We start from the raw sequence: 57671 nt of genomic DNA on the forward strand, positions 1-57671 counted from the left end.
CGCCCGCCCCCACCGCGCTGGCGGCCTTCGGCCTGCGCGCGGTGGGCCGTCTGGCCGTACCCGTGGAGGCGCTGGAGCAGATGGACGACCTGATGCGAGCCGGCAAGCCCGGCCAACTCACCGACGCCGACCGCGAGGTGCTGGGCTGGGGCGAGCAGGAGACCAAGGACATCCTCCGGGCTCTGGCCTTCGCTCCCACCACCAGGCCGAAGCCCGGCGAGGCCATGGTCTGGCGCCGCCGCGGCGAGAAGCCCGTAGAAAAGCCCGTTGCGCCACCGCCCAATTCGCCCTTCTCGGCCCTGGCCGCTCTGAAGGACAAACCCGTCCCCGCCCGGCGCCCGCGCCGCCGCCGTAAAGCCAAGGCCGCGAATCCATGAGCGAGACGGGCTGCCGCGCCGATGTCTGGCTGTGGCGGGCGAGGTTCTTCAAGACCCGCTCTCTGGCCGCCAAGTTTCTGGACGAGGGCAAGGTCCGCCTCACCCGCGCCGGCGCCGAAACTCGCATCGACAAGTGCGCGCGGCCCGTGAAGGTCGGCGATCGCCTGGTCTTCGCGGTCGGCGGGAAGTTGATCGCCGTGGCGGTGGAGGGGCTGGGGGATCGGCGAGGGCCGCCAGCCGAGGCGCGGGGGCTGTACTCCAGCCTGGGCTAGCGCTTCCGCACCAGGTCCCGCGCCGCCACCAGCAGGATCGGTGTCCAGCTCAGGATCAGGGCATAGGTCATCAGCGCAGCGCGGCTGTTGTCGATGGCCGCAAAGGCGGTGGCCACCATGGGCAGGAGCAGCAGCAGGGCCAGGATCGGCCGCCTGGTGTCACTCGCCATGCAGATGCGCGACAGCAGCAAAGCGTTCAGCGCCAGGCCCGCGAACTTGATCCAGGCGCCGGCGCTGGAGCGCGCCAGCAGGTCAGCCGACCCGTCCACCGCCTGGGTGATCTGCAGCAGGATGAGGGTTTCCAGATAGTCGCCGGCCAGGGCCACCAGGGCGACGCCGATGGCCGCCATCACCAGCGGCTTGCGGAAACTGCCCCCCAGGAACATCGCCGCGCAGATTTCGAAGGCGGTGTAGCTGGGAATATAGGCCCTCACGTCGAGGTCGTTGACCGCGTCCATGGCCGTGACGATCGGCGCGCGACAGGCGTCGGCAGGCGGACCGAAAACGTTCAGCAATTGCGCCAGGGTCCGGGCGAGTTCGAAATCCACCACCTTGCCCGGCGTCCAGCATTTCCCCGCCGCGATCACTTCGGGAAGCATCTGGAAGGCGATGGTGACGGCGATTGTGGCGAGGCCGGTCAGGACAGTGAGGCCCGCCCACAGACGGTGAGATCGGGTTTTCATGGCTTCCCCCCTTGGACATTCGCGAGCTTAGCGGTCGGACCTTCATTGTCGATACGGTCCCTATTGCCCTAGCCTCATCCTTCGGCCTCGGAGGACTTGCAGATGTCACGCCTACTCGCCCCACTCCTCGGAGCCCTGCTGAGCTTCGCCAGCCTGACGGCGCTGGCCGCGCCCGCCCAGGAGAACCGCGCGGTGACGGGCCTCGCCGCCCCCGCCGAGATTCGGGTCGACACCTGGGGCATCGCGCACATCTATGCCGGCAGCGTCCGCGACGCCTTCTTCCTGCAGGGCTACAATGTCGCCCGCGACAGGCTCTGGCAGATCGACCTGTGGCGCAAGCGGGGCCTGGGTCTGCTGTCCAAGGATTTCGGCCCCACCTATGTCGCCCAGGACCGGGCCGCCCGTCTCTTTCTCTATCGCGGCGACATGGCCAAGGAGTGGGCGGCCTATGGCCCGGGGGCGCAGGACAACACCAGCGCCTGGGTGGCCGGGGTCAACGCCTTCGTCGGCGAGATCGCGGCGGGCGAGCGGCCCCTGCCTCTGGAGTTCAGGATCGCCGGCTCAACGCCCGACCTCTGGAGCCCGCAGGACGTGGTCCGTATCCGCAGCCACGGCCTGACCCGCAACGTCCCCAACGAGGTCGGCCGCGCCCAGATCGCCTGCAAGGCGGGTCTGCCCGCCGCCCGCCTCTATCGCTTCATCGAACCCAAATGGACCACCAAGGTCCCCGAGGGCCTCGACCCCTGCTCCATCCCCGCCGACGTCCTGGCCGACTACCAGCTCGCCGGCGCCGGGGTGAAGTTCTCAGGGCCGCCGGAGCAGCGCGCCGCGCTGGAAGTTCCGCCGGAAGCGATCGGGTCGAACAACTGGGCGGTCTCCGGCTCGCGCACCGCCACCGGCCGGCCGATCCTGGCAAACGATCCGCATCGGGAGCATGGCGCGCCCGGCCTGCGCTACATCGTGCACCTGAACGCGCCGGGCTTCTCGGTGATCGGCGCGGGTGAGCCCGCCCTGCCCGGGGTCTCCATCGGCCACAACGACAAGATCGCCTTTGGCCTGACCATCTTCCCGGTCGATCAGGAAGACCTCTACGTCTACGAGACCAAGCCCGGCGAGCCTGACCAGTACCGCTACGGCGACGGCTGGGAATCCGTGACGGTGGTGAAGGACGCCATCCCCGTGAAAGGCGAAGCGACACCGCGTCCCGTCGAGCTCCGCTTCACCCGCCACGGGCCGGTATTGAAGGCGACGGAGGGCAAGGCCTTCGCCATCCGCACGGTCTGGAGTCAGCCGGGGACCTCGGCCTATTTCGGCTCCACCGGCTACATGCAGGCCCAGGATTGGGAGAGCTTCAAGGCGGCGCTCACCGGATGGGGCGCGCCCTCCGAGAACCAGGCCTATGCCGACACCTCGGGCCACATCGGCTGGGTGGCCGCCGGCATGGTTCCGGCCCGGCCCAACTGGGACGGCCTGATGCCGGTGCCCGGCGACGGGCGCTACGAGTGGAAAGGGTTCCTGACCCCCGACCAGCTGCCCAGCGAGGCTGATCCCAAACAGGGGTGGTTCGCTTCGGCCAACCAGATGAACCTGCCGGCCGACTACCCCGTCGCCGAGCGGAAGGTGGGATTCGAGTGGTCCAACGCCGCTCGCTTCCTGCGGGTGGACGAGGTGCTCGCCGCCAAGCCCAATCTGACTGTGGCGGACGCCATGGCCCTGCAGACCGATCCCTATGACATCACCTCACGCCGGCTGATCGCCGTTCTGGCGCCGCTGAAGACCGATGATCCGAAGCTCGCCAGTGCGCTCGCCCTACTGCGCGGCTGGAACCATCGCACCTCCGTCGACAGCGCCGGCGCAGCCCTGTTCGAGGTCTGGACGGGCAAGTATCTGGGCCGGGCCGTGGTTGCCGCCGTCACGCCCAAGGAGGTCCACGGCGTCATCGGCAACGGCGACCTCGCCGCCGTCATGGAGGTTCTGGAACACCCCGACGCAACCCTGCCTTTGGCCGCCCGCGACGAGGTTCTGGCGTCGAGCCTGCGGGCCGCCTACGACGAGGTCTCGGCGCGCCTGGGCCCAGACCCCAAGACCTGGGCTTGGGGTAAGCTGCACCACGCCCGCCTCGAGCACGCGCTGACCCCGCTGGCCGATGCCGCCACGAAGCACCTGCTTGCGGCGGGACCGACACCGATGGGCGGGACGAGCCTCTCCCCGATGGCCGCGACGTGGCGGCCCGACGACTTCCGCGTGGTGGCCGGGGCCTCCTTCCGCATGGTCCTGGACGTCGGCGCCTGGGACAACAGCATGACCATCAACACGCCCGGCCAGTCGGGCGATCCGGAGAGCCCGCACTACCGCGACCTTTTCCCGAAGTGGGTGAAGGGCGAGTACGTGCCCCTGGTCTATTCGCGAAAGGCGGTGGAGGCCGCGACGGAAACGGTGATCTTGCTCACACCAGCGCCGTGACCCTATCGGCGCTGCCAGATATCCTGAGGGCTGGCGGCATTGACAATTAGGGGCGCGACCGGGAAAACCCGCCGCCTAGACCTGCCGGAGTTTCAGTCCGCGATGACCTACATCGTCACCGACGCCTGTATCAAATGTAAGTTCATGGACTGCGTGGAAGTGTGTCCGGTGGACTGCTTCTACGAGGGCGAGAATTTCCTGGCGATCAATCCGGACGAATGCATCGACTGCGGCGTCTGCGAACCGGAGTGCCCGGTGGACGCCATCAAGCCTGACACCGAGGACACGCCGGACTCCAAGTGGCTGAAGATCAACACCGACTACGCCAAGATCTGGCCCAACATAACGGTGAAGGGCGAGCCGCCCGAGGACGCCGAGGCTTTTGAGCGCGAGACCGACAAGTTCGAGAAGTATTTCAGCGAAAAGCCCGGGCGCGGCTCCTGAGCCCCTCGCGCAAGGGGTGCAAGCCTTTCTTTCGGCTGATTTTTATGCTAGCCTGACAAGGATGTGGTGAGAAGCATTTCGCGCCCGCCACGCCGTTTCTGCAGAAGAGCCGTCCCCGGCGCATACGCCTTGAACAGGCGAAGGGTGTCCTAGAGGTCTATTCCGTTCTCAAGAATGTTGTCCGCCGCAAATTTTGCGGAGGGACATCTTTCGCCTTGGGCTCTTGGAAAAACCTGGATGCGTCGACGGGATTGGACGTGGTCGAAAGGACTTAGCTGATGAGCAAGACTGGTCTGGATTTCTCGGTTGGCGATCACGTCGTCTATCCGGCCCACGGGGTGGGTCAGGTTCAGGGGATCGAAACTCAGGACGTGGCCGGCTACTCGCTCGAAGTCTACGTGATCACCTTCGACCACGAGAAAATGACCCTGCGCGTTCCCACCGCCAAGGCCCGCACCGCGGGCCTGCGTTCGCTAGCCGAGGGCAATGTCGTCAGCCAGGCGCTCACCACCCTGAAGGGCCGCGCCCGCGTGAAGCGCACCATGTGGTCGCGTCGCGCCCAGGAATATGAAGCCAAGATCAATTCCGGCGACCTGATTTCGATCGCCGAGGTCGTCCGCGACCTGCACCGCGCCGAAAACCAGCCGGAGCAGTCCTATTCCGAACGCCAACTCTATGAGTCGGCCCTGGACCGCATGGCCCGCGAAGTCGCCGCCATCGAACAGATCGACCGCGACGCCGCGATCGGCATCCTAAACAAGAACCTGATCAAGGCCGTCGCCGCCTAAGGCCCGACGTCACCGCTGATCTTCGAGACGCCCGGCCCGCAATGGCCGGGCGTTTTCGTTTCGACTATTCGCCCTTCGGCTCGGTCCGATAGTCGCCAAAGGTCTTGTCCCGGGCGGTCAGGGCCTGGGTCACCCCCTGGCGCATCTGGGCCATGTAGTCTCGGCTGGCGGGCGTGTGCCAGCCGAGCGCATGGAGGTCGGTGCCGGCCCGCAGGCCGGCTCTCAGACCCATCGCCTCCATCTGCCGGTGGACCAGTCTCTTGTTCAGCTGGGCCAGTTCCGGGTCGACCTTGGCGATCCGCTCGGCCATGGCCAACACCTGCGCCTCCAGCTCGCCGACCGGATGGGCACGGTTGGCGAATCCGAGACGGACGGCCTCCAGCCCGGTTACCGAATCCCCGGTCAGCATCAGCTCCATCGCGGCGCGCATGCCCATGAACCAGGCGTGGTACTGGTTGTCGGGCGGGCTCATGGTGCGCACCGCCGGGTAGCCGATCTGGGCGTCCTCGGCCACGTAGACCAGGTCGCAGGCCACCGCGAGCTCCGAGCCGCCTGCCAGGCACCAGCCGTGAACCTGGGCGATCACCCGCTTGGCCAGGTCCCAGATGCGGAAGCACCCGTCCACGACGTGCCGCGCCCACTGCCCCTGACCGCCAGCGGTGTAGTAGGGCAGCTCCCCCAACCCGGCGAGATCGTAGCCCGACGAGAAACAGGTCCCAGCCCCGCGCAGGATCATCACCCGGACCTGAGGGTCGCTGTCACCCGCCTCAAGGGCCGCGAATACCTCGCCGCGCAGGGCGTTGGACAGCGCGTTCCGCTTGGCCGGACGGTTGAGGGTGATGCGCCGGACGTGGGGCGCGGGATCGTCGGTGAGCAGGATGGGCTCGTCGGCCATGGTCTCTCTCCCTAGGACTTGTTTTCAGGCATCCTCACCCCCTGACGTCGCGGCGGGCAAGGAGTGCGAGATGAAACCTGTTCTGGGCCTGGCCCTGGCGGCGTCCCTGGCCGGCTGCGCCACCGCCGCGCCGATCAGCTACAGCGATCTCCTGGCCCGCGACCGGCCAAAGGCGGACGTCAGGATCGCCTATCGCCCTCTACCCCTGCAGTACGGCGAGCTGTGGCTACCCAAGGGCAAGGGTCCCTATCCGCTGGTGGTGATGATCCACGGAGGCTGCTGGCTGGCCGACCTGCCGGGGACCGAGCTGATGGACTATGTGGCCGACGACCTCCGGGCCGACGGCATCGCGGTCTGGAACCTGGAATACCGCCGCATCGGCCACGAGGGCGGCGGATATCCCGGCACGTTCCAGGACGTGGCGGCGGGCGCCGACCATGTCCGCGAGCTGGCGAAGACCTACCCGCTGGACCTCAGACACGCGGTCTTCGCCGGCCATTCTGCGGGCGGCCATCTGGCGCTGTGGGCCAGCAAGGCCAGCCCCCTGCGCGGGGACAACCCCTTCCTGCCGAAGGGCGCGGTCAGCCTGGCCGGGATCATCGACCTGGCCGCCTATCGCGAGACCGGCCCCGACGCCTGCGGTGGCCCCGGCACCATCGACGCCCTGACCGGGGCGTTGTTCCGCAAGACCCAGGACCTCTATGGCGGGCTCTCACCTGCCGCGATGCTACCGCTGGGCCTGCCCCAGGCGGTGATTTCCGGAGACCTCGACCCCATCGTCCCACCCCGCTTCGGCGCGGCCTACGCTGCGGCGGCCAAGGCCGCGGGCGACCCTGTCACTGAGCTGAACCTGAAGGCAGCCGGTCACTTCGAGCTGATCGACCCGACCGCCCCGGCCTGGGTAGTGATCAAGCGTGAGCTCAAATCGCATCTCGATTGACGTGGGGTCGCGCTTGACGGGCCAGCCTCCCGCGCAAATGGTCGCGCCAACGACTTCAGGGAGGCGACACGCCATGAAACTCTATGACTCGATGGGCCCCAACCCGCACGTGGTGCGCATGTTCATCGCCGAGAAGGGCATGACCATTCCGACCCAGAAGGTCGACCTGATGGGCGGCGAAAACCGCAAGCCTCCCTATAACGAGGCCATCAACACTGCGGGCCAGATCCCGGCGCTGGAACTGGATAACGGGCACAAGGTCTGCGAAATTCTGCCGATCTGCGAGTATCTGGAAGAGGTTCAGCCCGCCCCGCCGCTGATCGGCGCCAACGCTGAGGAACGCGCCGAGACCCGCATGTGGACCCGCCGCATCGACCTCAACATCTGCGAGCCCCTGGCCAACGGCTTCCGCGCCGCCGAGGGCCGCCCGCTGTTCGAGAGCCGCATGAAGCTGGTGGGCGCGGAGGGCGCCTCCGAACTCAAGGCCATCGCCAAGGACAGAATGATCTGGCTCGACAGTCAGATGAAGGGAGACTTCGTCTGCGGCGGCCGTTTCACCCTGGCCGACATCCTGCTCTACGGCTTCCTGACCTTCGGGGCGACCGTGGGCCAGCCGGTCCCCGACGACGCCAAGTGGATCAAGGGCTGGATGGAGCGGGTCAAGGCCCGCCCCAGCAGCGCCGCCTAGAACTCTTCCCAGCTTGAACCGGCGGCCGCAGCGCGGCCGCCGCCGAAGGCCTTGGTCAGCCGAGCTCGGTCCTGCGCCACCGGGTTGCGGGCGGGGGCATGACGCTCAGGCCGGGCCATTTCCGGCCGCGTGGCGTGGGCGCCGGTCTGGAACCGCCCCACAAGACGAGCGAGTTCGACCGCCTCGCTACGCAGATTGGCGGACGCGGCGGTGGCTTCCTCCACCATGGCCGCGTTCTGTTGGGTCACCTGGTCCATCTGGTTGACCGCGCTATTGACCTCATTGAGGCCGGTGGCTTGCTCCTGCGATGAAAGAGAGATCTCGGCGATCAGACCATCGATCTCGGTGACCCGCTCCACAATCCCCACCAGGGCCTGACCCGTTTCGCCCACCAGCCGGACGCCGGCGCCCACCTGGGCCGAAGAGGCGCTGATCAGGGCCTTGATCTCCTTGGCCGCGTCAGCCGAGCGCTGCGCCAGCGCCCGGACTTCCGACGCGACGACCGCGAAGCCCCGCCCCGCCTCACCTGCCCGGGCGGCCTCGACCCCGGCATTCAGGGCCAGCAGATTGGTCTGGAAGGCGATCTCGTCGATCACCCCGATGATCTGGGTGATCTTGCCAGAGCTCTGCTCGATCTCGCCCATGGCCTCGACCGCCTGACGAACCACTTCGCCGGAGCGCTGGGCGTCAGCCTTGGCTGTGGTGGCCGCTGTAAAGGCCTGCTTGGCTCCCTCGGCGCTGCGTTTCACGGTGGCGGTGATTTCGTCCAGGGCGGCGGCGGTTTCCTCCAGGCTGGCGGCCTGTTGCTCTGTTCGCCTCGACAGGTCGTCCGAGGCGCTGGCGATCTCGTCGGCCCCGCCGCGGACCCCCCCGGTGGAGGTGGCGATGGAGACCATGGCCTCGCGCAGGCTCTCGATGGCCTTGTTGAAGTCATCCTTGATCTGCTGGTAGCGGCCGTCGAACCTGGCGTCGATGAGAGCGGTCAGATCGCCACCCGCCACCCGCTGCAGGCTGGCGGCGAGCGCCGCGACCACGGCGTTCTGATCGGCCTCGGTCTTGGTGCGCTCGGTTTCACTGCGAGCCCGCTCAAGCTCCACCTCGGTGATGTCGCTGGCGAACTTGATGACCTTGTAGACTTTGCCGTTCGCATCGAAGACCGGATTGTAGGCGCCCTGAATCCAGATGTCCCGGCCACCCTTTCCAACCCGCTGGAACTTGCCGGCCAGATACTCCCCTGCGTTCAGCTTTCGCCAGAATTCCGCATAGTCGGTGCTCTGGCCGTAGGCATGGTCGACGAAGAGGCTGTGCTTGCGGCCTTGAATCTCGGGCAGGCTGTAGCCCACGGTGGCCAGGAAATTCTCGTTGGCGGTGATGATCGTGCCGTCGAGCTCAAACTCGATCACCGCCTGAGACCGGTTGATCGCCGCAACAGCGCCCTCTAGATCGGCGATCCGCTTGGCGGCTGCGCCGTCGTCACGCTTGAAACTGAACAGAGCCATGCTCACCCGCCTGTCGCCAGCGACCCCATTGGGCGCCACGCAGGGTCTGGATCAGGTGATCGGCGTAAACACAGCCTTAATCGCTGCGACAATTTGCCTGGTTCAGGAAGAAAGTTGGACCATCTCTACTGAACTCTCGCGTGCGTTGAGCTCCTCGCCGCGAATCTTCAAAGCATTGTCAGCGCATTTCACCAATGGGAGCCGCCAATACTTCAACTTTTAGTTATGTTTTTCTCAACACACCCATAGGTGTCGCAGCGCGGTGACCTTCTATGACCAAAACCTGTTCAAGAAAAGCCGCCCTCAGTCGGCCGGGGCGGGCACGGGTTCGGCGGAAGCGGCCCGAGGACCACGTTCCAGTTCGGTCGCCAGCACTTCGCGGTCAAGGTCCCCATCCCAGCGCGCCACGACCAGGGTCGCCACGCCATTCCCCACCAGGTTCGTCAGCGCCCGGCACTCGCTCATGAACCGGTCCACCCCCACCAGCAGGGCGAGCGCCGCGATGGGAATATCCGGGATCACCGCCAAGGTCGCGGCCAGCGTAATGAAGCCGGCTCCGGTGACGCCGCTGGCGCCCTTGGAGGTCAGCATGGCCACCCCCAGCAGGGTCAACTCCTGGGTCAGGGTGATGTGGGTGTTGGTGGCCTGGGCCAGGAACAGGGTCGCCAGCGTCATATAGATGTTGGTGCCGTCGAGGTTGAAGCTGTAGCCGGCCGGAATCACCAGGCCCGCCGTGGTCTTGCCCGCCCCCAACCGCTGCATCTTATCGATCATCTGCGGCAGCACAGATTCCGAGGATGAGGTCCCCAGCACGATCAGCAGTTCCTCGCGGATATAGGCCAGGAACTTCAGGATCGAGAACCCGGACATCCAGGCGATGGCGCCCAGCACCACCAGCACGAACAGCAGACTGGTCAGGTAGAAGGTCCCCACCAGGGCGGCCAGCTTCACGAGCGCGGCGATCCCGTACTTGCCGATCGTGAAGCCCATCGCCCCAAAGGCGCCGATGGGCGCCAGCCGCACCACGATCTGGATGATGGAGAAGAAGACCTTGGAGATGTCTTCCAGAGCGCCGGCTACCTTGTCGCCGAACGCTCCCAGCCGGGTGCAGGCCAGGCCGGTGATCACCGCGATCACCAGCACTTGCAGCAACTGGCCCTCGGCGAACGCGCCGAAGAAGGTGTTCGGGATCAGGTTGAGGAGATAGTCCACCATGTTCGGGCTATGGTGAGCCTTCTCCACATAGTCGGCCGCGATCTTGGGGTCGAGGCTGGCGGGATCGACATTGAAGCCCGCGCCGGGCTGGACCAGCTTGCCAACCACCAGGCCGATGACGAGGGCGATGGTGGAGACCACCTCAAAATAGATCAGCGTCTTGGCGCCCAGCCGGCCGAAGGCCTTGATGTCGCTCATCCGCGCCATGCCCGCCGCGATGGTGCAGAAGATCACCGGCGCGATGGCCATCTTGATCAGCTTGATGAAGGCGTCGCCCAGCGGCTTGAGCTGCACGCCGATGTCGGGCCACAGCCACCCCACCAGCACGCCAAGCGCGATACCAATAAGCACCTGAACATAGAGCAGCCGGAAATGGCGCAGAGCCCCCATTCGCATCTTCCCTTTCGCCGCCATGCGCCCTTGCGCTATCACCCCCCGGTCTGGCCCGGTAGCTCAGCAGGATAGAGCAGCGCTTTCCTAAAGCGAAGGTCGGGGGTTCGAGTCCCTCCCGGGCCGCCAGACAGTCGGGGCAACTTGGCTCTTCTGCGTGACCGAGACGCCAAAGCCCCGGCGCACCGGGCTTCCAGCGAGACCAATCCGTCATCCAGCCTGGTCTCCGAAGGCCTAATTCGCCCCCAAAACCACTCCATTTCAGGGCCTGTCTCCGCGCATCAAAAACCGTGACGGTTTCCCTGTTATGAGCCGATAACAGGGAGAGCAGGGATACTTTGGATCTGGCCGACGGCCCCCTATGCGGTCGCACCCGCCATAAAGGTTTGAATTTTGTACTGTAATTTCGAAAATTGCCCGCAAACGATCAACTCACAAACAGGGAATTTGAAGGCCGGCAACAGGGAACAATTTCGACCTGAACAGGGAACAATTCACGCTGGAACAGGGATAATTTTCGGGGCTAAATCAGTGCAAAAGCCAGTTCACGGTTCGCATGGCCGCCTCTCCAGACCCACGACAGACGGTAACAGATGACGGAAATCGCGGCGGTTGAACTGGATCTGTCCTACACCGCCGAGAAGGTTAGCGTCCGCGTGTTCGCTCCCGAATGGAAGGAAGACGAGGGATTGTGGTCCTGCAGGTTTGAGATCAGCGAACCCATAAATGTGGAGCGCGAGATTAGTGGCGTCTCCAGCCTGCAGGCGCTCACCCTCTGCGTGAAAACGCTTTCCGCATATCTCTATGGGTCGGACCTCTACAAGAATGGCGAATTGGGAGTGTATGGGCAGTTCGGTGGCAGCCTTTCCATCCCGGCGCCACAGGCCATGCTCGACAGGGCTCCGTTTCCCTTCTGATCGTCGATACCCGTTCTTTGCGGAGACAACTCGACCCCTGACTGCCCCCACCGCCAGACAGTCGAGGCAACTTGGCTCTTCTCCGAGACCAAGTCGCCAAAGCCCCGGCGCACTGACGTGACCCCCGTTTCTCATCCAGCGATCACGAGAGTCCTGGGTTGATCTGAGCCTTCGTTGAGGTGGGTTGCAAGGGGCCGGTGCGCGGAGTCATCAGGTCGCGCAGCGTGCCGGCCGGACCCTGCAGATAGAGCTCGGGCGTAGTCCGGCAGCAATGCGCCAGGAGCGGTCATTCGCCGACGGCCGGAAACGCGACATCGGGCAAGTTGTTCTGGTTGCCCGGCGTACCGCGTCCGACCCCGCTGTCAGGTCGCCCGTCCTCGCGCGCCCTTGTCACAGGCAATGACAGACGAAAACGCGTTCCCTCGCTGTCGGACGTCCAGTCGACCCCTGCGCCGATGGCCTTGGCGCGGCCCGCCTGGTTGGACAGGCCTTTTCCGCTGTCTGTCGCTCCGCCGAGGTCGAATCCGACGCCGTCGTCGACTATGGTGATGACCACATTGTTGTTCTCTGAGCGGGTCGTCATGACGATGGTCGACGCCCGCGCGTGCTTGATGGTGTTGGTGAAAGCCTCCTGCAGGATGCGCAGGATGTGCAGGCAGTTACGCTGGTCGAGCCATGTGATGGGCGGGACTTCCTCCACCTGCCACACCAGCTTGATCCCGGTGCTTTCCAGCCGGGGCTGGAGCCGGAACCGCAGGGTGGCGACCAGAAGCAGAAGATCGGTCTCGACGGGCTCCATCGAGTCGATGGTCAGCTTCAGATCATCGATGCAGTCCTTCAGCACCTGAACCATTTCGACCTCGCCGAGCTTGCCGTGTTCGGCTGCGCGCAGGGCGGTGACGAGGGACGAACCCATGCCGTCGTGCATGTCCTGCATCATGCGCTGACGCTCTCTACTGAGTGTCTCTCGCTCCTCCACTGTGCGAAGTTTTGCGTAGCTCTCGGCAAGTTCGGCCTCGCGGCGGGCCAGCTGGTCAGCCAGATTGCGACTGGCCTGTTCGACGCTGGACAAGGCCACAACATAGCGGCGGAGCATGATCCTCCCGAACAGGATGGTCAGGAAGATGTTCACATACAGGCTGATGTACAGGCCCTCGATGTTGACGAGGTTGTTCTGGAGCAGCCAGTCATAGATCCCCAACAGCACGCCCAGGACGCCGCTTCCCGCCAGCCAGATCCCTTCCGGTTCCCCTGCCCGCCAGCTCTGCCAAAGGCCGCTCAGGCAGATCACATTCCCCACCACCAGCATGCAGACATAGATGAGCGGCGCGCTGAGGGTCGGGTCCAGCAGGGGCGCGGCCGGGACGGTGACGAGGGCGCAGACCAGGGCCACCCCCACCACCCCGCGGGTCAGCCAGGGCTGGGGCCGTTTGTGAATCTGTTCCAGGAACAGGTGGATGATGACCAGCATCCAGAAGAGCGAATGCAACGTCACCCAGCCGAACAGGGCGTCGGAAACCGGCAGGCGGTCGACCCCGACATAGGTCTGAAGCGTGCGGATGAAGGCCGCCACAGACATCAGGAAGTACAGCAGATAGGCGGGCTCGCGCCGTCCGACCAGCCAGACGCCCAGGGTGAACAGCCCGGTCGCCAGAAAGGCCACGCTGCTCATGTAGGGCAGGAACGTCACGAAGAAATTGCGCACGAAATAGCGCCAGGCGATGTCGTCGTAGCCGCCGAGCCAGATCGACGAAATACTGCCGCCGATGCCCGCTACGTGCTGCATCCGCACCATCACCTCATGCGGCGTCCGCGATTCCGCAGTCTCCTCCAGCGCCACCCACAGGGGCTGGTCGGAGCCGTTCCACTGATTGTTGGAGTGGGATTGATAGGTCAGCCGGCCATCGACATAGATCGCGATCTGGCCATCGGTCTTCCAGCGCGGGATGAAGAGATACAGGGGCGGGCGCAAACTGTCCGCCGGCGGGGCGACGAGGCGGAACCAGGTGGTGGTCAACCGACCGGCGTCGGGCACCAGGGTCGTGGAGCCGGTCAGGAACTGCGGCAGGGGCTGGTAGGGCAGTCGAACGGTGCGCCACCGGCCCGCGAGCCGGTCGGGATCGACGGTGCGTGACGGCATCGTGTAGGCGTCGCTGCCGTTCTGGAGCAATCCGGCCTCGGTGATGTGGTTCGCCGAGTGACCCCTGGGCCAGGCGGCGGTCAAGGCCAGCATGGCCAGCAGGGCGCAGACCAGCCCCGCCAGGAACCGCCGGGATCGCAGCAGGCCGCGGATCGCCTCCCCCCTGTCGGTCAGAATGAACCTCTGCGCCTGCATCATCTCCCCGGATTAGGTCAGATCAGCCCGTGACTGCGGGCCTCGAAGATCGCTTCGGCTTTCGACTTCACCTCCAGCTTGCCATAGACGCGACGCACGAACGTCATGACCGTATTGCGCGACACGCTCATCAGGTCGGCGATCTCGCCATAGCTGAAACCCTTGGCGATAAGCTCCAGCGTCTGTTTCTCCCGCTCGGACAGGGCGTGCGGCAAGGGCGTGACCTCGGGCGTAGGCGCCTCTTCGGGCTCGGCGCGCATTCGCATCAATAGCTGGCGAGCGATGCGCGGGCTGATCGGGCTGCCCCCGGCATAAAGGCTGCGGATGTCTCCCACGATCTGCACGAAAGCGCTGTCCTTCAAAAGGTAGCCGCTAGCCCCTGACTCGATCGAGCGGATCACATTGTCCTGGTCGGCGAAAGTGGTGCTGACCATCACGGCGCAGTCAGGCCAGCGCGCGTGCGCCGCTGCGATCACCTCGAGCCCCGACCCATCGGGCATGCCCAGATCCACCACCAGCACGTCGGGAGCGGAGTCGGGCGGGGTGGCGGCGATCAGGTCCAGGGCCGGGCGGACAGCCGCCGCAACCGCCTGCAGCTGGACGTCGGCCGCACCCTCCAGCGCGAGAGCGAAGGCGGCCTGGAAGGCAGTATCGTCCTCCACCAGCATCACCGTGATCCCAGCCGAGGCGGTGATTTCGGTCATTCGGCGAGGCTCGGGAGGAGGAAGTCTGAGCTCTGAACCTAGCATGGGCACGCAGTGAAGCTTGTCGCTATTTCAGGTGACATACAGCCACGCTTCAGCCGCCTAGATCGTGACCGGCTCGAGTGCGGATCCTCATCGGTACTCCTCCGAGCGGGATCATCGCACCATGACGACTGCCAATCGCAGGTCCAAATTCGAGCCTTCCCGGCCAACCCGGCTCTTCGTCGCACACGCGATGGCCGGCGGTCTGTTGCTGGGCACGTCAGCCGTTCCGGCGCTGGCCCAGACGGCCTCGCAGATCACACCGCCGTCGTTCCGCCCGGAGATCGAGAAGTCCGACCCCGAGGCTGCCATCGTCATTCCCGACACCGTCGGGTCGCAGCCGCCGGCTGGGTCCGAAGCCTTGTCGGTCACGGTAGGGTCGCTGCAATTCGAGGGCGGTAAGCCGGAGTTGGCCGACCGAACGGCGGCGCTGGAGGCCTCCCTTTCGGGGCGACAGGTGACAGCGGCCGAGCTGTTCGCGGCAGCGCGGACGCTGGAGGCCGACTATGCGAGGGCCGGCTACGTTCTGGTGCGCGTGGTCCTGCCGCCGCAGACGCTGACGGATGGTGGAGTTGTCCGGTTCGTCGTGATGGACGGGCGGATCGAGCGGATCGATGCCTCGGCGGTCCCGGAGGCGGTGCGCGCCCGTGTAGAGGGGGTGCTGAGGCCCCTGGTCGGCGCGCCGGGCGTGACGCTGGCCATGCTCGAACGGCGGCTGCTCCTGGCGGGCGATGCGCCGGGCGCGATCCTGCGGTCTGCGCTGCGGGCCGGGACCTCGCCGGGGTCGAGCGTTTTGGTCGTCGAAGCTCGCTACAAACCCGTGACCGGCAGCGTCTCTGCCGACAACACCCTGGCGGAGCCGATCGGCGGTTACTCCGACAGCCTCGGCTTGCAGATCAACTCGCCGATCGGCAACGGCGAACTCGTCTATCTGCAGGTCAGCGGCGACCTCAGGCCCGAGGGCGGCGCGCTCGGCGACGGCGTCTTCGCCGAGCGACCGCGCAACCGTTCGCTCGCGGCCGGGCTCGTACTGCCGCTGGGCGACAACGGGCTGGCCCTGTCGTTCGAAGGGGTGACCGCGCGCACGACGCCGCGCGTGGGGACGGGTGAGCTCAGCATCTCCTCACGGTTCCAGCGGGTGACGGCGCGGTTGCGCTATCCCGTCGTCCGGTCTCGCGCCTTCACCCTCAACGTCGAGGGCGGCCTGGATGCGCAGGACGAATTCGTGGAGGCGATCGCTCCGCTTAAGGCCGAGCTTTCGCACGACGTCCTGCGTGTCGTTCGTCTGGGGGGCGACCTGTCCTATGGACTGCCCGGCGGCGGCGCGGTGGAGGCCCGGATCGGCGCATCGTTCGGGATCGACGCCCTGGGGGCCCGCGCCGCGCCGCCGCCGGGCTCGAACGACACGCCCTTGTCGCGCCAGGGGGCGGGGCCGGAGTTCCGCAAGCTGGAGGCCTCTATCGGCTTCAGCAAGTCTCTGGGCCCCCATCTGGATCTGACGCTGCGCGCCCAGGGCCAGACCGCGTTCGGCGAAGCCTTGCCCAGCGCCGAGCAGATCGGCCTGGCTTCGCTGGACGGTCTTTCCAGCTTCGACTCCGGCCTGATTCAGGGCGACGCCGGCTATGTGGTGCGGAGCGAGTTGCGGTTCCCGTTCGTGTCCAGCTTCACCCTGCCGTTCGTCCTGCCTGACCTACCGGCTCAGCAGGGGGCGGCCCTGCCCACGGGCGACACCACCTCCGGCGCCGTCGTGCTCAGCCCCTACGTCTTCGCCGCCCTGGGCGGGACATGGCTGGATCAGCCGACGGCGCTTGAGCGGGGCCATAGCCGAGGCCTGGCCTACGGCATCGGCCTGCGCTTCGGGGCGGCGGCGCGGTCGCGGTTCTCCGGCCTGTCCGGCAGCCTCGAATACGGGCGCGCCGAACTGTCCGGCGCTGGCCCTGGCCAGGCGCCCGCCGGCGACCGCATCACCGCCAGTTTTTCTCTCGCCTTCTGAACGAGGTCCAGATCATGTCGCGCACCCGTCCGCTCGTTTCGGCCCTGCTGGCCTCCACCGCCATCGTCGGAATCGTCGCACTGTCCAGCCTCCCGGCGGCGGCCCAGACCCTGCCGACCGGGGGTGAGGTGGCGTCAGGAGGCGTCGCGATCGGCGCACCGTCGAACGGCGCCCTGTCCATCACCCAGTCGACCCAGAACGCCATCGTCAACTGGCAGAGCTTCAATGTCGGGGTGGGAAGCAGCGTCACCATCAGCCAGCCGAACGCGAGCGCGGCGATCCTGAATCGTGTGACCGGGGCGACCTCCTCCACGATCGCGGGCCAGATCGTCGCCAATGGTCAGGTCTTCCTGATCAATCCCAACGGCATCGTCATCAGCGGCTCGGGCAAGATCAGCGCCGGCGCCGGCTTCGTGGCCTCGACGCTGAACCTGACGGATGACGACTTCAACGCGGGCCGCCTGAACTTCACGGGCGACGGAGCCTCGGCGGGCGTGTCGAACGCGGGGCTGATCACGGTCGGCTCGGGCGGCTATGCGGCCTTGATCGGGGGCGAGGTCTCCAACACCGGCGTCATCGTCGCGCCGATGGGCAAGGTGGGACTGGGCTCGGGCGAGGCGGCGGTGCTGGACCTGTCGGGGGACGGCTTCCTGCAAGTTTCGATTCCGACCAACAGCCAGGACGAAGGTGCCCTGGTCGCCAACTACGGCACGATCTCGGCCGACGGCGGCAGCGTCGTGCTGACGGCGGCAGCGGCGCGCGAAATGGCGCGTCAGGCCGTCAACATGTCCGGCGTGATCGAAGCCCGCAGCGTCTCGGGCCGTAACGGTGCCATCACCCTGTCTGGCGGCGAGGGCGTCACGGCGGTTTCCGGCCGGATCGACGTCAGCGGTGCCGAACAGGCCGGGGGCGCGATCACCGTCACCGGCCGCGACATCAGCCTGACGGGGGCAGCTCTGGACGCCTCTGGCGCCACCGGCGGGGGCGAAATCCGCATCGGCGGCGACTGGCAGGGCGGCGGCGACCTGCAACGCGCCGAGACCACCACGATCGACGCCGACAGCCGGATCAGTGCGGACGCGACCGGCGCGGGCGACGGCGGCCTGGTCGTCGTCTGGTCGGACCGGCGGACGCGTTTCGCGGGGACGATCTCGGCCCGGAGCGGGCAGGCGTCCGGCGACGGCGGTCAGGCCGAGGTCTCGGGCAAGGCCGTGCTGGACTATACCGGCTACACCGATCTGACGGCGGCGAACGGCGCGTTCGGCGACCTGCTGCTCGACCCCTACAACGTCACCATCTCCAGCGGCACGGCCAGCAACCAGTCCGGGTTCGCCGCCACCGGCGACGACAGCGTCATTAACGTCAACACGCTGCAGACCGCCCTCGCGGGCGCGAACGTCACCGTGTCGACCGGCTCGGGCGGCACACAGACGGGCAATATCACCGTCGCCGACGCCATCTCATGGACCGCAGGCACGGCGCTGACGCTGACCGCGGCCACCAACATCACCATCAACGCCCCCATCACCTTCGGCGGGGCGACGGGCGCGGGGCTGTTCCTCAACGCCCCCTACGACCTGGCCATCAACGCCCCGATCCAGGTCAGAGGCATCGGCGACGTCGCCGTGGCGACCAACAACCTGATGTTCGGCCTGACGGGCAGCGGTTTCACCGGCGGCCTCACCTATCTGTCTTCCACCGGCACCGCCCTGACGTCCGGCGCTGGCGGTACGTTGAGCATCAATGGCAAGGCCTATACATTGCTCTATTCAATGTCTGACGTCGAAAGCCTTACGGGACAGAACTTCGGCGAAGGCTATTTCGCGCTGGCGCGGGACCTGGATGCCCGCGGTCGGACCTATGACGATGCGCTGATCGGGAACACCATCTCTGATACGTTTTACGGAACGCTGGAAGGGTTGGGGCACGTCATCTCCGACCTGACGATCGTCTCACGCGTTTCAGCTCCGATCGGGCTGATCGGCCGCCTCGGCCGCCTCGGTACGGCGGGCAACGGTACTGACGGCGTGGTGCGAAACATCGGTCTGGTCGGCGGTTCGGTCACCGGCATCATCGGGGCTGAGAGCACTGGCGGGCTGGTGGGGGCCAACAGCAGCGGCTCAATAATCAACGCCTATAACACAGGCACAGTCAGCGGCGACTTCCGGGTCGGCGGGCTGGTGGGCATTAACACTGAAGGCAGAATCATCAGCTCCTACGCCACCGGTGCGGTCAGCGCCGTGGTGGGCCCGAACCCCCACGACTCCATCGGCGGGCTGGTGGGGCTGAATATCGGCGATTTCAACAGTAGCATCGTCACGGTGATCAATTCCTATGCCACCGGTACGGTCAGCGGCGGAAGTTATGTCGGCGGACTGATTGGCGCTTCCGGTTACCCAGGGTCGTTCCAGTCCGGTAGCCGCGTTACCGACGTGTATGCGACCGGCGCGGTTCACGGCGCCGGCAACTATGTCGGCGGGGTGGCGGGGTTTCACTACGGCGGATTGACCAACGCCTATGCCACCGGCGCAGTCAGCGGCGCAGACTATGTCGGCGGGGTAGCGGGGCGGTACAATGGGAACAGCGCCTTCAGCACTGATTTTCTATATGCCACCGGCGCGGTCAGCGGACGCAACTTCGTCGGCGGACTGATAGGTTACAACACCAGCGGTCTGCGGGGCCCCTATGCGACCGGCGCGATCACAGGCGCCGGCGACAACGTCGGCGGGCTGATCGGCACGAACGGCGGCTTTCTGGAAACCGTCTACGCCACCGGCGCGGTCAGCAGCACCGGCAACAACGTCGGCGGGCTGGTCGGGGACAATGGGGGCAGGCTGACCGTTGGCTATGCCACCGGTGAGGTCCGCGGCGCCGATAGCGTCGGCGGCCTGGTGGGGTTCAACTGGGGGCAGGTCATCGATGCCTATGCCACCGGCGCGGTCACTGGCGCCAACCATGTCGGCGGCCTGGTGGGGTTGGGATACTGGGCCAGCGAAGGTCGCGACGGCACGGTGACCCGTGCCTATGCCACCGGCGCGGTCACCGGCAACACCAATACGGGCGGACTGGTGGGCTTTGCCAGAAGATCCGACACGATCATCAACTCCTATTGGAACGTCGAGACCAGCGGGCGATCGACCAGTTCCGCCGGCGGGACCGGCCTGACCACGGCGCAGATGCGGAACCCCTTCAGTTTCATCGACGGCGGCTGGAACTTCGCCGCCGTCTGGGCGACGCCGAGGACGGGCGGCGCGCCCGTGCTGCGCGGCATGACCACCGCTCCGCTCTATGACAACTATGTGCGGCTGTCGGGCAACACCTCCACCACCTATGGCGATACGATGGGCGCCTCCGGCATCACGCTGGGCGGCATCGGCGCCGGGAATGTGAGCGTCGGCTGGGGCAGCGCGATTTCCGCCAGCATCAATGCCGGGACCTATGCCTATGGCGCCAACAACGTCCTGGCGCTGACCTATTCCGCAGGCGTGGCCAGCGACTATTATGTCGATTACGGCGCCGGCGCCCTCACCGTCGGCCAGCGCGCCGTCACGGTCACGGCCGACGCCCTGAGCCGCGCCTATGGCGACGCCAATCCGGCGCTAACCTACACGGTCGGCGGCGCGGGCCTCGTCAACGGCGACACACTGCTCGGCGCCCTGGCGACCACGGCGACCTCGACGTCGAATGTCGGCAGCTATGGCATCACCCAAGGCAGCCTGGCGGCCTCGACCAACTATGCCGTCACCTATAGCGGTGCGAACCTGACCGTCGGCCAGCGCGCCCTCACGGTCACGGCCGACGCCCTGAGCCGCGCCTACGGCGACGCCAATCCGGCGCTGACCTATACGGTCGGCGGCCCGGGCATCGTCAACGGCGACACGCTGTCCGGCGCCCTGGCGACCATGGCGACGCAGATCAGCGATGTCGGTGTGTATGGCATTACCCAGGGGACGCTGGCGGCTTCGAGCAACTATGCGCTGACCTATGCCGGGGCAAACCTCACTGTCATACCCCGCAATATCGCTATCGGGCTGGGCGTCACCGCCGACAATGTGACCCGCGCCTATGGCGACGCCAATCCGGCCCTGACCTGGACGGTGAATACCGGCAGTCTCGTCAACGGAGACACGCTGAGCGGCCAGCTGGCGACCGACGCGACGTCGTCTTCCGGTGTCGGCGGCTATGCCATCACACAGGGGTCTCTGGCGGCCCCGTCCAACTATTTGCTGAGCTTCGTCAACGGCATACTAACTGTCACGGCGCGGCCCCTCACCGTGACGGCGAACGCGCTCTCGAGGAGCTATGGGGACGTCAATCCGGCGCTGACCTATACGACTACCGGCCTGGTCAACGGCGATACTCTGTCAGGCTTGCTTGCGACTTCGGCGACCACGGCGTCCAACGTGGGCGTCTACGGGATCACCCAAGGGTCTCTGGCGGCGTCCGGCAACTACGCCCTCACCTACGCCGGCGCGAACCTGACCGTCGTGCCGCGCAGTATCGCCATCGGCCTCGGCGTCACCGCCGACAGCGTGACCCGCAGTTATGGCGACGCAAATCCTGCGTTCACCTGGACGCTGACCAACGGCGGCCTCGTCAACGGCGATACGCTGAGCGGCCAGCTGGCGACCTCGGCCGCCCAGTTTTCCGGCGTGGGCCAGTACGCCATCACCCAAGGCTCGCTCGCGGCGCCGACCAACTATACGCTCAGCTTCACCGACGGCGTGCTGACCGTCGCGCCGCGCGCTGTCACCGTGACGGCGAACGCCCTTTCGAGGATCTACGGCGACGCCAACCCCGCGCTGACCTACGCGGTCGGCGGCGGTGGCCTGGTCAATGGCGACGCCCTGTCGGGCTCGCTGGCGACGACGGCCGCCTTGACGTCGAACATCGGCGTCTACGGGATCACCCAAGGATCGCTGGCCAACACCAACTACACGATCGCCTACACCGGCGCTGATTTGGCGGTGACCCGGCGCGCCCTGACGATCGCGGCCAACGCGCTGTCGAGGACATATGGCGACGTCAATCCGACGCTGACCTACACGACGATGGGACTGGTCAACGGCGACACGCTGACAGGCGCCCTGGCGACGGCGGCGGTCCCGACGTCAAACGCTGGACTCTATGACATCACACGCGGAACCCTATCTGCGTCGGCCAACTATGAAGCGAGCTACACAGGTTCCAGACTGACGGTGGGCCAACGCGGCATCACGGTGACGGCGGATCCGCAGCGTCGAGCCTACGGCGTGGTCAACCCGCCGCTGACCTACACCCTGGGGGGGCGAGGTCTGGTCGGTGGGGACACCCTGTCTGGCGGATTGACGACCGAAGCGGGCGTGACCAGCTTCGCTGGCGACTATGTGATCGGTCAGGGCACGCTCGTCGCTTCCGACAACTACAGCTTGGTCTTCCAGAATGGCGTCATGACCGTCTTCGGAAGTCCCTCACAGACGATGTCGCCCAGCCAGACTGTTGGAACGTTCGATAACAACCAGAGCCGCAGCAGCTCGACCTTCGCCGAGCCGCAGGCCGCCCCGTCGGTTACTGACCCTGACGAGACCACAGGCCTAGCTCCGCTTGTTTCTGATCCACGCTTCGACGGCCTCGTCGTCTGTACCGGCGGCGGCCAGTGTGTTGTTGTTCCGGAAGTCTGAGCCTCTCACCGCACAAGGAGCACCCATGCCGCGCGGTCGTCGGGGACGGGGCGAACGCCATGACCCGAACGGTCATCGGCCTAGAAGAGGTTGCGGGATTCCAGGATGTTCGACGCCAGACTCCGACGCCTCATCGACCCGCCGCTGAATCACCTCGGCGCCCAGATCGCGCGATGGGGCGTCACTGCCAATCAGGTGACTGTCGCCGGCGCCACGCTGGGCGCTGGGGCGGGACTGGCGATCGGACTGGACCATCCCCTCATCGGCCTGGCTCTTGTCGCAGGAAGCCGGCTGCTCGACGGCCTCGACGGCGCCATTGCGCGGGCCACGCGCCCGACCGATCTCGGCGGCTATCTGGACATCCTCTGCGACTATGTCTTCTACCTCGCCGTGCCGCTGGGTTTCGGCTTCGCCGCGGCAGGCAATCTCGCCTATGCCCTGGCCCTCGTCGCCGGCTTCACGCTGACCGCGGTGAGCTTCCTGGCCTACGCCGCGATCGCCGCCAAGCGAGGCCTGTCCGAGACCGCCCACGGCCCCAAGAGCTTTGTCTACAGCACGGGCTTCGCCGAAGGCGCGGAGACCATTCTGGCCTTCGTGGCCATGTGCCTGTTTCCCGGCTACTTCCCCCTTATCGCGATGATCCTGCTGGTCCTCTGCATTCTGACCGTGGCGCAGCGCATTCTCCTCGCCCACCGGATGTTCGGCGCCAAGACCTAGGCTGACTGGCGCGGGCCGGGCATTCGTGGAACGATGAGATCCTGGTGACGTGGAGATGACGATCTTGAGATCCGCTGTCGGACGTCTGGCCCTGATCGTTTCGCTGCTTGTGCCGGTCTATTTCATGGCCGCGGCGCTGGGCGTGAAGTTTGGCCTGTGGCCGTGGCAGTTCGGCCTCGGTGTCCTGGTCGTGAAAGCGGGCCTGCCCGTTCTCATAGTGTCGATCATTCTGGCCCTTGTGGCGCTGGTTCTGGCCCTTGTGCGAGCGCCGAGGCGAGGCTGGCCGGCCGCCCTGATCGCCCTGCTCATTCCCGCCCTCGCCGTTGGCTACCTCGCCTCGGTGCGGGCGAAATCCGCCGACATTCCGCCGATTCACGACGTCGCCACCGACACCGTTGATCCGCCCCAATTCTCACCGGCGGTGATCGCCGCACGGCAGGCTGTTGACGCCAACCCGGTGGCCTCGATGTCCGCGCCCTTGTCGTCTCAGGCGGCCTATCAGGGGCCTCGGTTCTCGAAGCTCGCAGGGCGATCTCTGGGCGAGGTGGGGCGTCGCGGCTACCCGGGAGTCCGGCCACTCCAACTCGCGGTCCCGCCAGCGGCGGCATACGCCGCTGCTCTGGCCGAGGCGAAGGCGAGCGGCTGGGAGCTGGTCTCCCAAAACCCAGACGGCGGGACCATCGAGGCGACGGCCGAAACCTTCTGGTTCGGGTTCAAGGACGACGTTGTGGTGCGGATCCGGCCCGGTGCGGCGGGATCGACCGTCGACGTACGTTCGACCTCCCGCGTCGGATTGAGCGATCTCGGCGCGAACGCCGCCCGGATCGAAGCCTATCTGGCCGGGCTCGACAAACGGGCGCCCAAGGCTTCCGCGTCATAGGGACCTCTCTGGTCCGCAAACGTTTGGCCCTTGTCGGGGCGGGCCATGCCCACCTCCATTTGCTGCGGCAGGCCGACAGGCTGCGTACCGCCAAGGTCGAAGCGGTGCTGATCAGCCCGACAGTATTCCAGTATTCAGGCTTGGCCACCGCAGTGCTCTCCGGCGCCCTGCCGCAGAGCGCCGCGGAGATCGATGTCGGCGTGTTGGCGGCGACCTTTGGCGTCAAACATCTGGCGGCTGAAGTCGTCCGGATCGATCTGGCCGCCAGGGCCCTGACGACGGACGAGGGCCAGGTGGTCGCCTTCGACGTCCTCTCGCTCAATGTCGGCAGTCTGACCACCGACCCGCACGGCCTTTCGGCGCGCCCGAATGTCTGGACCGTCAAACCGCTCGCCCGGCTCTTCGATCTGCGGCGCTGCGTCGAGGCGAGCATCCGGACGACCGGGCGCTGTCCCGCGCTGGTGGTCGCCGGCGGCGGCCCCTCCGGCTACGAGGTCGCCGCCGCCTTGGCCGGGCTGGCGGAGCGCCGAGGCGTCGCCCCGCGCGTGACCCTGGTTGCGGAGGGGCCCGCGACCTGGGCGGCGCCGAGTGCGCTCACCCGCCTGACCTCGGAGTTGCGCCGACGAGGTGTTCAGGTGAGACCCGGCAAGGTTATCGAGCGAGGCTCAAAGGACAGTTGCAGACTCGACGACGGCCAGATCCTGGATTGCGACATGCTGATCCTTGCGACCGGGGTCGCCGCGCCGGAAATCGTCGGAACCTTGGGACTGCCACAGACGGCGGACGGGCGGTTGCGCGTGACGCCAACGCTGCAGTCGATCGCCACCCCCGTGGTGTTCGCGGTCGGCGACTGCGGGGCGATCGACGGGTTTCCGCGACCGGCCGCGGGCGTGTTCGGGGTTCGCGCCGCGCCCACCCTGGTCGACAATCTCGCGGCGCAGGGCGCCCACGCGCCGGCCCGCTACCGGCCGCAAAGCCGGTGGCTTTCGATCATGGACATGGGGAACGGTCGCGGTCTGGCGATCCACGGCCGGCTCTGGTGGTATGGGCGGGCCGCCCTGTGGCTCAAGCGTCGCCTGGATCTCGGCTTCGTTGCGCGCATGAGGGCCTCTGAGCGGAGCGTTCGGACGAGACGATCAGGTCAGCCACTTCAGGAATGAAACCACCTTGCGGGTGCGATCGGAGAACAGCGCCGGCGTGTACCATTGTCCCGCGAGACGCTTGTTGATCTCCCCGCGCGTCGGATAGGGGGCGATCATCCCTGTCAGACTGCTCAGTTTGAGGCCCGACGACATGGCCAGCGCCCACAGGTGGATGTGGTCGCCGGCGTGACGGCCCACCAGAGTCACCCCGAGGACCTTTCCCTTCGCCGTGGTGATCAGCTTGCCGAAGCCGCGGGTGTCGCCCTCCGCCAGCGCCCGATCATTCTCGGAGAACGAGAACGTCTCCACCCGGAGATCGTCGCCGTGCGCTTTGCGGGCTTCGGTCTCGCCCAGACCGAGGCTGGCGATCTCGGGGTCGCAATAGGTCACGCGCGGGACCTGCAGAGTGTCAGCGTTCACGGGCAGGCCAAAGACCGCCCGGCGAACCACCAGCCCCGCATGGGCGCCGGCCAGATGGGTGAACTGGCCGCGACCGGCGATATCGCCGATGGCGTAGACGCGGCGGTTCCGGGTGCGCAGGGACCGGTCGGTTTTGACGCCATCGCGGTCGAAATCGATTCCGGCCCTCTCCAGGTCGAGGCCCTCCAGTGAGGGCTTGCGGCCGACGGCGACCAAGAGGTGGCTGCCCGACACCTCCTGGGTCGAGGCGCCGATGCGCACCGTCACCGTCGGGCCTGCGGCGACTTCGATAGCCTCGGCCCCCGCGAGCACTTCCACGCCTTCGGCCCGCAACTGTTCGATGACCACCTGGGCGACGTCGCGATCCTCGCGACCGAGGGGTTCACCCGCCTCGATGATCACAACCTCCGACCCAAGCCGGCGGAACGCCTGTCCCAACTCGGCGCCGATCGGGCCACCGCCCAGCACGATGAGTCGGCTCGGAAGCTCCGTCAGTTCGAAAATGGACTCGTTGGTCAGGTGGGGGGTCGCGGCCAAACCAGGAATCGGCGGGATCGCGGCCCGTGAACCGGCCGCCACCACGATCTTGCGCGCGCGCACCGAGACACTTTCCGACCCGACTGTACGGCTATCGAGGAATCGCGCGTGCTCGCGGATCACAGTCACCCCGAGGCCCTCGAACCGCGACTGGCTATCCACCGGCGCGATCGCCGCGATGGTGGCGTGCACATGAGCCATGACCTGGGCGAAGTCGACGCTCGCCGGCCCTGCGGTCACACCCAGGGCCGCACCCCGCTGGACATCGTGCGCGCGGCCGGCGGCGGCGATCAGGGCCTTGGACGGGACGCATCCATAGTTCAGGCAGTCGCCCCCCATCTCGCCCCTCTCGAACAGCACCGTCTTGAGGCCGAGCTGGGCCGCCCCCGCGGCGACCGACAGCCCCCCTGAACCCGCACCGATGATAACGATGTCGGCCTTCAGACTTGAGGTCATGGCGCGTTCCCCGAACGGCTGCGGCGACGCTGGATGATCGTGGTGACGAGGGTCAGCAAGCCCAGGGCCAGCAACGGCAGCATCACCTTGGGGTTGAAGATGATTCCGAGATCGGGCGTCTCCCCCCGCCGCAGCACCTCTCCTATGCCTTCGCCCACGCCGCTGTAGATGAAGGTGGCTGGCATGATCCCGATGAAGGTCGCCAGCGCGTAGGCGCGCAGGGGGGCGTTGGCCAGGGCGGCGGCGACATTCACCAGCCAGAAGGGCGCGATCGGAATGAGGCGCAGGGTCAGGATGTAGCCGAAGGCCCCCGCCCGGATGCCGTCACTCACCGCCTTGAGCCGCCCTCCCGACGCCTCGGCGCGATGGCGCAACGCTTGACCAAGCGACGTGCTCACCGCGTAGAAGACCAACACCGCCCCGACCGTCGCCCCGATCACTGTCGCGGCGCCGCCGAGCCAGGTCCCGAAAAGATATCCCCCGGTCAGGGTCAGGATCAGCGCGCCGGGCAGGCTGACCGCCGTGGCCAGCGCATAGACAATCATGAAGGCGGCCAGGGCGAGCGGGAGGTTGCCGTCCACCAGCGCGCGCAATCCGGCCTCATGGGTCCGCAGGGCGTCGAGTTTGAGATAGCGGGTTGCGCCGCTGGCGAAGGCGGCCACCACGGCGAGGATCAGGACCAGCAGCGGCAGGAAGCGCTTGAAGCGGTCCATCATGTCTCCGACTTTCGTTCTACGGCCTGTGTTGTGCGTCGTGGGCGATTGGTTCGACCGCCAGCGACCGCGCGCGCAGCGGCGGCTCCGCACGGCGTCCAGTATGGTCGGTGACAAGGGTGACGTCTCGCCCAAGTCGCCAACGCACCGCTTATTGATGGCCGCTCCCCGCGCGCGGGCGTCAAACCGGCGCCAACGCCGAACAGACCTACTTCGGATCCGGCAGGCCCAGGATTCGCTTGGAGATGATGTTGTTCTGGATCTCGTAGGAGCCGGCGAAGATGGTGTTGGCCTTGCCCGAGAGCCATTCGCGGACATAGGCCAGCTCTTCGGCTGCGAAGGTCTCGCCCTCCCAGCCGACACCCTGGCCCATCGCCTCCACCAGCAACTCGGACCGCTCTTGGACCAGCAGCGATGAGACGTTCTTCAGGATGGAGGTCGCCGCGCTCGGGCCGTTGGCGCCCGCCTCGACGATGGAGCGCTGCAGGGTCAGGTTGAAGGCCTTGCGATCCATCAGGTGCCGAGTGAGCCGCGCGCGATAGTCGGTGTCGGCGAGTCGGCCTTGCGCGTCGCGGCCCAGGCGTTCGGCGGCCACCGCCTCGATGGCGCGCTGCTCGGTAGCGCGGGCCGGAGCGTCCTCATTTCGCTGGCGCTCGTACTGCAGCAGACGCTTGCCCACCGTCCAGCCGCCGTTCAGCGGCCCAACCAGGTTGGCCTTGGAGACCTCTACGTCGGTGAAGAAGGTCTCACAGAAGGGCGAACGGCCGGAGATCAGCTGGATCGGGTTCACCAGCACCCCAGGCGTGCGCATGTCGATGAGCAGGAACGAGATGCCGTCGTGCTTGCGGGTTGGATCGGTGCGCACCAGGCAGAAGCACCAGTCGGCGTATTGAGCCCCGCTGGTCCACAGCTTCTGGCCGTTGACCAGGAAATGGTCGCCTCGGTCCTCGGCGCGGGTTTGCAGGGAGGCGAGGTCGGAGCCGGCGCCCGGTTCGGAGTAGCCCTGGCACCAGCGCGTCTCCCCGCGGCAGATCGGCGGGATGTGTTGCTGCTTCTGCGCCTCGGTGCCGTACTCCAGCAGGGTGGGGCCCAGCATCCGCACGCCCATGCCCCAGCCGATCGGGTTCCAGCCGCCGACCCGGCGGATTTCCTCGCGCAGCACGCGGGCCTCGGCGGGCGTCAAGCCGCCGCCGCCATAGGCTCTGGGCCAGGTGGGCGTGCCCCAGCCCTTGCCGCACAGGGCCCGCTTCCAGTCGGCAAAATCCTGGTTCCCCGAGGCCGCCTCGACCTCGGCCTGCCTTTCGGCCAGAGCCTTGGGAAAGTTGTCTTCCAGCCAGGAGTGAACCTCCGCGCGGAAAGCCTCCAGCGAGATCGCGGGGGAGAGGTCAGCCGGCATGGATCAAGCCTTTCGGACGGCGGGATGATCCTCGACCTATCAATTAGTGCGAATGTCAGCAACTGCTCACGCACGAAGCTTTAAGGCGTTTTGAAAGATCGGGGTCCTTGGCTATGCTCCCTGCTCTCGGCCTGGTCTGGAAACATGCGCCCCTCGACGCCCACTGAGCTGACCCGCCTGGAGCTGTTCCAACGTCTCTGGCGCGAACCCCTGTCCTCGGTGGCCGCTGACCTGGGGCTGAGCGCCAGCGGCCTGGCCAAGCTCTGCGACCGGACCGCAATCCCCTATCCGACCCGGGGTCATTGGGGGAAGGCGCGGGCCGGCCGCGCGGGACCGACGCCCAACCTGCCCCCAACACCCGAGGGCGCGAGCGAACAGATCCTCATCACGCCCGGCCAGCCCACGGCCCGCCGCACGCCCCTGCGGCTGTCGCCGGAGGATCGCCGCCAGCAGTTGCTGGATGTCGCCGCGCGGATCATCGTGCAGGACGGCCTGCACGCCCTGACCATCAAACGGGTGGCGAGGGACGCCGGGCTCACCGCGCCGCGCGCCTACCACTTCTTCCCCACCGTCGACGACCTGATGGCGGAGCTGGCCCGGCGGGAGCTGCAGGCCATCCGCGCGGCGCGCGCACACCGCATCAACACCGCCGAGCGGCCGGCCGAGCGCCTGCGTCTGTCGACCGTGACCTACCTGCGCCAGGTGGCCGAGCGCGGAGACCTGCTGCAGACCCTGCAGAACGCGCCAGGCGTGCGCCGCGCCCTTCGCGCCGAGCAGCGCGCGATCCGGGCCGACAACACCAACGTGGTGGCCACCAGGTTCAGCGACAGCCACAACATCCCGCCGGACGTCGCCCGCGCAGCGACAGCGGTGCTCACCAGCGCGGTGCTGCGGACAGGGCGCATCCTGGCGCGCGGGCGGCTGGACCTGGCCCTGGCCGAGACTCTGGCCGCCGATATTGTCGAGGCTGGCAACCGGCGGCTAGCGGTCCGCTTCGAGGCTCCGACGGCGAGCGACGTCGAGGACGCCTAGGACCAGTTCGCGGCACAGCAGGGCGCCGCGCTCGAGATCCAGCTCCCCCTGGAAGGCCAGGCGGCCGCACTCTTCGGGCATGGTCATGCCGATGCTGAGACAGGCGAGGGTCTCGCGCAGATCCAGGCCGAAGGCGGCGCGCGCCTTATGCGCCAGGCGACGCGCCACGCGGGCCCGGATGGCGGCGGCGCGCAGCGAGACATGCCCCATCATGAAGCGGTCCCGCAGGATGATCTGGATCAACGGCCCACTTCGGGCCACGTGGCGGTAATAGGCCTCCGCCACATCTCCGGCGGCGGCCGCCAGGTCCTGTGTGTCGACGGCAAGGTCCAGGGCCTCGGCGACCTGGTCCAGGGACCGCTCGAGCAGGGCGTTGTAGAGATCGTGCGTCTCTGGGAAGTAGCGATAGACCAGCGCCTTGCTGACCTTGGCCGCCTGGGCCAGTTCCTCGACGCCGATCGGCAGGACTCCCTGCTCCAGGACTTGTCCGGCCGCGACCTCCAGCAGGAGGCTCCGGCGTTCTTGAGGCGGCAGCCTCTGCCCCCTTCGCAGTCGCTTCGAGGTCACGGCCAACCGCGCGTCCGCCGAACTGTCGCGTGATCGCTCATGGGTGTGCCGTAGTTCCGATTCGACGTCGGCCTCCAGTGTAGCCCACCGGGACCAATGAGCGCCCGGTTCTGGAAGCGCGATCCTCCATTCTCATAGTGTGAATGTCACTAAAGCAGTTGTCTCGCCCAAGCGCCGATGCGATGCTTGGGCCACAAGAACAACGGGAGGAGACGGCATGCCCTATGCTGCGGGACGCGTATTCCACGACGCCGACAGCCACGTCATGGAGCCAGCCGACTGGCTGGTGCCCTTCGCCGACGCGGACATGAAGGACCGCCTGCTCCGCCGCGACCCACCCTCCACCCGGCCGCCTGTCGAGGCGCCGAAGGAGAAGGTTATCGAGGGGCTGATCGCCGGGCCCAAGGGCCGCCTGGCCTACGGCTCCTGCGACACCGACGAACGTATCCGGGCCATCGAGGAACTGGGCTTCTCCAGCCAGTTGGTCTTCCCCACCTCGGCCCTGCGACCGTTCCGGACCACCAAGGACGAGGATATCCTCTACGCCGGCTCCCGCGCCGCCAACCGCGCCATGGCCAGCTTCTGCGGCGACCCGCGCCTGCTGGGGGTCGCCTATGTCCCGCTGGATAACCCGGCCCGCGCCCTTGAGGAGGCCCAGGAGGCCGTCCGCCTGGGCTGCAAGGCGATCTGGGTGCCGTCCACGGCCGCCGGCGACAAGTCGCCGGGCCACCCCGATCTCGACCCGTTCTGGGCCCTGCTGGCCGCCAAGAAAGTCCCCTTCGTTCTGCACATCGGCGCGGGATCGCGGACCCTGCCTCAGGAATACGTCAACAACGGCAAGGCCAAGTCCCCCGACTTGCACGGCGGCGGCGAGAACCTGCGGTTCAAGGACTATGTCGCCCTGCCCCACTCGGCCGAGATGTTCCTCGGCGCGCTGGTCTATGACGGCCTCTTCGACCGCCAGCCGGAGCTGAAGGGCGGCGCCATCGAATACGGCGCCTACTGGGTGCCGGGCTGGCTGCGCCAGATGGACATGGGCGCGCGGTCCTTCGGCCGGACCGACCCCTATCTGCAGAACCTCTCGGCCAAGCCTTCGGAGATCATCCGCCGCCAAGTGAAGTTCACCCCCTTCCCGGGCGAGGACGCCGGCTATCTGATCCGCGACAGCGGCGCCGACCTCTACATGTTTTCCAGCGACTACCCGCACCCGGAGGGGACCAACGATCCCATCGGCCGCTTCGAACGCACCTTCGGGGACCTCGGCGAGGCTGACCGCGACCGCTTCTACCGCGCCAATTTCGAAGAGATGATGGGCGGGCTGTGACGCCCCCCGCCAAGGAAAACGCCATGACCGACGCGACCACTCAAGACCAGCTCACCGGCCCGTTCCGCGCGCCGCACAACGGCTTCCAGGCCGCCCCCGGCTCGATCCACAACGACGAGGTGGCCTCCAAGCTGGGCTTCAAGGGCGGCACGGTCCCCGGCTCGGTGCACATGGACCAGTTCGTCCCCATGCTGCTGGAGCTGTACGGCGAGGCCTGGTTCGAGACCGGCGCCCTCTCCCTGCACTTCGCCCAAGCCACGGTGGACAAGGAAGAGGTGCAGGCCGTGGTGCATCCCGGCGAGTCGAGGGCCCGCCTGCAGATGTTCAATCGGTCGGGCCAGCAGGTCTGTGTCGGTACGGCTTCCGCTGTCTCGCGCGACAGCAGTTCCGAGGTCGCCCGCCGCATGGCCGAGCAGACCGCAGCCGATCCGGCCACCTTGCGCATCTATTCTGATATCAAGGTGGGCGACACCACCGCCGACATTCCCATGAAAGTCAGCCGCGAAAGCTATGACGCCTCGCTCGGCCGTATCACCGAGCGGGTGGCGATCTATGACGACAAGGGCGTGCTGTCGCCGGCTCACATCATCCGCCTGGCCCACATGAGCCGGCCCTTCGTCCTGGCAAAGTCGAAACAGCCCTATGTCGGCCTGTTCGGCGCCCTGGAGGTGCGGCAGTTGGCCGGTCCGCTCCTGGCCGATCGTGACTATGTGGGGCGCACCACCATGCGCAAGATCACTGAGAGCCCCCGCACCGAGAACGTCTGGTACGACGTCGACATCGCCGATCCGCAGAGCGGCAAGGACGTGGCCAGCGTCACCTTCATGATCCGCGCGATGAAGGCCTCCTCCCCCCTCTGGGGCTGAGCCGGTTCTCGAGTACAGAAAGAGTTGGCATGACCGACACGCTGATCGGCGACGACATCAAGGCGCGCGTGGACAAGGCCGTCGAGACCGGCATGGCGACCGCCGTGTGGGCCCAGGTCCATCCCGACAAGGTCGCGGTCCATGAGGGGCTGGACGGCCGCACCCGCACCTTCGGCGAGCTGAACGCCAACGCCAACCGTCTGGTGCGGCTGATGCGGGCACACGGCGTCCAGGCCGGCGACGCCATCGCCCTGCTCTGCACCAACCGCATGGAGTTCGCCGACGTTCTGTTCGCCGCCCTACGCGGCGGCTTCCGGATGACGCCCGTGAACTGGCACCTGAAGCCCGAGGAGATGGCCTATGTCATCGACAACTGCGAGGCCAAGGCGCTGTTCGCCGACATCCGGGTGACCGGCGCGGGCGAGGCCGCCGACGCCTGCCCGCAACTGAAGCTCAAGGTTTCCATCGGTGGCGAGCTGCCGGGCTTCCTCCCCTATGAGACCCTCGAGGATTTCCCGCGAGAAGACCTCGCCGATCCGGTGCGCGGCTCCACCATGCTTTACTCGTCGGGCACCACGGGGCGTCCCAAGGGGGTCTACAAGCCCAACGCCCAGGCGGTCGGCGGCTATGACGCCATCTACGACCGCGCCGTGGACAAACACATCTGCACCGGCCCCGGCTATCACGCCTCGCCCCTGGCCGGCGACATCCGGCGCGCCCTGAACAACGGCGTGCCAACCGTGCTGATCGACAAGTGGGACACTGAGCAGGTCCTGCGGACGATCCAGGACCTGAAGGTGACCCGCGGCCACTTCGTGCCGATCATGTTCCAGCGGATGCTGGCGCTCCCCGACGAGGTCCGCGCCAAGTACGACCTCAGTTCGCTCAAGCGCATCACCCACGGCGCAGCGCCCTGCCCGCCCGAGGTGAAGGCCGCCATGATCGAATGGATCGGCCCCAAGCTGTTCGAATACTACGCCGGCTCCGAGGGCGGCGTCGGCTTCACCGTCGGCTCCGAGGACTGGCTGAAACGTCCAGGAACCGTGGGTCGCCGACCGCACAAGGCCGCCGCCCGCATCCTGGACGAGGCCGGAAACGAGTGCCCGCCCGGCGTGCCCGGCGCCATCTATATGAGCCTGAACGACCAGGGCGGCTTCACCTACTACAAGGACGACACCAAGACGCAGGCCAACCGCAAGGACGGCTACTTCACCATGGGGGACGTCGGCTATCTCGATGAAGACGACTGGCTATTCCTCACCGGGCGTAGCGCCGAGACCATCATCGCCGGCGGGGTGAACATCTACCCGCAGGAGATCGACAACGAGCTGATCAAGCATCCTGCGGTCGAGGACAGCTGCACCGTCGGCATTCCCCACGACGAACGGGGTGAAGAAGTCCGAGCGGTGATCCAGCTCAAGGCCGGCTATCAGCCCACCGAGGCTCTGAAGGCCGAGATTCTCGACTACGCCGCACGTGTCTTGGCCAAGTTCAAGATCCCCCGCGCCGTGGATTTCGTCGTCGACCTGCCCCGCAGCGAGGCCGGCAAGATTCAGCGCAACAAGGTCCGCGCGCCCTACTGGGAAGGCCGTTCAAGAGCGATCTGACGAAACGCGGCAAAGCGGCGGGCGAGATTCATGACGTCGTCGCAAATGCCACGCCCACCGGCGTTGATGCAATCGCGTCGCAATTTCGTTGATAATGCGAATTCCTCGCAATATAGACCTCTCGCGCTCACCGGCGACGGCGTCGGGTTCGAGCGACACGGGGAAATTCGAGTATGAGCGGTTTCAAGGGCAAGACCCTGCGTCCGGCAAGCCTGCGTCAGGCCGCCAAAAGCCAGACCTCGACCGTCGGCCTGGGCGTCGCAGTCAGCCTGTCGGCGATGATGCTGATGCCGTCACACAGCCTTGCCCAGGACGCCGAGCTGGCGACCGTCAAGGTCCAGGACACCGCCATCGACGCAAACCCGAACGCTGAAGCCGGCGTGCCCTACAAGGCCAAGATCTCGGGCGACGAGCGTCACACCCGTCCGCTGGCCGAGACGCCGCAGACCATAAATGTCCTGACCAAGGCGCAGATCAACGACTCCGGCTACACGGACCTCTCGCGCATCCTCGACGCCCAGCCGGGCATCACACTCGGCACCGGTGAAAACGGCAACGCCTTCGGCGACCGCTACGTGATCCGCGGCCAGGAAGCCAAGAGCGACACCTTCGTGGACGGCCTGCGCGACCCCGGCATGACCATCCGCGAGAGCTTCGCCATCGAGCAGCTGGAAGTGACCAAGGGCCCGAACTCCTCGTTCGCCGGCCGTGGCAGCTCGGGCGGGGCGATCAACGCCATCACCAAGCAGGCGACCCCCTTCCTCGACTTCGCCAACGTCCAGGGCACGGTCGGATCCGACGATCACCTGCGCCTGACCGCCGACGTCAACAAGGTGGTGAGCGACAGCTTCGCGATCCGCGCCAACGGTCTCTACTCGAAGGAAGACGTACCGGACCGCGCTCCGGCCTACCGCAAGCGTGAAGGCGCGGCCGTCTCGGCCTACTTCACCCCAACCGACGCCTTCGAAGCGACGCTCGACTATTACGGCCTGCGCGCCAAGGATAACCCCGACGTCGGCGGTTATCTGGTGGACGGCAAGCCTGCCTCGAACGTCCCCTCCTATGTCCAGCAGGAAGACTTCCTGGAATCGGACGTGAACACCTTCACGGCGCGCCTGAAGTACAAGTTCAGTGACAGCGTCCGCCTCACCAGCCTGACCCGCTACGGCTCTGCCGACAACGGCTACGTCATCAGCGGCGGCCGCGGCGCCACCACCGGGGCCAACAACCCGGGCGGCGTCTACGCCACCACCACCCTGAGCGCCCACCAGGGCTGGCAGGAGGTCCGCTACTTCGCGAACCAGGAAAACCTGTTCGTGAACACCACCCTGCTCGGCCTGGATCACGAGCTGATCTTTAGTCTCGAATACACCGACAATGCGGTGAAGAACGGCGTCTACGGCGTGACCAACACCGGCGCCTTCAACTGCATCACCGGCACGGGTGCAGCGTTGAACAACTACTGCCTGGTCGGCGCCAACGGCGCGCTGGTTCCCGGCGGCAACAGCCTTCTGAAGCGCAGCATCGTCAAGCGCACCTGGGACACCGACTGGCAGATCAAGACGGTGTCGGCCTCGGTCATGGACACCGTCGACCTCACAGACAGGCTGACGGTCTTCGCCGGCCTTCGGTACGACAGCTTCGACTTCACCCTTGACACCCAGAACACCACGACCCTGGCGCAGGCCTCCTACCCCTATTCAGACGACCTGTGGAACGGCCACTTCGGCGTAACCTACAAGCTCGGCAAGGGCGGGATGGTCTATGCCACCTACGCCAGCGCCGCGGACATCAACGGCGGTGAATCCGACGTCGGCACCAGCAGCGGCTACGGCGGCGTGGTGGTCTACAACGGCGCGATCGCCGGGGCGAAACCCGAGCGGTCCGAGAGCTACGAAATCGGCACGAAGTGGAACGTCTTCGACGAGAAGCTGCTGCTGACCGGCTCTGTCTTCCAGGTCACCAAGTCCGACGTCATGGAAGGCGCCAACTATGACACGGTCGGCACCTTCAACACGGGCAAGAACCGCGTCACCGGCTTTGAAGTCGGCGCCACCGGCGCCCTGACCGACAGGCTGACGGTCCAGGCCGGCGCGACCTACATGGAGAGCGAGGTCCTGGCCTCGGCGACCGCGGCCAATGTCGGCAAGACCCTGGCCAACTTCGCCAAGAGCTCGGGCGTGGTGCAGCTCAAGTACCAGGCCACCGACAAATTCTACTTCGGCGGCGCCGTGAAGTACGAGGGCAAGCGATACGGCGGCCAGCCGGACACCGCGGCGCCGGTCGACGCCACCACGGGCGCCTATTCGCGACCCGTGCCGTCCTACACGGTGCTCGACATGTTCGCCTCTTACCGCGTCAACCCGAACTTCGAAGTGCGCCTCAACGTCAGCAATGTCACCGACGAGGAATACTATCTGGCGGTCTATCGCGGCGGCTTCTTCCTCTACAAAGGCGATGCGCGCGCCACGCGCCTGACCCTGAACTACGACTTCTAACGCCCCCTGAGAGGGGCTAAGGGGTCGGGGCCGCGCCTTTGGGCACGGCCCCGATTTCCGTTCTGCGAGGCTGTCCAATTGGCCGACAACGATGCGCTGCCGGCGAACATCCACTGCGCCCGTGACTACGAGGATTTGGCGCGCCAGGTGCTGAAGGCCCCGACCTTCGCCCATGTGGCTGGCGGCGCCGGGCGCGACACCGCCGTGGCCGCCAACCTCGCCGCTCTCGAGGCCGTCCGGATCACGCCGCGCGTGCTGCGTGACCTGACCCACGGGGCCACCACCTGCCGCCTCGGAGGCCGGCGCCATCCGATCTGGCTGGCGCCCGTGGCGTTCCAAGAGTTGTTCCACGCAGGGGCCGAGCGGGAGACGGCGCGAGCAGCGGCGGCCACCGGAACCTGCATGGTGGTCAGCACCCTGTCGTCCCTGCCGCTGGAGGAGGTCACGGGCCCAGACCGCTGGTTCCAGCTCTATGCTCAGCCGTCGCGCCAGGCGACCCTGGACCTGGTGCGACGCGCGGAGAGCGCGGGCTACGGCGCCATCATGCTGACCGTGGACGCGCCCGTTCATGCGCCGGGCCTAACCTCCCTGCGCGCCGGATTCCGGGGAGGGCTGACACCGGCCAACCTTCGGGACGCCCCACCGGTCGACACCTCCCTGGCGCCGGGTGAAGGCCGCGTCTTCCAGGGCTTCCTGCGCCACGCACCGACCTGGGCCGATGTTGAATGGTTGCGGGGACACACGCGCCTGCCCCTGTGGCTCAAGGGGATCATGCACCCGGACGACGCGCGCACCGCGCGCGAAAGCGGCGCCGACGGCCTCGTGGTGTCCAACCACGGCGGCCGCGAACTGGACGCCGCGCCGGCCAGCCTCACGGCCCTGCCCGCCATCCGCGCGACGATGGGATCGGATTTCCCGCTGCTGTTCGACGGCGGCGTGCGCTCGGGCCAGGACGTGTTCCGGGCCATCGCCCTGGGGGCGGACGGGGTGATGATCGGCCGGCTGCAGGCCTACGCCCTAGCGGTCGCCGGTGCGCTCGGGGTCGGTCATATGATCAAACTGCTGCGGGAGGAGCTTGAGGTCTGCATGGCGCTGTCTGGCTGCGCAAGTCTCGCAGACATCGCCCAGGCCGATCTGAGCGGACGCCCATCAGCGGGAGGGAACTGATGCTGATCACCATCGAAGGGGTTCTGGACAGAGGCGAGGTCGCGGCGTTCCGCGACCGCCTCGACGGCGCGGACTGGCAGGACGGCGCGGCCTCGGCGGGCGGCCTTGCCCACGGCCAGAAGACCAATCAACAACTGGCCGAGGACGACGCCATCGGCATCGGTCTGGGAGGGGAGGTCCTGCGCCGGATCGGCTCCAACCCGCTGTTCATCTCCGCCGCCCTGCCCAGCAAGATTTATCCGCCCAGGTTCAACCGTTATGCCGGTGGCGGGGCCTATGGCGCCCACGTCGACAGCGCCCTGATGCGGACGCCGCAGGGCGTGATGCTGCGCGGCGACCTGTCGGCGACCCTGTTCCTGTCCGAGCCCGACGAATACGACGGCGGCGAACTGGAGATCGAAGGGCCGTTCGGGGCGCAGGCGGTCAAGCTTTCGGCCGGTGACATGATCCTATACCCCGCCAGCAGCCTGCATCGGGTGACCCCGGTGACCCGCGGCGCCCGCATCGCCGCCTTCTTCTGGATCGAGAGCTACGTCGCCGACGAGAGCCAGCGCACCCTGCTGTTCGACCTTGACCAGGCGATCCAGGGCATGACGCCGCTCGCCAAGGCCGGCGACGAGAACCTGCTGAAGCTGACCGGCGTCTATCACAACCTGATCCGCCGCTGGGCGGCGACGTAAAGGCTTGGAAACAGGACGCCAAAAGCCGTCTGGCGAGCTTTTATTAGGACGCATTCTCAGCTAGAGACACCGCCATGGTTCAAGTGGTGTCGATGACAGGCGGGCCGTCCGTTTATCGCGGCGGCCGGGAAACGGCGCAGCAGCGGACCGCCGCCGTCGGCGTCGTGATGGCGCTGCATGCGGGCCTCGTCGGCATCTTCGTCGTGGCGCAGCTTCGCCCGCCGCCGCCGCCGCCCGAGCGCACCCTTTCTGTCAGCTTCATCACCGAGGCGGCCCCCAGCGCCGCACCCGCGCCATCACAGCCGCCGCCACCTCCCCCCGAGGCGCAGATGATGGCGACGCCTCGTTCCACCTTGTCACCGATGACCGCGCCGCCCACGGAGCGACCACCAGAGCGGATTGTCCCCACCCAGGCCGCGCCACCGGCTCCGGCCGCCCCGGCCGCCGCGCCCTCCAACGCGCCGGTCGCGACAGCCACGACGCCCCCGAACTTCACCGCCGCCTATCTGAAGAACCCTGGTGCGGTCTACCCCATGGGATCGCGCCGACGGCGCGAGCAGGGAGTCGTGCGCCTGCGCGTCCAGGTCAGCCCCGAAGGCGCGCCCTCTCAGGTGCTGCTGGATCGGACCAGCGGCTCGGTCGACCTGGACGCCGCGGCCATGGAGGTCGTGAAGAAACGCTGGAAGTTCGCGCCAGCCAAACAAGGAGACCGCGCGGTCTCCGCATGGGTGATCGTGCCCATGGAATTCTCTCTGGATCTCTGAAAGACCGACATGGAAGACGCCCAAGGCTTTGGCCATTTCCTCTCGCAGGCGGACCTGCTCGCCAAGACCATACTGGTGCTGATGGCGGGAGCCTCGATCACCAGCTGGTACCTCATCGTCACCAAGTCGATGAGCGGCGCCCAGGCCCGTCGCCGGTCCGAAAAGTTCCTCAAGTTCTTCTGGAACGCCCCCTCCATCGAGGTCGTCGGCCGCGAACTGGACGGCAAGTCCCCCGACAACGCCTTCGCTCACCTGGCTCAGCAAGGCATCGTGGCCGCCCAGCATCATGAGCGTCACGGCGCCCACCGCCTCAATGAGGCCGGCACGCCCACCGAGTTCCTCACCCGCGCTCTGCGGCGCACCATCGACGAGGAGACCTCGGACATGGAATCGGGCCTGACAGTCCTGGCATCGATCGGGGCGACCGCGCCCTTCGTCGGCCTGCTCGGCACCGTCTGGGGCATCTACCACGCCCTGCTCGCCATCAGCCGGTCGGGCTCGGGCGCCCTGGACAAGGTGGCCGGCCCGGTCGGCGAGGCGCTGATCATGACCGCCATCGGCCTGGCCGTCGCGATCCCGGCGGTGCTTGGCTACAACTTCATCGTCCGCAGCAACCGCATCACGCTGGCCCGTCTCGACGGCTTCGCCCATGACCTTTTCACGTTCCTCGTAACGGGCGCGAAGGTCGGCTCCTCAGAACCCCCGGCCGCGCCCAAGCGCACGGCCCCGACCCGGGGCGCCTAGAGATGGCGTTCGGTGGCTTCGACAGTGGGCGCAGGAATTCGCCCATGGCGGAGATCAACGTGATCCCGCTGGTAGACATCATGCTGGTGCTGCTGGTCATCTTCATCGTGACCGCGCCCCTGCTCACCAACTCGGTGAAGATCGACCTACCCAAGGCCACCAGCGCCCCCGATGAGTCCCGGGAACCGGCCATCCAGTTCGCCATCGACGGCGCCGGCCAGCTCTATTGGGACGGCGACAAGATCAACCACGACCAGATGCTGCAGCGGTTCACGGCGGCCGGCGCCAAGGCCAAGCCCCCCGAACTTCATTTGCGCATCGACCGCCATACCCAATACGAGGTCCTGGCTGGCGTGATGAGCGAGGCCAGCAAGGCCGGTGTCGCCAAGGTGGGCTTCGTGACCGATCCGTCTGGCACGGTGACCACCAATATCCAGGCGCCCGCGCCTGTTCCGCAATCCTGACCCTGGAGCCGATGATGAAGACACTTCTCTGCCTGGCCGTCGCCACCCTCTCCCTGGCCTGCGCCGACGTGGCTTTCGCCCACGGCGACGTGTCGTGTCCCGCCGCCACTCGGGCCGAGCGCAAGCCCACCGCCGAACTGGTCCAGCTGCTGAAGAGCCAGGGCTGGGTGGTCCGCAAGCTGCAGATGTTCAACGGCTGCTACGAAGTCTATGGCTTCGACGAGAAGGGCCGCCCGGTGGAGGCCTTCTTCGATCCCAAGACCTTGGCGCGCGTCGCCGTCCAACCCTGACAGCTGAGGTGCCGAAGCCGCCCTCAACCGCGCCCATCCGGCTCAGCCGACGCACCAGGTTGGCCATCGCCCTGGTGGGCGGCGGCCTGTGGGTGTCGGGCGGTCTGTGGCTGATCTTCCACTTCTTCTTCCGCAAGATCGGCCCGTGGGGACCGGAGCCGCATATGCTGGAGCCCTGGTGGCTAGGGATGCACGGCCTGTTCGCCTTCGCCACCCTTTGGCTGGTGGGGCTGCTTTGCGGCCTGCACATCGTCCGGGCGTGGCAGAGCGGGCGGCGGCGCTGGTCGGGCGCGAGCCTGTTGGCGTGGGTGCTGGCCCTGACCCTTACTGGCTACCTGCTGATCTATGCCGGGGATGACGGCCCCTGGGGACTGGTCTCACCCAGTCACTGGATTGCGGGCCTGGCCCTGCCGGTGCTCTATGGTGTCCACCGCCTGATCCGGTTTCTGCGGCCGGAAAGTTGACCGGCTAGGGATTGGGGGCCAGCCTGGCCCGTGCTGTGGAACGGCGTGGGCCGACCCGCGCCCTGTGTGCGGAGTTTCAGACGCTTGGCGAGCCGATATGGTCTCGAGATTCGCGCCGCAGACGCCGTCGATGCGCCAGGCGTCGCCGAGCTGATGCAGGCGGCGGGTCTGGTAGGCGGGCCGACCGCCATCGCCGTCCGACTGGAGCGCCTGAAGGCCGAGCGGGCTACCGTCCTGCTGGCTGTCGCATGGGGGCCGCCCAGCGGCCTGATCGTGTTTCATCCACGCCAGACCCTGCTGGCCGATCTGCCGTCAGCCTTCGTCAGCAGCCTGCTTGTCGGCCCCGACGCGCGCCGCCGAGGCATAGGCCGCCTGCTCCTGAAGGCCGCCTCCCAGGCTGCCCGCAGCGCCGGCTGCGGCGACCTGCACCTGTCGGCGCCGCCCGAGGCGGAGACCCTGCGAGCCTTCTGTCAGGCCACGGGCTTCATCGAGCGGGACACCGGGTTCGTGCGGCGATTGCGCAAAGGCGGCACGACCTAGATCGCCCGGGCGCGGCCTTCCCAATAGGGAGCGCGGACCTTGTTGCGTTGGATCTTGCCGGCTTCGGAGCGGGGCAGGTTGGTGGCGAAGTCGATCTGACGAGGGATCTTGAACCTGGCCAGATTGGCGTGGGCGAAGGCCAGTATCTCCTGCTTCAGAGCCTCGGTAGGCTCGTAGCCGGCCTTGAGCTGGATCACCGCCCGCACCTCCTCGCCACGCTCGTCATGGGGCACGCCCACCGTGCAAGTGTCCTCGACGGCGGGATGTTTGATCAGCTCGTTGTCGACCTCCTGCGGATAGATGTTCACCCCGCCGGCGATGATCGTCTCGGCGTTACGTCCGGTAAGAAACAGGTAGTCGTCCTCGTCCAGATAGCCGATGTCGCCCATTGTGAAGTAACCGTCGCGCCGATTGGCCTCGGTCTTGGCGTCGTCCTTGAAGTAGTCAAATCCACCCTGGATATCGAGGCGCATGTAGATGGCGCCGGCGACGCCCACGGGGCACTCGTCGCCGGCTTCGTCGACAATGCGCGCCGCGTGCGGCGCTGGCCGTTTGCCCACCGTGCCAGGCTTGGCCAGCCACTCCTGAGAGGTCACCAGAAAGCCGACCCCGCCCTCGGAGCCGGCGTAGTATTCGTAGAGCACCGGCCCCCACCACTTGATGATGGCATGCTTCACCTCCGGCGGGCACGGCGCCGCGCCGTGGGTGATCCGGCGCAGGGAGCCGAGATCGTACCGGGTGCGCACCTCTTCGCGCAGGGCCAGCAGTCGCTGGAACATGATCGGGACGAAGTGGCCCCGGGTGATCTTGAAGTCCTCGATGGTCCTCAGGACCAGCTCTGAATCCCACTTGTCCATCAAGACCGTCGGCACCCCGTTGGTCAGAGCGCGGCGGACATCACCGGCCAGGGGGGCGGCGTGATAGGCCGGTCCGGTGCAGAGGTGAACATCGATCTCGCGGTCGTAGGTCTTGTCGTAGCCCGGCACGACGGCCTGCGGCTTATGCACCCCCTTCGGACGCCCTGTGGTGCCTGACGAATAGAGCATGGTGTAGCCGCGGATCGGGTCCTCAATATCGGCGGGCGAGAAGCGGTCCAGCACCGCCTCGTAGCCCGCGAAGCCCGGCAGATCGCCGCCGATGGCCACCTTCAGCCCCAGGTTAGGACACTGGGCGGCGGCGGCCGACGCGGCGGCTACATCGGCGTCGGCGAAAAGCGCCTTGGCCTCGCAATTATCGATGATGTAGGCGATCTCGTCGGCGGTCAGGTGCCAGTTGACCGGGCTCATCCGCACGCCGATCCGCAGGGCGCCGAACAACACGTCGGCGAACTCCACCCGGTTGGAACACAACAGGGCGATGGAATCCCCCGGGCCGAGCCCCTGCTCCCGCAGCAGCCGGGCGATGCGATTGGCGTTGGCGTTCAGGTCGCCGAAGGTGCGCGTGCGCCCATTCAGTTCATGGACAGCCACCTTGTCCGGCTGCAGTTCCGCCCAGACGGCGGGCGCCATGCCGACATCGATCGCGGCGTTCAGGCGCGCTTCCAGATCGCCAACCGAAGCCTGGCTCATGTCGCTCTCCCCGTCCGGCTTTGAGCAGCCGGTTCGGCGCCATCTTCGGAAACCCGCTGCTTTGACGCAACGGCAATCCTCAACCGACAACATTGTCCGCCACTGCCCTTCGCAACCTGCCGTTGGGTAGCAGCGGCGCCGCCCGGCAAAACCTGCCCCAGCGATGGCCCCTCGTGATGCACCGTAACATTTTGTTTTATTAGGGTAGTTTTTTCAATCAGCCGTCAGGCACAGCCTTTGCACATAGGGTTAATGGGCGCGAGTTGACGCGTTCCGCGTGAAGGCCGGCATGGACCACGAGTACAAGAGCGATGACCTGACCGCCTCCCGAGGTGTGCGTCGGCTCGCCTTGTCGACCGGGGCGAGCCTGTGACCTCCGCCATCGCTTCCTACACCCCGGTCCAGATCGCCGGCCTGACGCGTCAGGAGCTGGAGTCGTTGACGCGCGCCGACATGGCGGCGCTGAGCTTCAGTCAGATCGGGGCCCTGACAGCCACAGGGATAGAGGCCCTGGCCGGCACTCAGCTCCAGGCGCTGTCCACCAGGCAGGTCACGGCGCTGGCGGCGACCCAGATCCGGGCGCTGACCACCAGCCAGATCGTCTTCAGCGCCGCCCAGCTCGCCGCCTTCAACGGGACCCAGGTCCAGGCCTTCGAGCCCGAAGACATCGCCGCTCTCACCGTCACGCAGATCAAGGGCCTGACCGCCCGTGAGCTGACGGCCATGACGTCGGACCAGATCGACGCGTTCTCCGCGACCCAGATCGCCGCGATGAGCGTCACCCAGATCAAGGGCTTCACCGCCACCGAGGTCGCGGGCCTCGACGATGACCAGTTCGCGGCCCTCAGCGCGAGCCAGATCGGAGCCCTGACCACCACCCAGATCAAGGCCCTCAACCCAACCCAGATCGCGGCGCTCAGCACCACCCAGGTCACCGGCCTCACCGCGGCCGGACTCGGGGCGATGACCGCCACCCAGATCAGCGCCCTGACGGCTGAGCAGATCCCGGCCCTGTCGGCCGGCGGCTTCCTCGGCCTCAGCGCCCGCAACCTCGCCAGCCTCAGCGACGAGCAGCTGGGCGCTCTGACCCCCACCCAGATCGGCCGACTTTCGTTCCAGCAGGTCCGGGGCCTGACCACCACTCAGATCGCTGGCCTGGCGGAAACCCAACTGGCTGCCTTTAGCCCTATCGGCGTCGGCGCCCTCACAGCCAGCCAGATGTCCGGCTTCACGCAAGAGCAGGTCGCGGCGTTCTCCCCCACACAGATCAAGGCCCTGACCCCTGTGGCGCTGGGCGCGCTCTCCGTCGACCAGATCGACGCCCTGTCAGCCACACAGATGTCGGCCCTGTCGGTGACCCAGCTCCGGGGTTTCGACGCCACCGACACCGCGTCCCTCGACGCCGTCCAACTCGGCGCCCTGAGCTCGCTGCAGATGGGCGCCTTCACCGCCAGCCAGATCCGGGCGCTGAGTCCCGACCAGATCGGGTCGCTCAGCACGACCCAGATCAAGGGCCTGACCGCCGCCGAATTGACGGCCATGAGCGCCACCCAGGTTGGCGCCCTGACCGTCACCCAGATTCCGGAGCTGACGATCGGAGGCCTTTCTGGCCTGACCGCCGTCAACGTCGCCGGCCTGAGCACCGAACAGCTCGGCGCCATGACCGCCGCCCAGATCGGGCGGCTGGCGCCCATGCAGGTCCGCGGCCTGAGCGCCGCGCAGATTCCCGTTCTGGCCGAGACCCAGCTCGCGGCCCTGACGGCGACCGGAATGACGGGTCTGACCGCCACCCAGTTGACGGCGTTCTCGCCGACCCAAATCGCGGCCCTGACCACCACCCAGATCAAGGGCCTCTCCGTCGCGGCTGTCGGCGCGCTCTCCGACGACCAGATCGGGGCCATGTCGGTCGATCAAGTCGCGGCCCTCACCGCCACCCAGGTGAGGGGCCTCACAGCCACCGAGGTTGGGGCCTTGACCGCCGAGCAGTTGGCGGCGCTAAGCAACGTCCAGATCGCCAGCCTCTCGGCGACCGCGATCACCGGCCTGACCGCCGAGGATGTCGCCGCCCTGACCACCACACAGATGCGGTCCCTGACGGCGGTCCAGCTCGGCAGCCTCACCACCACCCAGACCGGCGGCCTTCAGGCCACCCAGCTCGCCGTGCTCAGCGCCCTCCAGATCAAGGGGCTCGCCGCATCCGACTTGGCCGCCTTGACCGCCGACCAGGTCGCAGCCTTCGCCGCAACCCAGATCGCGGCCCTCAACGCGGGGCAGATCCAGGCGCTCACCGCCGGCCAGGTGGCCGGCCTGAGCACCACCCAGGTGAGCGGCATGGCCACCACCCAGATCGCCGCCTTCACGTCCGCCCAGGTCGAGGCCCTTGCCACCACCCAGCTGGCCGCCATGACGCCGGGGGCCTTCGCCGGCCTGAACGCCACCAATATGGGCCAGCTGCGGATCGATCAGCTCGGGGCGCTGACCACCACCCAGATCGCCAGGTTGACGGTTTCCCAACTCCAGGCCCTGGGCGACACCCAGATCGCCGGTCTGGCCGACACCCAGCTCACGGCCCTGACCGCCGCGGAACTGGCCTCGCTGTCGGGGACCCAGGTGGCGACCTTCACGCAACAGCAAATCGCCGCGCTGACCACCACCCAGGTGCGCGGCATGACGGCCACCAGCCTGGCCTCGCTGACCCCCGAGCAGATCGGGTCCCTGTCGACCCCCCAGCTCAGCGCACTGACCACCTTCCAGCTCAAGGGATTCACCACCACTGTGGCGGCCTCCCTGACCACCGCCCAGTTCGCGGCGCTGTCGGAGACCCAGGTCGCGGCCCTGTCGGCCAACGTCATCGGCGGCCTGACGCTCGACGAGGTGGCGGGCCTGTCCTCCAGCCACCTTGCAGCCCTCTCCACCAACCAGATGGGCGCGCTGTCGGAGGATCAGGTCGCCGTCCTCTCCAATACCCAGTTGGCGGCGCTCCGCGCGACCCAGATGCGAGGCCTCTCCAGCGCGGCCCTGGCAGCCCTGACCGCCAGCCAGTTCGCCACCTTCTCCGCCACCCAGATGGCGGCTCTGACCGCCAATCAAATCAGAGGCTTCACCGGCGACGAGATCGCCGACATGACCTCCGATCAGCTGGCGAGCCTCTCGACCGCCCAGATGACGGGCCTCTCGGCGGCCGCCATCGAAGCGTTCTCGACGACGGATGTCGTCGCCCTCACCACCACCCAGATCAAGGGGCTGTCGGCCACCAGCCTGGCCGCCTTCTCCACCGACCAGCTCGGCGCGCTATCAACGACCCAGATCACGTCACTCAGCATCGGCCAGGTCCGCGCCTTCACCGAGGAGCAGGCCCGAGCCCTGACCACCCAACAGATCGCGGCTCTGCAGACCACCCAGATCGCCGCGATCAGCCCCACCGCCATCGCCGGCCTGACGCCCGAGGATATCGCGGGCCTGGCCTCCACCCAGATCGGCGCCCTGGTGGCGGCCCAGATCCAGGCGCTTTCGGGAGATCAGGTCGAGGCCCTCAGCACCACCCAGATCAGCGGCCTCACCGCCCTTCAGCTCAAGGGTCTCACCGCCACGTCGTTGGGCGCCCTCAGCATCACCCAGTTCGCCGCCCTGTCGGCCAGCCAGATCGGATCCCTGACCTCGGCCGCCATCGGTGGACTGAGCACCAACCAGATCGAGGCTCTGAGCACGACCCAGCTCGACGCCTTCAAGACCACCGAAATCGCCGGCCTGACGGGCGCCCAGGTCGCGGCCATGAGCGCCACACAAATCGCCAGCCTTGAGGCCAGCCAGATCGGCGCCCTCACCGCCACGGCGATGGCCGGCCTGGCCGCCACCGAGATCGGCGCGCTGAACGACACCCAGATCAGGGCCCTCACCGCCACCCAGCTCGCGGCGCTTTCGGCCGACCAGATCCAGGGCTTCTCGGTAGCCCAGCTCGACGCCCTGTCCGCCAAACAGGTGGCGGGCTTCAACGCCACCAACCTCGGCGCGCTCTCGAACGAGCAGATTCAGGCCCTGACGCCGTCACAGGTCGCGGCCCTGTCGCCGACCGCGATGAGCGGCCTGACCTCGACTCAGATCGCGGCGTTGACCGCCACCCAGATAGACGCCCTCAAGGCTACGGCGATGGGAGGACTGACCTCCACCCAGATGGCCGCGATGACCATCGACCAGATCGCGGGCCTCGAGGCGACCCAGATCGCCGCCCTGTCGGCCAGCGCCATCACCGGTCTGAGCGTGACCGGCATCGGTGGGCTAACCTCGACTCAGGTCGCCGCGCTCAGCGCCACCCAGATGGCGGCCCTGTCGGAAGGCCAGGTCGACGGCTTCAGCGCCACCCAGCTTCGCGGCCTCAGCGCCAAGCAGATCGCCGGCTTCTCCAGCACCGCCATCGCGGGCCTGTCCCCCGAGAGCATCGCGGCCTTCACCACCACCCAGGTTTCAGCCCTTGCCGCCACCCAGGTGGCCGCGCTGACGACTGAAGACATCCAGGCAATGACAGCCGCCCAGATCGCGGCCTTGTCGGCCTCCGGCGTTGCGGGCCTGGCCGACTCTCAGGTCGCCGTCCTGAACGCCACCCAGATCGCGGCGTTGACCGCCACCGGTGTGGGCGCGCTCACCGCCACCGCCGCCTCAGGGCTGACGGCGACCCAGATCTCGGGTCTCTCAAAAACCCAGCTCGGTGCGATGACGTCGGGTCAGATCGCCGCCATTTCCACCACCAGCATCGTTGGACTCACCGCCACCGAGATCGCGGGCCTGAGCCTGACTCAATTCGGCAGCCTGACCGCGACCCAGGTCGGCGCTTTCACCCCGACTCAAGTCGCCTCTCTGACCGCGAACCAGGTAGCGGCCCTGACCCCCGCGGAGGTCAGCGGCTTGACCCCGACCCACATCGCGGCGCTCACCCCCACTCAGTTCGCCGCCCTGAGCCGCACGCAGTTGGCGGCCATGTCGGCGACCGGAATCACCGGCCTGACCGCCACCGAGATCGCGGGCCTGACCCGGACCCAGATCACCAGCTTCAACGCCACCCAGATCGGGGCGCTGACCTCGACCCAGTTCGCAACCCTGAGCCAGACCCAACTCGGACACCTGACAGCCACCGGGGTCGGCGGCCTGACCGCCACCCACGTCGCCAGCCTGACCCCGACCCAGATCGCGGCGATGAGCACGACCCACATCGCCGCCCTGTCGGCGAGCGGCGTCTCGGGCCTGACCGCCGGTCAAATTCCGGCTCTGTCGGCCACCCAGATCGCGGCCTTCACGGCCGCGGAGGTCGCCGCGCTATCGGCCGGCGCCATCTCCGGCCTGTCCACCACGAACATCGCCGGCCTGACCTCCACCCAGTTCGCGGCGCTGACCCCCGAGCAGGTCAGTGCGCTCTCCACCACTCAGGTGGCTAGCCTGGGCACGACCCAGGTCGGCCTTCTGGACGCTTCGGACGTGGCCAGCTTGACGCCGAACCAGATCGCGGCCCTGACCTCCACCGGCTTCGGCGCCCTGACACCCTCCCAGATCAAGGCCTTGTCGGCCGCCGGCATCACCGGCCTGACCGAGAGCCAGATCACTCAGATGACCCTGACCCAACTCGGGGGCCTGACCACCGAGCAGATCGGGGCCTTGACCACCACCGAGATCGGCTACCTCACCGCCAGCGGCCTGGCCGCCATGACGGTCACCCAGCTCAGCGGCCTGGTGCGGATGCAGCTGCGGGCGCTGAGCGAGAGCCAGTTCGACGCCCTGACGACAACCCAGGTGTCCTCGCTCAGCGGGACCCAGATCGCCAACCTGAAGTCCACCGACCTGAACGGCTTCGAGCCGACCCAGTTCGAGGCTCTGACCGAGACTCAGGTCGGATCGTTGACCCCCACCCAGCTCAACAGCCTGAACGCGACCATGATGTCGTCCTTCACCGACCGGCAGCTGATGGGCCTGACCGTCACCCAGGTGGCCAGCCTGTCGATCACCAGCATCAGCGCGCTCACGCCGCGGGAACTGATGGCGATGAATGGCACCCAGATCGACGCGTTCACGCCGACCCAGATGGCGAGCATCACGCCTGAGCAACTCGCTGCGATGCAGGCCGGCTCGTCCTAGGTCGCGTCGGCCTGATGTCAGTGAACTCGACACGGCCGTTCAGCGTAGACGCCGACCAGGACGCTAGAGCAGGTCAATACGGGTCAAGAGCCCATCAGCGCGCCGCCGCCTGTCCCGCCACGGCCGCCGCCGCCTCCTGCTCGATCAGCACCAAGGCCTCCAGCATCAGGTCCCGCATCGCACGGCTGGCGCCTTCCGCGTCGCCGGCCAGGATCGCGTCGGAGACCCTCTGGTGGTCCGCGATGCTGGCCAGGGGGACGCCCTTGCGGCGGTTCGTCAGGCGGATGGAGGTGCGCAAGGCCACATCGATCAGGTCGCGCATCTGGCCCAGGAAGCGGTTGCCGCTGGCCCGCAGGATGGCGACGTGGAAGGCGATGTCGGACTCCAGCGGATCATCCTCCCCTCGCTCGGCGGCCTTCATGCGCTCCAGGCCGGCGATGATGGCGGCCTTGGCCTCGTCTGTGGCCAGGCGCGCGGCCATGGAGGCGGCCATGGGCTCGATGGCCAGCCGCACCTGGGTGAACTCCAGCAGCAGAGTCGGCGAGAACTTGCGCTCCAGGAACCAGCGCAGCACGTCGGGGTCCAGCAGGTTCCAGTTGCTCTCCGGCTCCACCCAGGTGCCCTGACGCGGACGGGCGTTCAGCAGGCCCTTGGTGGTGAGCATCTTGACCGCCTCGCGCAGCACGCTGCGGCTCACTCCCAGGCGCTTGCACAGCTCGGCCTCGATGGGGAACGGGTTCTGGGCGCCATAGACGCCGCAGACGATCTCCTGGCCGAGGCGCTGGACGATGTCGTGGGTGAAGCTACGGCCGTGGGTGGTCCTCATTGGCGGTTCGCCGGCGCGTCGCGCGCGACCAGGTCAGCGTGCGAAATGAGACACCTCCAGGCCCGCAGCTTGAGTGCGGTCCGGAAACCATGTTCCAGCTTGGGCCTGACGGTCAAGCGCGCAGGGCTTGGACGACATCACGGGGCGCTTGCAGCAAAGCGCCGGGCGCCAGCGCCGTGACCTCACCCACCACGATCATCACCGGTCCGCCGCCGCTGGTCGCGGCCAGGATCGGCAGACTGTCCAGAGACCCGGTGACAGCCCGCGCCTGCGATCTTCCGACGTTCTCGATCACCGCAACCGGCGTCGAGGGCGAACGGCCCGCGGCGATCAGGCGGGCGCGGATCTGTCGGGCGGCGGCGCCGCCCATATAGATGGCCAGCGTGGTCTCCGGATCGGCCGCGCCATCCCAGTCGGCCACCAGCTTGCCCGCCGTCAGGGTCGCGGTTGCGAACACCACCCGCCGCGCCAGGCCGCGATGGGTGAGCGGAAAGTCGAACTGGGCTGCCGCCGCGCAGGCGGTGGTCACGCCGGGCACGATCTCCACCGGCACGCCGTGGGATTTCAGGAGGGCGCTCTCCTCCCCCACCCGCCCGAAGATCGATGGATCGCCGCCCTTCAACCGCACAACCTTCAGGCCCCGCCGCGCCAGGCGCAGCATCAGCCGGTTGATCGTGTCCTGCGCCATGCTAGCGCGCGCCGCCCGCTTGCCGGTCTGGATGCGAATGCAGTTGGCTGGCGCAAGGTCGAGAATCTCCGCCCCGACCAGGGCGTCGTAGAGCAGGGCTTGGGCGCCCTGGACCGCGCGCATCGCGCGGACCGTCATCAGGTCAGCGGGACCTGGCCCCGCGCCCACCAGCAGCACCTGACCAGCGGCATGATCATGCGGCATCCTGGGTCTCCCTGGCGGTGTTGAGCGCGGCGATGCGCCGGGCGATCTCGGGGCGGCAGGAGCCGCAATTGGCGCCGGCGCCGGTAGCCGCGCCGATAGCCTCGACGGTGACGGCGCCGCCGCGCACGGCGTCGTCGATGGTGTGGGCTCCCACCTTCAGGCAGGCGCAGACGGTGGGGCCCCGGTCGACTGCCGGACCGGGCGGGCGGCCAAACAGCAGGGTGGCCCGCGCGGCGGCGGGAAGCGCCTCGTGCTCGAACAGATCGGCCAGCCATTCGCGCGGCGGCAGGGCGCCGCCGGTGGCGACGAACAGCACGCGCTCGAGCCGGTCGCCCGCGACCCAGGCGTCGCGGCGCGCGCCCGTAGCCGGGTCGCCATAGCTCAGAAGTTCGCCCGTGGGCTCCCCGATCCAGCGGCGCAGGACTTCACGCTCGTCCTCGTCCCCGCGCCCGGCGAATTCATGCAGGATGCAGCCGGTCTGCGGAATGCGCCGCCAGATCAGGTCCGCGCTCTCCGGCGGGGCGAAGCCCCGGCGGTCGATCAGGAAGCCCTTCCAGGTCTCCCGATAGGCCCGCACCCGGGCGGGCGTGTGCTTGAACTCGGGCTGGCCGGAGGTGGGATCGATATTCGGCGCGATCAGCGGATTGGACCGACCCTGCGGCCCATAGGCCTTGGTCCAGTGCATGGGCATGAAAACGCCGCCCCGGCGCTGGCGGTCTGTGAGCCGAGCGATAGCGACAGCCTCGCCGCGCGCCGTCTGGACCCGGGTCAGAACGCCCTCGGTCACGCCGACGGCGGCGGCGTCCTCGGGGTGGATCTCCACGAAGGGCTCCGGCGCATGACGCCACAGGTCCGCGGCCAAGCCCGTCCGGGTCATGGTGTGCCATTGGTCACGGATGCGGCCGGTATTCAGCGACAGCGGGAAGGCCGGATCGCAGGCTGTGGCGGGGCCCTTGGGCGCGACGGGCATCATGTTGCCTCGCCCATCGGCCGTCTGAAACCGCCCATTGGTGAACAGCCGCGGCGTGCCGATCCGGTCGGCGCCCACCGGCCACTGAATCGGCTCCAGTTCGTCGTAGCCTGCCTGTGAGAGGCCCACGAGGCCCGACAGGTTCAAGGTGCGGCTGAGGTTCTCGAAGGCCGTGAGCCGGGTCCACTCGCGGAAGACACTGGCCTGGCTCGACCAGGAGAAGGCGTCGCCAAACCCCATGCCGTCGGCCACCTCGGCCACGATCCGCCAGTCGGCCTTGGCCTGGCCCGGCCTCGGGAACAGCGCCCTCTGGCGCGAAATCCTGCGTTCAGAATTGGTGACCGTGCCGTCCTTCTCGCCCCAGGCCAGGGCGGGCAGCTTCACATGGGCGAAGGCCATGGTGTCGGTGTCGGCCATACAGTCTGACACGACGACGAAGGGGCACTTGGCCAGGGCTTCGCGCACCCGGCCTGCGTCCGGCATGCTGACCGCCGGGTTGGTGGCCATGATCCAGATGGCCTTGACCCGCCCGTCGTGGACGGCCTCGAACATGTCGACGGCCTTTAGGCCGGGCTTGGGGGAAGTTTTCGGCGCGCCCCAGAAGCGGGCCACCCGGGCCACGTCGTCGGGAACAAAGTCCATGTGGCCGGCCAGGGTATTGGCCATGCCACCGGTCTCGCGCCCGCCCATGGCGTTGGGCTGGCCGGTGATGGAAAAGGGGCAGGCGCCCGGCTTTCCGATCCGGCCGGTCGCCAAGTGTGCGTTGAGGATCGCCAGTCCCTTGGCCACGCCCTGGGCCGACTGGTTGGCGCCCATGGAGAACAGGCTGACCGTCCTGGGGGTCTCCGCGAACATCGCGAAGAACGTCTCCAAATCGGCCACGGCCAGCCCGCAGTCGGCAGCCACCGCGGCGGGCGACTGGTCGGCCTGGGCCAGTTGCGCCTCCACGGCGGCGAAGCCGTTGACGTGGTCGGCGATGAACGTCCGGTCGATGGCGCCGCGAGAGATTAAGTCGGCCAGCAGGCCGTTCCACAGCCGCACATCCATCTGCGGGGCCAGCGGCAGATGCAGGTCGGCCACTTCGGCTGTGTCGGTACGGCGCGGGTCGATGACCACATGGCGCTGGCCCCGCGCCCGCTGGGCCTCCATGCGCCGGAACAGCACCGGATGCGTCCAGGCCGCGTTGTGACCGCTGAACACCACCAGGTCGGCGAGGTCGAGGTCCTCGTAGCAGCCGGGCACCAGATCGGCCCCGAAGGCCTGCTTGTGGGCCACTGCGGCCGAGGCCATGCAGAGCCTGGAGTTGGTGTCGATATTCCCCGAGCCGATGAAGCCCTTCATCAGCTTGTTGGCGGCGTAATAGTCCTCGGTCAGCAGCTGGCCTGAGACATAGAAGGCCACCGAGTCCGGACCGTGTCGCGCGATGGTTTGGGAAAACCGGCGGGCCACCAGGGCGGTGGCCTCGCTCCAGCCCACCTCACGCTCGCCGATCATGGGGGTGAGCAGTCGACCCTCCAGCCCCACCGTGGCCCCGAGCGCGGAGCCCTTCGAGCACAGCCGGCCGGCATTGGCCGGGTGAGTAACGTCGCCGCTCACCGCCAGGCTGCGGCTCTGGGTCACCACGCCCGAGACACCGCAGCCCACGCCGCAATAAGGGCAGGTGGTCTTGACGGCGGGGATGAGGGAGCCGTCGGCCACGGACTAGCCTCCGACCACGCCCAGCATCAGGCGGCCGTCCACCACCTCCAGCGGGACCACCGGCGCGCAGCCGTGACCTTTGTCGGCGCCGGTCCCCTCGCCGGTGGCGAGGTCAATGACCCGGCCGTGCAGCGGACACGTCACCGACTGCCCGTGGACGATCCCCTGGCTGAGCGGCCCGCCCTTGTGCGGGCACTTGTCCATAAGGGCGAAGACCGCCCCGTCTCCCGTGCGGAAGATGGCGATGTCACCGCGCGGACTGGGGACCCGTCTGGCCCCACGGCGCGGGATGTCGGTCACAGCGCCCACGTCGGTCCAGAGGATGGCGGGTTCCTTGACGAGCGCGTTCATGCGGGTTCGAACTCCAGGCGACGGCTAAGCGGATTGAACTCTTCGGTATGGCGGCCGGCGACCCGTTCCGCCCACGGATCGACGCGGGAAAAGCGCTGCGAATAGGCGAACCGGTCATAGAGCGCCCGGCGGTCGTTGGGATCGGCCAGCGCCGCCTTGATGGCGTCCAGACCCACCCGGTCCATCCACTTGTAGATCCGCTCCAGATACCAGCCCTCCTCGCGGTAGAGCTGCACCAGGGCGCAGATGGTCCAGATGGCCTCTTCCTCGGTGGCGACCTTCGTCAGGATCTCGGTGCCGCGAATATGCAGGCCCGCCGCCCCGCCGACATGGATCTCGTAGCCGCTGTCGACACAGATCACGCCGACGTCCTTGCAGGTGGCCTCGGCGCAGTTGCGGGGACAGCCCGACACCGCCAGCTTGACCTTGGCCGGCGTCCAGGACCCCCACATGAACTTCTCCAACCGGATCCCCAGGCCGGTGGAGTCCTGGGTTCCGAACCGGCACCAGTCGGTGCCGACGCAGGTCTTCACGGTGCGCAGGCCCTTGGCATAGGCGTGGCCCGAGACCATGCCTGCCGCATTGAGATCGGCCCACACCGCCGGCAGGTCGTCCTTCCTGACCCCCAGCAGGTCGATGCGCTGGCCGCCGGTGACCTTGACCGCGGGAATGGCGAACTTGTCGGCCACGTCGGCGATGGCGCGCAGTTCGTCGGGCGTCGTCATGCCGCCCCACATGCGCGGCACCACCGAATAGGTCCCGTCCTTCTGGATGTTGGCGTGGACCCGCTCATTGATGAAGCGCGACTGCTTGTCGTCCTGATAGTCCCCGGGCCAGGCGCAGATCAGGTAGTAGTTGAGGGCCGGCCGACACGAGGCGCAGCCGTCTGGCGTGCTCCACTCCAGGGCCTGGTGGATGGCCGGCATGGACTTCAGTTCGCCCTCGACGATGGCCCGACGGACGACGTCGTGGGTGTGGCCGGTGCACTTGCACATCGGCGCAGGACCGGTCTGGACCTGGAAGCCGTCGCCAAGCGTCAGCTTCAGCAGCTTCTCCACCAGGGGCGTGCAGGAGCCGCAGGAGGCTGAGGCCTTGGTGACCGAACGCACCGCGTCCAGCGTGGTCAGGCCCTGGCCAGTGATCGCCCCGGTGATCTGCCCCTTGCACACGCCGTTGCAGCCGCAGACCTCCTGGTCGTCGGACATGGCCGCAACGGCCGAACTAGGGTCCAGGCCCGACAGGCCCTCCGTGATGGCCTGACCGAAGATCAATGTCTCTCGGATGCCGCTGACATCGGCGCCTTGGCGCATCAGGTCGAAGTACCAACCACCGTCGGCGGCGTCGCCGAACAGCACCGCCCCGGCCACCTTGCCGTTCTCCAGAACGACGCGCTTGTAGACACCGCGTCCGGCGTCCCGGAACACGATGTCCTCGCAACCCTCCCCGCCCGCGAAGGCGCCGGCTGAGAACACGTCGACCCCCGACACCTTCAGACGGGTCGAGAGCATGGAGCCGCCATAGGCGCTGGCCTCGTCGCCGGTCAGGGCCGCCGCCAGGGTCTTGCACATGTCCCAGATGGGAGCGACCAGGCCATAGGCCACGCCCCGGTGCTCGGCGCATTCGCCTACCGCATAGATATCGGGATCGTCGCTGCGCATCTGGTCGTCGACCACCACGCCGCGGCCGACCCCGAGGCCCGCGGCCTTGGCCAGCGCCGTATTGGGTCGGATGCCCACAGCCATGACCAGGATCGAGCAGGGCAGCACCCGGCCGTCCGAAAGCTTCAACCCGCTGACCTTGCCATCAACGCCGAGGATCGCCTCGGACTGGGCCGAAAGCACCGTCTCCACCCCACGCTGAGCCAGGGCCTCGGTGAGCAGGAAGCCCGCGGCGCTATCGAGTTGACGTTCCATCAGTACGTCCATCAGGTGGACAACGGTGGCCTTCATGCCGCGCTTGGCCAGGCCGTAGGCGGCCTCCAACCCCAGCAGGCCCCCACCGATCACCACGGCCGCGCCGCCGGCGTCGGCGGCGGCGACCATCTGGTCCACATCGTCCAGGTCGCGGAACGTGACCACGCCCTTCAGGTCCGCGCCTGGCAGCGGCAGGCGTACGGGGTCCGAGCCGCTCGCTAGGATCAGCCGATCGTAGGGAACGGCGAGCCCGCCCTCGGCCGAGACAGTCTTCATCGCCCTGTCGATCGCGGTGACCGCGCGGCCGGCGTGCAGGGTGATGGCGTTGTCGCGATACCAGGCCTCGTCATTGATGACGATGTCGTCGAAGGCCTTCTCTCCCGCCAGCACAGGCGAGAGCATGATGCGATTGTAGTTCACCCGCGGCTCGGCGCCGAAGATGGTGATCTCGTAGCGGTCGGGGTCGCGCTTGAGGATGTCCTCCACCACCCGGCACCCGGCCATGCCGTTGCCGATGACGACGAGACGCTGCTTGGAAGCTTGCTGGGTCATGAGGTTCAGACCCGGACCGGAGCAGAGTCGGCAGGCGCGAGAGTCGGCCAGACCGCGCGCCAGTGGTTCTTCAGACCGGCCAGGGCCACCAGGGCGAACACCGCCAGGGCGGCAAAGCCCAGGAAGCCCAGCTGGTAGGTTCCGGCCATCTTCTTGGCGAGGCCCAGGGTCGAGGCGAGGTAGAAGCCGCCGACGCCGCCGGTCATGCCGATCAGGCCGGTCATGACCCCGATCTCCTTGCGGAAACGCTGCGGCGCCAGTTGGAACACCGCGCCATTGCCGGCGCCCAGGGCCGACATGCAGAACATCAGGACCGCGAAGGCCATCCAGACATTGGGCATCTGGAAGCTGGCGGTGGCCAGGCCGATGGCCGCGAAGCCCAGCACTACGATCAGGGTCCGCACCCCGCCGAAGCGGTCGGCCAGCGCCCCGCCTACCGGCCGGATGAAGGAGCCGGCGAAGACGCAGGCGGCAGTGAAGAAGCCGGCCTTCACCGGGTCGATGCCGTATTCGGAGTTGAAGTAGATAGTCAGGGACGAGGACAGGCCCACGAAGCCGCCGAAGGTCACGCTGTAGAGCAGCATCAGCCACCAGGCGTCCGCCACCTTCAGAACGTCGAGATACTCCGAGAACTTCTTCGGCTCTGGCTGTTCCGGCGCATCCTTTGCCATCAGCAGATAGACGACGAAGGCCACGGCCAGCGGAATGATCGCCAGGCCAATGACGTTGTTCCAGCCGAAGGTCTTGGCCAGCAGCGGGGCGAACAGGGCCGCCAGGGCCGTGCCGGAATTGCCGGCCCCGGCGATGCCCAGCGCCAAGCCCTGGTGCTCCTGCGGATACCAGCGGCTGGCCAGCGGCAAGGCCACGGCGAAGGAGGCGCCGGCCACACCCAGCAGGACGCCCAGCACGAGCACCTGGTTGTAGTTGTGAACCCCCAGCAGCCACGCGGCGGCGAGACCTGTGATCACGATGCTCTGGCCGATCAGGCCTGTGCGCTTGGGACCGATCCGGTCGACCATGACGCCGGCGACCAGTCGCAGCAGAGCGCCCGCCAGCACCGGGACCGCGACCATCAGGCCCTTCTGGGCTGGATCGAGATGGAAGTCCTTCGCGATCGCCACGCCCAATGGCCCGAGCAGGACCCAGACCATGAAGCTGAAGTCGAAATAGAGGAAGGCGGCGAACAAGGTGGGCGTGTGGCCCGACTT

44 protein-coding genes, 1 tRNA gene and 1 pseudogene (1 of these 46 running past the window's edge) are annotated in these 57671 nt (G+C 67.4%); 29 read left to right on the forward strand and 17 right to left on the reverse strand.

What is annotated here, in order from left to right:
* Nucleotides 1-377, forward strand: a pseudogene (locus AAC997_RS05525) (phosphonate-binding protein); the annotation flags it as partial.
* On the forward strand, nucleotides 374-649 hold the full coding sequence (locus AAC997_RS05530) for an RNA-binding S4 domain-containing protein (RefSeq protein WP_340644688.1): 276 nt from the start codon (nucleotides 374-376) through the stop codon (nucleotides 647-649). The pseudogene AAC997_RS05525 and the gene AAC997_RS05530, both read left to right, overlap by 4 nt.
* Here AAC997_RS05530 and AAC997_RS05535 read toward each other — a convergent pair.
* Nucleotides 646-1332 carry a hypothetical protein gene (locus tag AAC997_RS05535; protein ID WP_340644689.1) on the reverse strand — a complete coding sequence of 229 codons (687 nt, stop codon included), beginning with the start codon at nucleotides 1330-1332 and terminating at the stop codon, nucleotides 646-648. The two genes, AAC997_RS05530 and AAC997_RS05535, sit on opposite strands and share 4 nt — an antisense overlap.
* A 102-nt stretch (nucleotides 1333-1434) precedes the next feature.
* Between AAC997_RS05535 and AAC997_RS05540 the strand changes: the two genes are divergently transcribed.
* The 3 genes from AAC997_RS05540 (at nucleotide 1435) to AAC997_RS05550 (ending at nucleotide 5027) form a co-directional block, all read left to right on the forward strand.
* A complete protein-coding gene (locus AAC997_RS05540; protein ID WP_340644690.1) occupies nucleotides 1435-3795 on the forward strand; it encodes a penicillin acylase family protein in 2361 nt (786 codons plus the stop codon).
* Between the two features lie 102 nt (nucleotides 3796-3897).
* Nucleotides 3898-4239 (forward strand): ferredoxin FdxA, encoded by a 342-nt coding sequence (gene fdxA / locus AAC997_RS05545; protein WP_340644691.1) that lies wholly within the window; start codon nucleotides 3898-3900, stop codon nucleotides 4237-4239.
* 278 nt (nucleotides 4240-4517) lie between these two features.
* A complete protein-coding gene (locus AAC997_RS05550; RefSeq protein WP_340644692.1) occupies nucleotides 4518-5027 on the forward strand; it encodes a CarD family transcriptional regulator in 510 nt (169 codons plus the stop codon).
* A 64-nt stretch (nucleotides 5028-5091) separates the two neighbouring features.
* Here the strand turns inward: AAC997_RS05550 and AAC997_RS05555 are convergent, their stop codons facing one another.
* Nucleotides 5092-5922: an enoyl-CoA hydratase-related protein gene (locus AAC997_RS05555; RefSeq protein ID WP_340644693.1), complete on the reverse strand. Its 831-nt coding sequence runs from the start codon at nucleotides 5920-5922 to the stop codon at nucleotides 5092-5094.
* A gap of 70 nt (nucleotides 5923-5992) precedes the next feature.
* On the opposite strand from AAC997_RS05555, the gene AAC997_RS05560 reads away from it, so the two are divergent.
* Both AAC997_RS05560 and AAC997_RS05565 read left to right on the forward strand, forming a co-directional pair.
* Nucleotides 5993-6862, forward strand: a complete 870-nt coding sequence (locus AAC997_RS05560; RefSeq protein WP_340644694.1) for an alpha/beta hydrolase — start codon at nucleotides 5993-5995, stop codon at nucleotides 6860-6862.
* A gap of 73 nt (nucleotides 6863-6935) precedes the next feature.
* Nucleotides 6936-7550: a glutathione S-transferase family protein gene (locus tag AAC997_RS05565; RefSeq protein WP_340644695.1), complete on the forward strand. Its 615-nt coding sequence runs from the start codon at nucleotides 6936-6938 to the stop codon at nucleotides 7548-7550.
* Here the strand turns inward: AAC997_RS05565 and AAC997_RS05570 are convergent.
* The gene (locus AAC997_RS05570) at nucleotides 7547-9049 is read right to left on the reverse strand and encodes a PAS domain-containing methyl-accepting chemotaxis protein (protein WP_340644696.1); all 1503 of its coding nucleotides are present in this window, start codon (nucleotides 9047-9049) and stop codon (nucleotides 7547-7549) included. The two genes, AAC997_RS05565 and AAC997_RS05570, sit on opposite strands and share 4 nt — an antisense overlap.
* Between AAC997_RS05570 and AAC997_RS05575 the strand changes: the two genes are divergently transcribed.
* A complete protein-coding gene (locus AAC997_RS05575; protein ID WP_340644697.1) occupies nucleotides 9048-9272 on the forward strand; it encodes a hypothetical protein in 225 nt (74 codons plus the stop codon). The genes AAC997_RS05570 and AAC997_RS05575 overlap by 2 nt on opposite strands.
* Before the next feature lie 80 nt (nucleotides 9273-9352).
* Here AAC997_RS05575 and AAC997_RS05580 read toward each other — a convergent pair whose 3' ends face one another.
* Nucleotides 9353-10654 carry a dicarboxylate/amino acid:cation symporter gene (locus AAC997_RS05580; RefSeq protein ID WP_340644698.1) on the reverse strand — a complete coding sequence of 434 codons (1302 nt, stop codon included), beginning with the start codon at nucleotides 10652-10654 and terminating at the stop codon, nucleotides 9353-9355.
* Nucleotides 10655-10706: 52 nt separating this feature from the next.
* Here AAC997_RS05580 and AAC997_RS05585 point away from each other — a divergent pair.
* Nucleotides 10707-10783: transfer RNA gene (locus AAC997_RS05585), tRNA-Arg, on the forward strand.
* Between the two features lie 464 nt (nucleotides 10784-11247).
* On the forward strand, nucleotides 11248-11571 hold the full coding sequence (locus tag AAC997_RS05590; protein WP_340644699.1) for a hypothetical protein: 324 nt from the start codon (nucleotides 11248-11250) through the stop codon (nucleotides 11569-11571).
* A 286-nt stretch (nucleotides 11572-11857) separates the two neighbouring features.
* Here AAC997_RS05590 and AAC997_RS05595 read toward each other — a convergent pair whose 3' ends face one another.
* Both AAC997_RS05595 and AAC997_RS05600 read right to left on the reverse strand, forming a co-directional pair.
* Complete coding sequence (locus tag AAC997_RS05595) at nucleotides 11858-13909, reverse strand: sensor histidine kinase (RefSeq protein WP_340644700.1); 2052 nt, start codon at nucleotides 13907-13909, stop codon at nucleotides 11858-11860.
* A gap of 14 nt (nucleotides 13910-13923) precedes the next feature.
* A complete protein-coding gene (locus tag AAC997_RS05600; protein ID WP_340644701.1) occupies nucleotides 13924-14610 on the reverse strand; it encodes a response regulator transcription factor in 687 nt (228 codons plus the stop codon).
* 166 nt (nucleotides 14611-14776) lie between these two features.
* On the opposite strand from AAC997_RS05600, the gene AAC997_RS05605 reads away from it, so the two are divergent.
* From AAC997_RS05605 to AAC997_RS05625, 5 genes are all read left to right on the forward strand, one after another.
* A complete protein-coding gene (locus AAC997_RS05605; RefSeq protein WP_340644702.1) occupies nucleotides 14777-16645 on the forward strand; it encodes a ShlB/FhaC/HecB family hemolysin secretion/activation protein in 1869 nt (622 codons plus the stop codon).
* Nucleotides 16646-16659: 14 nt separating this feature from the next.
* Nucleotides 16660-22305 (forward strand): MBG domain-containing protein, encoded by a 5646-nt coding sequence (locus AAC997_RS05610; RefSeq protein WP_340644703.1) that lies wholly within the window; start codon nucleotides 16660-16662, stop codon nucleotides 22303-22305.
* Nucleotides 22306-22410: 105 nt separating this feature from the next.
* Nucleotides 22411-23022, forward strand: a complete 612-nt coding sequence (locus tag AAC997_RS05615) for a CDP-alcohol phosphatidyltransferase family protein (protein WP_340644704.1) — start codon at nucleotides 22411-22413, stop codon at nucleotides 23020-23022.
* A gap of 124 nt (nucleotides 23023-23146) precedes the next feature.
* Complete coding sequence (locus AAC997_RS05620; protein ID WP_340644705.1) at nucleotides 23147-23902, forward strand: DUF1499 domain-containing protein; 756 nt, start codon at nucleotides 23147-23149, stop codon at nucleotides 23900-23902.
* A gap of 23 nt (nucleotides 23903-23925) precedes the next feature.
* A complete protein-coding gene (locus tag AAC997_RS05625; protein WP_340644706.1) occupies nucleotides 23926-25062 on the forward strand; it encodes an FAD-dependent oxidoreductase in 1137 nt (378 codons plus the stop codon).
* On the opposite strand, the gene AAC997_RS05630 is transcribed toward AAC997_RS05625, so the two are convergent.
* From AAC997_RS05630 to AAC997_RS05640, 3 genes are all read right to left on the reverse strand, one after another.
* Nucleotides 25039-26457 (reverse strand): FAD-dependent oxidoreductase, encoded by a 1419-nt coding sequence (locus tag AAC997_RS05630; RefSeq protein WP_340644707.1) that lies wholly within the window; start codon nucleotides 26455-26457, stop codon nucleotides 25039-25041. The genes AAC997_RS05625 and AAC997_RS05630 overlap by 24 nt on opposite strands.
* The gene (locus AAC997_RS05635; protein WP_340644708.1) at nucleotides 26454-27173 is read right to left on the reverse strand and encodes a VTT domain-containing protein; all 720 of its coding nucleotides are present in this window, start codon (nucleotides 27171-27173) and stop codon (nucleotides 26454-26456) included. The genes AAC997_RS05630 and AAC997_RS05635 overlap by 4 nt, the downstream gene beginning before the upstream one ends.
* Nucleotides 27174-27378: 205 nt before the next feature.
* Entirely contained in the window at nucleotides 27379-28566 is a 1188-nt protein-coding gene (locus AAC997_RS05640) for an acyl-CoA dehydrogenase family protein (RefSeq protein ID WP_340644709.1), read from the reverse strand.
* Nucleotides 28567-28710: 144 nt separating this feature from the next.
* Between AAC997_RS05640 and AAC997_RS05645 the strand changes: the two genes are divergently transcribed.
* Nucleotides 28711-29598 (forward strand): TetR/AcrR family transcriptional regulator, encoded by an 888-nt coding sequence (locus AAC997_RS05645; protein ID WP_340644710.1) that lies wholly within the window; start codon nucleotides 28711-28713, stop codon nucleotides 29596-29598.
* Here AAC997_RS05645 and AAC997_RS05650 read toward each other — a convergent pair.
* Nucleotides 29548-30165, reverse strand: a complete 618-nt coding sequence (locus AAC997_RS05650) for a TetR/AcrR family transcriptional regulator (RefSeq protein ID WP_340644711.1) — start codon at nucleotides 30163-30165, stop codon at nucleotides 29548-29550. The genes AAC997_RS05645 and AAC997_RS05650 overlap by 51 nt on opposite strands.
* A gap of 217 nt (nucleotides 30166-30382) precedes the next feature.
* Between AAC997_RS05650 and AAC997_RS05655 the strand changes: the two genes are divergently transcribed.
* The 12 genes from AAC997_RS05655 (at nucleotide 30383) to AAC997_RS05710 (ending at nucleotide 41573) form a co-directional block, all read left to right on the forward strand.
* A complete protein-coding gene (locus AAC997_RS05655; protein WP_340644712.1) occupies nucleotides 30383-31489 on the forward strand; it encodes an amidohydrolase family protein in 1107 nt (368 codons plus the stop codon).
* 23 nt (nucleotides 31490-31512) lie between these two features.
* Nucleotides 31513-32355: a hypothetical protein gene (locus AAC997_RS05660; RefSeq protein ID WP_340644713.1), complete on the forward strand. Its 843-nt coding sequence runs from the start codon at nucleotides 31513-31515 to the stop codon at nucleotides 32353-32355.
* Nucleotides 32356-32384: 29 nt separating this feature from the next.
* Nucleotides 32385-33962 carry an AMP-binding protein gene (locus AAC997_RS05665; RefSeq protein ID WP_340644714.1) on the forward strand — a complete coding sequence of 526 codons (1578 nt, stop codon included), beginning with the start codon at nucleotides 32385-32387 and terminating at the stop codon, nucleotides 33960-33962.
* Between the two features lie 173 nt (nucleotides 33963-34135).
* On the forward strand, nucleotides 34136-36460 hold the full coding sequence (locus AAC997_RS05670; RefSeq protein ID WP_340644715.1) for a TonB-dependent receptor: 2325 nt from the start codon (nucleotides 34136-34138) through the stop codon (nucleotides 36458-36460).
* A 78-nt stretch (nucleotides 36461-36538) separates the two neighbouring features.
* Entirely contained in the window at nucleotides 36539-37627 is a 1089-nt protein-coding gene (locus AAC997_RS05675) for an alpha-hydroxy acid oxidase (protein ID WP_340644716.1), read from the forward strand.
* Entirely contained in the window at nucleotides 37627-38307 is a 681-nt protein-coding gene (locus AAC997_RS05680; RefSeq protein WP_340644717.1) for a Fe2+-dependent dioxygenase, read from the forward strand. Before AAC997_RS05675 ends, AAC997_RS05680 begins: the two co-directional genes overlap by 1 nt.
* Nucleotides 38308-38381: 74 nt before the next feature.
* Nucleotides 38382-39071, forward strand: a complete 690-nt coding sequence (locus AAC997_RS05685; protein ID WP_340644718.1) for an energy transducer TonB — start codon at nucleotides 38382-38384, stop codon at nucleotides 39069-39071.
* Nucleotides 39072-39080: 9 nt separating this feature from the next.
* A complete protein-coding gene (locus AAC997_RS05690; protein WP_340644719.1) occupies nucleotides 39081-39815 on the forward strand; it encodes a MotA/TolQ/ExbB proton channel family protein in 735 nt (244 codons plus the stop codon).
* Between the two features lie 44 nt (nucleotides 39816-39859).
* Nucleotides 39860-40279, forward strand: a complete 420-nt coding sequence (locus tag AAC997_RS05695; RefSeq protein ID WP_340644720.1) for a biopolymer transporter ExbD — start codon at nucleotides 39860-39862, stop codon at nucleotides 40277-40279.
* 11 nt (nucleotides 40280-40290) lie between these two features.
* The gene (locus AAC997_RS05700) at nucleotides 40291-40569 is read left to right on the forward strand and encodes a PepSY domain-containing protein (RefSeq protein WP_340644721.1); all 279 of its coding nucleotides are present in this window, start codon (nucleotides 40291-40293) and stop codon (nucleotides 40567-40569) included.
* 8 nt (nucleotides 40570-40577) lie between these two features.
* Entirely contained in the window at nucleotides 40578-41033 is a 456-nt protein-coding gene (locus tag AAC997_RS05705; protein ID WP_340644722.1) for a hypothetical protein, read from the forward strand.
* Between the two features lie 84 nt (nucleotides 41034-41117).
* Complete coding sequence (locus AAC997_RS05710; RefSeq protein ID WP_340644723.1) at nucleotides 41118-41573, forward strand: GNAT family N-acetyltransferase; 456 nt, start codon at nucleotides 41118-41120, stop codon at nucleotides 41571-41573.
* Here the strand turns inward: AAC997_RS05710 and AAC997_RS05715 are convergent.
* Complete coding sequence (locus AAC997_RS05715; RefSeq protein ID WP_340644724.1) at nucleotides 41570-43141, reverse strand: AMP-binding protein; 1572 nt, start codon at nucleotides 43139-43141, stop codon at nucleotides 41570-41572. The genes AAC997_RS05710 and AAC997_RS05715 overlap by 4 nt on opposite strands.
* 369 nt (nucleotides 43142-43510) lie before the next feature.
* Between AAC997_RS05715 and AAC997_RS05720 the strand changes: the two genes are divergently transcribed.
* Nucleotides 43511-49261 (forward strand): ice nucleation protein, encoded by a 5751-nt coding sequence (locus AAC997_RS05720; RefSeq protein ID WP_340644725.1) that lies wholly within the window; start codon nucleotides 43511-43513, stop codon nucleotides 49259-49261.
* A gap of 94 nt (nucleotides 49262-49355) precedes the next feature.
* Here AAC997_RS05720 and AAC997_RS05725 read toward each other — a convergent pair whose 3' ends face one another.
* The 6 genes from AAC997_RS05725 to AAC997_RS05750 all read right to left on the reverse strand — a co-directional run.
* A complete protein-coding gene (locus AAC997_RS05725; RefSeq protein WP_340644726.1) occupies nucleotides 49356-50087 on the reverse strand; it encodes a FadR/GntR family transcriptional regulator in 732 nt (243 codons plus the stop codon).
* A 112-nt stretch (nucleotides 50088-50199) separates the two neighbouring features.
* Complete coding sequence (gene cobA, locus AAC997_RS05730; RefSeq protein WP_340644727.1) at nucleotides 50200-50979, reverse strand: uroporphyrinogen-III C-methyltransferase; 780 nt, start codon at nucleotides 50977-50979, stop codon at nucleotides 50200-50202.
* Complete coding sequence (locus tag AAC997_RS05735; RefSeq protein WP_340644728.1) at nucleotides 50969-53647, reverse strand: nitrate reductase; 2679 nt, start codon at nucleotides 53645-53647, stop codon at nucleotides 50969-50971. Before AAC997_RS05735 ends, cobA begins: the two co-directional genes overlap by 11 nt.
* 3 nt (nucleotides 53648-53650) lie before the next feature.
* Nucleotides 53651-53998 carry a nitrite reductase (NAD(P)H) small subunit gene (locus tag AAC997_RS05740; RefSeq protein ID WP_304828719.1) on the reverse strand — a complete coding sequence of 116 codons (348 nt, stop codon included), beginning with the start codon at nucleotides 53996-53998 and terminating at the stop codon, nucleotides 53651-53653.
* Nucleotides 53995-56463, reverse strand: coding sequence for a nitrite reductase large subunit NirB (gene nirB / locus AAC997_RS05745; RefSeq protein ID WP_340644729.1), 2469 nt, complete (start codon nucleotides 56461-56463; stop codon nucleotides 53995-53997). Before nirB ends, AAC997_RS05740 begins: the two co-directional genes overlap by 4 nt.
* A 5-nt stretch (nucleotides 56464-56468) precedes the next feature.
* A protein-coding gene (locus AAC997_RS05750) for a nitrate/nitrite transporter (RefSeq protein WP_340644730.1) crosses the window boundary here: on the reverse strand, nucleotides 56469-57671 show its 3' portion. The gene runs 21 nt beyond the window's last position; only the last 1203 of its 1224 coding nucleotides appear in the window; its start codon lies beyond the right edge, outside the window; its stop codon occupies nucleotides 56469-56471.

The organism is Phenylobacterium sp. (genome assembly GCF_037968635.1).
In the GTDB taxonomy this organism is placed as follows: Bacteria; Pseudomonadota; Alphaproteobacteria; order Caulobacterales; family Caulobacteraceae; genus Phenylobacterium.

Bases quoted from the DNA above. Each gene is read 5' to 3' on its own strand.
- AAC997_RS05530 (WP_340644688.1), top strand. From the start codon at position 374: ATGAGCGAGACGGGCTGCCGCGCCGATGTCTGGCTGTGGCGGGCGAGG.
- AAC997_RS05535 (WP_340644689.1), bottom strand. From the start codon at position 1,332: ATGAAAACCCGATCTCACCGTCTGTGGGCGGGCCTCACTGTCCTGACC.
- AAC997_RS05540 (WP_340644690.1), top strand. From the start codon at position 1,435: ATGTCACGCCTACTCGCCCCACTCCTCGGAGCCCTGCTGAGCTTCGCC.
- fdxA (WP_340644691.1), top strand. From the start codon at position 3,898: ATGACCTACATCGTCACCGACGCCTGTATCAAATGTAAGTTCATGGAC.
- AAC997_RS05550 (WP_340644692.1), top strand. From the start codon at position 4,518: ATGAGCAAGACTGGTCTGGATTTCTCGGTTGGCGATCACGTCGTCTAT.
- AAC997_RS05555 (WP_340644693.1), bottom strand. From the start codon at position 5,922: ATGGCCGACGAGCCCATCCTGCTCACCGACGATCCCGCGCCCCACGTC.
- AAC997_RS05560 (WP_340644694.1), top strand. From the start codon at position 5,993: ATGAAACCTGTTCTGGGCCTGGCCCTGGCGGCGTCCCTGGCCGGCTGC.
- AAC997_RS05565 (WP_340644695.1), top strand. From the start codon at position 6,936: ATGAAACTCTATGACTCGATGGGCCCCAACCCGCACGTGGTGCGCATG.
- AAC997_RS05575 (WP_340644697.1), top strand. From the start codon at position 9,048: ATGCTCACCCGCCTGTCGCCAGCGACCCCATTGGGCGCCACGCAGGGT.
- AAC997_RS05570 (WP_340644696.1), bottom strand. From the start codon at position 9,049: ATGGCTCTGTTCAGTTTCAAGCGTGACGACGGCGCAGCCGCCAAGCGG.
- AAC997_RS05580 (WP_340644698.1), bottom strand. From the start codon at position 10,654: ATGGGGGCTCTGCGCCATTTCCGGCTGCTCTATGTTCAGGTGCTTATT.
- AAC997_RS05590 (WP_340644699.1), top strand. From the start codon at position 11,248: ATGACGGAAATCGCGGCGGTTGAACTGGATCTGTCCTACACCGCCGAG.
- AAC997_RS05595 (WP_340644700.1), bottom strand. From the start codon at position 13,909: ATGATGCAGGCGCAGAGGTTCATTCTGACCGACAGGGGGGAGGCGATC.
- AAC997_RS05600 (WP_340644701.1), bottom strand. From the start codon at position 14,610: ATGACCGAAATCACCGCCTCGGCTGGGATCACGGTGATGCTGGTGGAG.
- AAC997_RS05605 (WP_340644702.1), top strand. From the start codon at position 14,777: ATGACGACTGCCAATCGCAGGTCCAAATTCGAGCCTTCCCGGCCAACC.
- AAC997_RS05610 (WP_340644703.1), top strand. From the start codon at position 16,660: ATGTCGCGCACCCGTCCGCTCGTTTCGGCCCTGCTGGCCTCCACCGCC.
- AAC997_RS05615 (WP_340644704.1), top strand. From the start codon at position 22,411: ATGTTCGACGCCAGACTCCGACGCCTCATCGACCCGCCGCTGAATCAC.
- AAC997_RS05620 (WP_340644705.1), top strand. From the start codon at position 23,147: ATGGCCGCGGCGCTGGGCGTGAAGTTTGGCCTGTGGCCGTGGCAGTTC.
- AAC997_RS05630 (WP_340644707.1), bottom strand. From the start codon at position 26,457: ATGACCTCAAGTCTGAAGGCCGACATCGTTATCATCGGTGCGGGTTCA.
- AAC997_RS05635 (WP_340644708.1), bottom strand. From the start codon at position 27,173: ATGATGGACCGCTTCAAGCGCTTCCTGCCGCTGCTGGTCCTGATCCTC.
- AAC997_RS05640 (WP_340644709.1), bottom strand. From the start codon at position 28,566: ATGCCGGCTGACCTCTCCCCCGCGATCTCGCTGGAGGCTTTCCGCGCG.
- AAC997_RS05645 (WP_340644710.1), top strand. From the start codon at position 28,711: ATGCGCCCCTCGACGCCCACTGAGCTGACCCGCCTGGAGCTGTTCCAA.
- AAC997_RS05655 (WP_340644712.1), top strand. From the start codon at position 30,383: ATGCCCTATGCTGCGGGACGCGTATTCCACGACGCCGACAGCCACGTC.
- AAC997_RS05660 (WP_340644713.1), top strand. From the start codon at position 31,513: ATGACCGACGCGACCACTCAAGACCAGCTCACCGGCCCGTTCCGCGCG.
- AAC997_RS05665 (WP_340644714.1), top strand. From the start codon at position 32,385: ATGACCGACACGCTGATCGGCGACGACATCAAGGCGCGCGTGGACAAG.
- AAC997_RS05670 (WP_340644715.1), top strand. From the start codon at position 34,136: ATGAGCGGTTTCAAGGGCAAGACCCTGCGTCCGGCAAGCCTGCGTCAG.
- AAC997_RS05680 (WP_340644717.1), top strand. From the start codon at position 37,627: ATGCTGATCACCATCGAAGGGGTTCTGGACAGAGGCGAGGTCGCGGCG.
- AAC997_RS05685 (WP_340644718.1), top strand. From the start codon at position 38,382: ATGGTTCAAGTGGTGTCGATGACAGGCGGGCCGTCCGTTTATCGCGGC.
- AAC997_RS05690 (WP_340644719.1), top strand. From the start codon at position 39,081: ATGGAAGACGCCCAAGGCTTTGGCCATTTCCTCTCGCAGGCGGACCTG.
- AAC997_RS05695 (WP_340644720.1), top strand. From the start codon at position 39,860: ATGGCGGAGATCAACGTGATCCCGCTGGTAGACATCATGCTGGTGCTG.
- AAC997_RS05700 (WP_340644721.1), top strand. From the start codon at position 40,291: ATGATGAAGACACTTCTCTGCCTGGCCGTCGCCACCCTCTCCCTGGCC.
- AAC997_RS05715 (WP_340644724.1), bottom strand. From the start codon at position 43,141: ATGAGCCAGGCTTCGGTTGGCGATCTGGAAGCGCGCCTGAACGCCGCG.
- AAC997_RS05725 (WP_340644726.1), bottom strand. From the start codon at position 50,087: ATGAGGACCACCCACGGCCGTAGCTTCACCCACGACATCGTCCAGCGC.
- cobA (WP_340644727.1), bottom strand. From the start codon at position 50,979: ATGCCGCATGATCATGCCGCTGGTCAGGTGCTGCTGGTGGGCGCGGGG.
- AAC997_RS05740 (WP_304828719.1), bottom strand. From the start codon at position 53,998: ATGAACGCGCTCGTCAAGGAACCCGCCATCCTCTGGACCGACGTGGGC.
- nirB (WP_340644729.1), bottom strand. From the start codon at position 56,463: ATGACCCAGCAAGCTTCCAAGCAGCGTCTCGTCGTCATCGGCAACGGC.